The organism is Streptomyces sp. CB02056 (assembly GCF_001905545.1).
GTDB lineage: Bacteria > Actinomycetota > Actinomycetes > Streptomycetales > Streptomycetaceae > Kitasatospora.
In genome coordinates this window covers 166,451-221,203 of record NZ_LIPD01000012.1, presented here as the reverse complement: position 1 = coordinate 221,203, position 54,753 = coordinate 166,451, and the positions used below count along the sequence as shown (strand labels likewise).

Sequence of the window (54,753 nt, the reverse complement as noted above, 5' to 3'; positions counted from 1 at the left end):
GACGTCGGCGAGGGCGGCGAGCAGCAGCCGGCGGCGGTCGGTGAGCGGAAGGGCCCGTACGTCGCGGCCGGGCAGCGCCAGCAGGTCGAAGGCGATCAGGCCGAGCGCGACCCCGGTGGCGGCGGCGCGGGCCCGGCGGGTGCGCAGCAGCTCGCCGAAGGCGAACCGGCCGTCGCGCCAGGCGACCAGTTCGGCATCCAGCACCAGGCCCTCCGGCAGCCGGGCGACGGCGGCGGCGATCGGCGGGAACTCGGGGGCGAGGTCGCGGCCGCTGCGGGACTGGAGGTACGCGGGCCGCCCGCCCCGGGCGAAGGCGACGCAGCGGAAGCCGTCCAGCTTCAGCTCGTACTGCACGCCCCCGCCGCCCAGGCCGTCGGCGGGCGGGACGGCGGCCACGGCGGCCGGGCGCATCACCTCGACGGGCGGGTGCAGCATCTGGGCCGGCCGCGCTCCTTCCGCCCGCCTGGTCGGTGGTGATCCCGTCGGCGGTGGCGCCGCCGGTGCGCCGGGCAGCGGCCGGGCCCGCTCCGGGTCCAGCAGCGGGGCGAGCAGGTCGCCGTGGGCGGCCAGCCGGTCGGGCACCTCGGCGAGGGTGAAGACCAGGTCCCGCTCGTCGGCGGCCCGTTCCAGCTCCGCCCAGGCCAGCGGGGTGGAGACGGTCGGCAGCGGCCTGGCCCGCAGGGTGTACGGCGCGGCGGTGGTCTTCTTGGCGTTGTTCTGCGACCAGTCGACCAGCACCCGGCCCCGGCGGCGGGCCTTGGCCATGGTGTGCACCACCAGCTCCGGGTGCTCGGCCTCCAGGGCGGCGGCCAGCGCCTTCGCGTACCCGGAGACCCGGGCGCTCGGCGCGGGCTCGATCGGGACCAGCAGGTGCAGGCCCTTGGAGCCGGAGGTCTTCACCCAGGCCGTCAGGCCGTCCGCCGCGAGCCGCTCGCGCAGCAGCAGCGCGACGGTGCGGCAGGTGAGCACGTCGGCGCCCTCGCCGGGGTCCAGGTCCAGCACCAGCCGGTCCGCGAGGGCGGGTCGGGCCGCGTGCCACTGCGGGACGTGCAGTTCCAGGCAGCCCAGGTTGGCGACCGCCAGCAGCGCCGCGCCGCTCTCCAGCACCACCTGGCGCAGCTCGCCGGTGTTGCTCGGCACGTCGACCGTGCGCACCCAGTCCGGGGTGCCGGGCGGCGGGTTCTTGGCGACGAACACCTCCGCCTCGACGCCGTCCGGGCAGCGGAGGAAGGAGACCGGGCGGTCGCGCAGGTGCGGGAGCAGCGCGGCGTGCACGGCGGCGTAGTAGCGCAGCACCTCGCCCTTGGGGGTGCCGGTGCGCGGGTAGTACACCTTGTCGAGGTGGGAGAGGGCGAGGGTGCGCCCGTCCACCGTCATCTGCGGCACGGTCCGCCTCCGATGCCTCCGGTGCCTCCGGTGGGGTGGCCCCGCTGTCAGTCTGCCCCGGTCCGGCGGCCACCGCCTCGGCGCCGCCGCTCCGGGCCGTCCGTGGCCGCGGACCGCCTCACCCCCGTGGGCGGCCGGCCGGCCGGGGCGCGCCCGGGTAGGTGCCGAAGTACCAGCGGTTGCCCTCCGGGTCGGCGGCGGCGAAGTCGCGCGAGCCGTAGTCGGTCTCGTACAGCCCGGTGGTGATCCGGGCCCCGGCGGCCACCGCGCGGGCGTGCACGCCGTCCGGGTCGGCGGTGACCACGTACGCGGTGAAGCCGCCCGGCAGGCCCGGCCACGGTTCGGCGTTCTCGGGTGTCGGACGGTCGGAGCCGAGCATCACGCCGCCGCCCTCGGGCCAGGCGAGTTCGGCGTGCGCGACGAACTCGCCCTCGCCGTAGGTGACGACCTCCTGGAAGCCGAAGGCGTCGACCAGGAAGCGGATCAGGGCCCGGGCGTCGGTGGCGCGCAGGTTGGGCCAGACCTGCGGGGCGGGGGTCTCGGTGGTGTCCATGGCTCGCTCACTCCTCGGGACGTGCGGGTGGCCGGGCCGGTGGCCGGGCCGGTCGCGTTCTCCTCCACTCTGCGGCCGCGCCCCGGGCCCCGCCTCGAAGGTCGCGCGGACTCGCCCGCTCCGGCTGCGCGGGGTCGCGGGCGGAGGCGGGGTTGCTTATGGTGAGGGCGCGGTCACAGCCCCCTTCCGCCCCGACGGCGGGAGCCCGGGAGCACCGCCGGGGGGATGCGGGGGGATCAGGCGGGGGGAACCACCGACGAAGGAGTCCCCGTGACCAAAGCCCGAGACATCATGCACACCGGTGCCCAGTGCATCGGCGCCCACCAGACGCTCGCCGAGGCCGCGCGGATGATGCGCGACAAGCACGTGGGCGCGCTGCCGATCTGCGGCGACGACCAGAAGCTCAAGGGCATCATCACCGACCGCGACATCGTGCTGCGATGTATCGCGGAGGGCAAGGACCCGGCCACGATGACGGCCATCGAACTGGGCGGCCACCTGCACTGCGTACGCGCCGAGGACAGCATGGAGACGGTGCTGCGCAAGATGGAGCAGCACCAGATCCGGCGGATCCCGGTGATCGACGGGGACCGGCTGGTGGGCATGATCAGCGAGGCCGACCTGGCGATGGGCCACCGCGAAGGCCAGCGGCTGACCGATCAGCAGATCATCGAGTTCATGGACAGCGTGTACCTGAAGCACTGACCGGCTGACACCCCGCCCGGCCCGCCTCGCCCCGTTTCCGCCCTGCCCCGCCCCGCCCGCTCCGGTGACCGGCCGGCCCCCCGTACCGGCCGGGCCCTTCGAGCGTGCCGGGCGGGGCAGCGGTGCGTCTTGTACGAATGCGCACGCCTCAGCTCCCGGAACCCCCTGGGGCCAGGACGGTGCTGGTCACCCGCCCGCTGACCCGGTCGGTGACCCGCTCGGCGGGCCCGGGCAGGGCGGCGGCGGTGCGCCGGGCGGCCAGGAACGCGCGCGGCGAGCAGCCGACCATGGCGCGGAAGGTCCGGTCGAGGTGGGACTGGTCGTAGTAGCCGCAGCGCGTGGCCAGGTCGGCGCCGGTGGGCCGGTGCCCGGAGCGGTGGTCCTCGGAGGGGTGGTCCTCGTGCGCGGTCAGGGCGTTGAGGGTGCGCTGGAGCCGGAGGATGCCGGCCGCCTGCTTGGGGGCCAGCCCGAGGTGCTCGCGGAAGCGCAGCTCCAGTCGGCGGCGGCTCCACCCGGTGCCCTCGACCAGGGTGCCGATCGGCACCAGCCCGTGCGAGTGCCGCAGTTGCCGCCAGACCCAGTGCACGGACGGGTCCCAGTCCGGCCCGTACGCGAACAGCGCGCCGAAGTACCCGTCCAGCATGGCGAACCGGGCCGGCCAGCTCGGCGCGTCGGCCAGCCGGTCGGTCAGCGCCCGCAGCCGAGGGCCCAGGACGTCCCCGGCCTCGGCCCAGTGCCCGCCGAGCTCGCCGGCCAGCGGCCCGAACGCCCGGAACGCGCCCTGCGGGGTGAGCGAGACGGCCAACCCGTGCAGCGCGCCCGCGTGTTCGGCGACCGTCGCGGTGCGGCGCAGCCCGGCCGCGACCGAGCCGAAGGAGGCCGCGGCCGCGGGGGAGACGGCGTCGGTGAGGCTCATGGTGCCCTCGAAGGCGAGCGCCACGGTGACCACGTCCGTCGGCACCTCCAGCCGTCGGAGCGGCTGCCGCAGCGCCAGCCGGTAGCCCCGGTAGCCGAGCACGTACCCGCGCAGCGGCGCGGCCGGCGCGCCGAGGACCGTCCCGGGAGGGGTGTTCCGGATCATCGCAACTCCCCAGCTCGGTCCGGCGGGTGACAAGCGCACGGGCCATCGTAGGCGGCACCGCCCGGCCCCCGGGAGGGCCCGGGCGGTGCGGGGCGTCTCAGGAAGCGGAATCCGGTTTCTTGCCAGCCGAGATGGGGGAAGACTGGCGGACATGGGAAAGCAGTACGAAGCCATCGACGGTCGGCTGCGCCGGTTCATCGAGCGCCAGCCGGTCTACTTCGTGGCCACCGCCCCGCTGGCCGCCGACGGGCACGTCAACCTCTCGCCCAAGGGCCGGTCAGGGACGCTCGCGGTGATCGACGAACTCACCCTCGCCTACCTGGATTTCGGCGGCTCGCAGGCCGAGACGGTCGCCCATCTGCGGGAGAACGGCCGGATCACCCTGATGTGGTGCGCCTTCGAGGGCCCGCCGACCGTGGTGCGGGTGCACGGGCGCGGGGAGCCGGTGTTCCGGGACGACCCGCGGTTCGCCGAACTGCTCGGCCACTTCGACCCGTCCGCCGACGGATCCGGGCTGCGGGCGATCGTGCTGGTCCGGGCGGAGCGGGTCAGCGACTCCTGCGGGTACGCGGTGCCGTTCATGGACTACCGGGCCGACCGCGACCTGCACGCCCAGTACTTCGACCGGAAGGACGAGGAGGAGTTCGGCGCCTACTGCGAGCGCAAGCCGCTGGTCGGCAGCAGCATCGACGGGCTGCCGGCCGTTCCGCTGCCGCTCCCGCCCCGGCCGTCCTAACGGGCCCGTTCCACCGGGGTGGCCGGGATCCGGGGGCCGAGGGGCCGGGAGCCGAGGGGTCGGGATCCGGGGCTCCGGCCGGGAGCGCGACGAGGCCGCCGCGCCCCGGGTGGGGTGCGGCGGCCTCGTGGCCCGCGTCCTACTTGCTCAGACCGGCCTTGACGGAGCAGACCGGCCAGGCGCCGGGGCCCTGGGCGGCGAGGACCTTCTCGCCGATGGCGATCTGCTGGTCCTTGGTGGCCTGGTGGGCCTGCGCGGCGTAGGAGGTGCCACCGAAGGCGGCCCAGGTGCTCTGGGTGAACTGCAGGCCGCCGTAGAAGCCGTTGCCGGAGTTGATGGCCCAGTTGCCGGTCGCCTCGCAGGCGGCGACCTTGTCCCAGACCGTGGCCGGCGCGGCGGAGGCGCTGGTGGCCGTGACGAGGCCGGCCACGGGCAGGGCGGTGATCGCCCCGGCCATCAGAGCCATCCGGACGCGGTTGCGGCGCTTCGGGGTGGCAGTGGTGGTGGCAGCGGCGGTCTCGTTACGGAAGGTCATGGAGTTCCTTTCGGAGGGGTCTGCGAGCGCGCGGAACCAGGCCCTCGGAAGGCCGTCGGTTTCGGGGACACGTCACTCGCGTGGTCCTGCACCGTTCTGCCCGGGGGCGGTTGGCCCGGCCGGAGCGGATCGCTCGGTGCAACGGGTTCGAAGTTACGGGGGTGGACGGGGCGGTTTCAAGGATCCGAAGGTTTAGCCACGTCAGAGGGGTGTTACCGCGCGTAAGGATCAAGGAAATATGGCGATTTCGCCCGATTTGCCACCATTTCCAAGATCAAAAAGCCCCGGGAAGTGGCCCGCGCCACTCCGAACCCGCTCCGGAACCGGTGTGAGGCCGCCCACACGGTCGACGGCGCGTGACGGTCGGCCAGCCGCCGGTGCCGGTTCCACCGCCGCGGCCGCCCGCCCGGGTGGCCCGCGCCACAGCCCTCACCCGGAGTGCCCCCTGCCGTCACTCCCGGTGGCGGGCATAGCCTCGGCCCCATGAGCAACGACAGCGATGCAGCGGACACGGCGGACGCGGGAGAGGCGGCCGCCGGTGCGGGAGGGGCGGCCGACGCCGGTGCGGGAAGGGCCGCCGCGGCGGGGGTGCCGATCGGCGCCGAGGAGCACGAGGCCGCGGCCGCGCCCGCGGGCTTCGAGCTGGGCACCGACGGCCCCAGCGTGGTGCTGGCCGGCCTGGACGGCTCCGACTCCTCCTGGCGCGCCACCGCCTACGCCGCCGGACTGGCCCGCCGGCAGGGCGCCGTCCTCGCGGTGGCGTACGTCCAGCCGATCCTCGGCGCCGCGACCGCCCTGGCCGGAGCCGTGGTGGAGGAGACCACCCAGGAGATCGCCGAGGAGCTGCTGGCCGCCCTGCGCGAGGCCGAGCACCGGGTGCGCGAGGTGTGGAAGGTGGAGTGGCGCTTCCTGACCATGCGCGGCGACCCGTACACCGGCCTCGCCAAGCTCGCGGACGAGCTGCGCGCCGACGCCGTGGTGGTCGGCGTCTCCGAGCAGGCCGGGCACAAGGTGATCGGTTCGGTGGCGGTCCGGCTGGTCAAGGCGGGCCGCTGGCCGGTCACCGTCGTCCCATAGGCGTGTGCCCCCAGCCTGAGGCGCGCGCCCTGACCTGCGTGCCCCGGGCCTGAGGCGCGTGCCCGGCCCGGGGCCGGGTAGCCGCCCGAAGGGGGCCGGAGCGGCGGCCGGTAGGGTGCGTGACCATGACGGACACGCGGGGCACGCACCCCTCCGAGCCCGCCCACCCGACCGGCAGTGACCTGCACCTCGACCTCCCCGCCACCGGGGGCCGGCGTGCCGCGCTGATGACGGCCCTGCGCGAGGCGATCCGCAGCGGCAGACTGGCCCCCGGCACCCGGCTGCCGCCCTACCGCGCCCTCGCCACCGACCTCGGCCTGGCCCGCAACACCGCCGCCGAGGCCTACGCCGAACTCGTCGCCGAGGGCTGGCTCACCGCCCGGCAGGGCTCCGGCACCACCGTCGCCGAACGCGCCGAGCCCGTCCCGAGCGGCCGGGCCCGCCGGCCCTCCCGCCGCCCCGGCCCCACCCACGACCTGCGCCAGGGCCAGCCCGACGCCTCCTCCTTCCCGCGCACCGCCTGGCTCGCCGCCGCCCGCCGGGCCCTCACCGCCGCCCCCAACGAGGCCTTCGGGCCCGGCGACCCCCAGGGCCGGCGCGAACTGCGCACCGTCCTCGCCGACTACCTCGCCCGCGCCCGGGGTGTGCGCACCGACCCCGACCGGATCGTGGTCTGCTCGGGCTTCGCCCACGCGCTGCGGCTGCTCTTCGACGGTGCCGCGCCCGTCCTGCCGCCCGCCGAGCACGGCCCGCTGGCCGTCGAGGCGTACGGGCTGGGCTTCCACCGCGGGCTGCTGGCCGCCGCCGGCGTCACCACCGTTCCGCTGCCGATCGACGAACGGGGCGCCCGGACCGGCGAGTTGGCGAACCACCCGGACGTCCGGACGGCGCTGCTCACCCCCGCCCACCAGTTCCCCACCGGCGGCCCGCTGCACCCGGGCCGCCGCGCCGCCGTGGTGGACTGGGCGCGCGGGCGCGGCGGGCTGGTCCTGGAGGACGACTACGACGGGGAGTTCCGCTACGACCGCCAGCCGGTCGGCGCCCTCCAGGGGCTCGACCCCGAACGGGTGGTCTACCTCGGCAGCGCCAGCAAGAGCCTCACCCCCGCGCTGCGGCTCGGCTGGATGGTGCTGCCCGACCACCTGGTGGACCGGGTGCTCGCCGCCAAGGGCGAGCGCGAGGGCTGGGCCAGCGCCCTCGACCAGCTGACCCTCGCCGAGTTCATCGACTCCGGCGGCTACGACCGGCACGTGCGCCGGATGCGCCGCCGCTACCGCGAGCGCCGGGACGAGCTGGTGGCCGCCCTCGCGGCCCGCGCCCCGCACGTCGAGGTGTCCGGCATCGCGGCCGGCCTGCACGCGGTGCTGCGCCTGGAGCCGGGCACCGAGCGCTCGGTGCTCAAGGCCGCCGCCTACCGGGGCCTGGCCGTCGAGGGGCTCGCGGACTACCGGCACCCGGCGGTCGGGGAGGAGGCGATGCCCGCCGTCGACGGCCTGGTGGTCGGCTACGCCACGCCGCCGGACCACGCCTACCCGGCGGCGCTCGGCGCGCTCTGCGACATCCTGCCGCCGTGCGGGTGAGGGCCGTCCCCGGGAGCAGCGGCGAAGGATAGGCCCCCGGGTGCGCCCGTGGGGGCGGAACGAGAGCGGCCGGTGCGCGGTGTCCGCTCGCCGCTCCTGCGTCGGTACGGACCCGGGCCGAGGAGCACAACCCCGGCGGAGGCGGGGCCTACGCTCCTTGGTCATGCGCAGAACACATCCGCGTCGCGCCGCGCTCGCCGCGTGTCCGGCCCTCGTCGTCGGTCTGCTCCTCTCCGCCGCCCCTGCCGCCCGGGCCGACGGACAACTGCCCCTCACGGCCGTCTCCGACAAGCAGACGACGGTCCGGGGGAGCGAGTTCACCGTCACCCTGACGCTCACCAACCCGTACGACACCCCGATCCAGTTCGTCTACCAGAGCGTCCAGGAGACCTACGCCACGAGTCTGGAGACCGGGCTGAAGTTCACCGCGACCGCCTGCGGCACCCAGACCAACGGGTGCAGTGACAACGTCCACGGCGGCATCGCCCGGTACAACGTCCCACTCGCCCCCGGTGCCAGCAGCGCCTTCACGGTGACGTACGCCGTCGCCCCCGATTCGGCCTGCGGTCCCGGCACCCGGATCGACCTCTACTCCTACCTGTACTACGAGTACAAGGGCGGTGAGGCCAACAACTCGGGCATCGTCGGCGTCCCCGGCACCCAGGTCGCCTGCGCCTGACCCGCCCGCCCCGACCGGCCTGCCTCACCGGCCTGGTCACCCGCCTGGTCCGCCTGACCTGAATGACCCGGCTGACCCGAATGGTCCGACCGGCCCACCGGTGTCATCGGCGGAGCACCACAGGCGCGCACCGTCCTCTCCGGCGCGGACGCCCACCGCGCACCCCCCGTTCACCCGTCAGGTGCCGGCCTCCCCCGTGCCGGCACCTGACGGGCCGTTCGCGTTTCCCGTGGTCGGCCGCGGGGAGCGGCGGTCGGAGCCCGGCGGCGCGCGGGTGTCCGAACCGCCGGGACGGTGCGTCGGGTTGACGCCGGACGGTGGTCTCCGGGCCGTCCGGCCGGGCCCCGACCGGGGTGGAAAGGCCGTTGGCCGCAGGGGGATCGCCGGGGCGAACGGATGTTCCCGGAGTTTGCGGGGAGATGGGGGCGGACCGGGCAAGATTCACCCTATCGGGGGGTAGTGAGCCTTCGTTCGGGCTCCGTCGGGTCCTGATGATCTAGGGTTCCGGGTGGGCCGCCGGGAGACGGTGGTCGCCTTCTCGCGTAAATCGCCAACGCCCCCACCGATAAACGGATCTGATGATCCGTCATGGCATGCGTCAGGGCGGGCCGCTGTGCCCCTGGACGTGTGACCCGATCACAGGAATGGAGAGCCCTGCCGATGACCGTGGACACGAGCCCGGAGGCAGTGCAGGCCAAGCAGCAGAGCCTTGCGACGGCTGCTGCCCGGAACCTTGCCACCACGACCAAGTCCGCACCGCAGATGCAGGAGATCACCTCCCGCTGGCTGCTCAAGGTGCTCCCCTGGGTCCAGGCGGCCGGTGGCGCCTACCGCGTCAACCGTCGGCTCACCTACGCCGTGGGCAACGGGGTGGTGGAGTTCATCAAGACCGGCTCCCAGGTCCGGGTGATCCCGGCCGAGCTGGGCGAGCTGGCCCTGCTGCGCGGCTACGAGGACGAGGACGTCCTCACCGCCCTGGCCGACCGCTGCCAGCAGCGGGACTTCGGCCCCGGCGAGGTGCTCACCACCCAGGGCGAGGCCGCCGACAAGATCTTCCTGATCGCGCACGGCAAGATCAACAAGATCGGCACCGGCAAGTACGGCGACGACACCGTGGTCGGCGTGGCCGGCGACGGCGACCGCTTCGGCGACGACGCGCTGCTGAACCCGGACGCCGTCTGGGAGTTCACGGCCAAGACCGCCACCTCCGGTGTCGCCCTGACGCTGACCCGGGCGGACTTCGCCGCCATCCGGGACAACGCGCCCAGCCTCCAGGAGCACCTCCAGGGCTTCCTGGCCCTGCCGCTCCAGGCGCAGAACGAGCGCGGCGAGGCCGAGATCGCCATGTCGGCCGGCCATCACGGTGAGTACGAGCTGCCCGGCGCCTTCGTGGACTACGAGCTCAAGCCGCGCGAGTACGAGCTGAGCGTCGCGCAGACCGTCCTGAAGGTCCACACCCGCGTCGCGGACCTGTACAACCAGCCGATGAACCAGACCGAGCACCAGCTGCGGCTGACGATCGAGGCCCTGCGCGAGCGCCAGGAGCACGAGATCGTCAACAACCCGGAGTTCGGCCTGCTCAACAACGCCGACTTCGACCAGCGCATCCAGACCCACTCCGGCCCGCCCACCCCGGACGACCTGGACGAGCTGCTCAACCGCCGCCGCGACCCCGACTACCTGCTCGCCCACCCGCGGACCATCGCCGCGATCGGCCGGGAGTTCAACGCCCGCGGGCTGTACCCCACCCACGTCGACCTCGGCGGGCAGCAGGTGCCGGCCTGGCGCGGGGTGCCGATCCTGCCGTGCAACAAGATCCCGATCACCAAGGAGAACACCAGCTCGATCCTGGTGATCCGTACCGGTGAGGACAACCAAGGCGTCATCGGCCTGCACCAGACCGGCCTCCCGGACGAGTACCAGCCCTCGCTGTCGGTCCGCTTCATGGGCATCGACGAGAAGGCGATCATCTCGTACCTGGTCAGCGCCTACTACTCGGCCGCCATCCTGGTGCCGGACGCGGTCGGCGTGCTGGAGAACGTGGAGATCGCGCACCGCCGCAGCTGAGCGCGCAGAACGGTGAGCGCGGGCCGTTACCGGTCGGCTCGATGATCGTTTGACCTGATGACGGACGGCCCGCCCCCTGAAGGCGGGCCGTCCGCCTGACCGTGTCTGATCACTTCTGGTCGTACCCGATGGAACTTCCGTCGGGAACGCGACCGTACTCGACCTTTCCGCCCGTTCCGTCCGTCCTGCCCGTTCCTTCGCGGCCGGTCGGCCCGAGCCCGTTCCGTCCTCCCCGGACGATCCGAGAGGTGTGTGGAGCCCATGCCCCAGCGTCGGCAGATCTGCCGGATACCGTCCGGCGTCGCTGGGGGTGCGGCCCCCGGGCGGCGGGTACGGCTGATCGGCGCGGCGGCCGGCGTGGTCGCGATCTGCGCACTGGTCGGCGGTGCGACCGCGTCCGGCGCCGGGCATCCCGGGGGGTACCCGCACGGCCCGGTGGTGGACATCTGCGTGTGCGACGAGACCGACCTCTCGATGTCGGTGCGGCCGGGCGGACAGGTGACCGTCGGCGTGGACGTGGACGTGGACGTCCAGGTCGGCGTCGGCGCCGCGCCGGGCATCGGTCCGGGGCACCACGGGCCCAAGCCCCCGCACGGGCACCACCCCTGCCGCACACCCAAGCCCGCCCCGAAGCCCACCGCGCCGCCCTTCCCCTCGCCCCAGTTCCCCTCGGCGCACTTCCCGGCACCGTCCGTCTCGGCGCCGTCCTTGTCCTCGCCGCCCTTCTCCTCGCCCTCGCGTCCGGCGGGGCTGCGGAGCGAGCCCGGACGGCCGGTCGAGGGGCAGGGTGGCCCCGGGCAGCTCGGGCCGGGCCACGACGACGGCGATGACGACGAGTACGACGACGGGTACGGCGACGACGAGTACGGCGACCACGGCTGGCACCACCATCACCATCACCACCACCATCCGTGCCCGAGCCCCAGTCCGAGCCCGAAGCCCACACCGAGCCCGACGCCGACCCTCACCCACACGCCCAGCCCGACGCCCACTCCGACGCCGACGCCGACGCCGACGCCAACTCGGACTCCGACCCGCACCCCCACACCGACCGCCACGCCGTCGCCGACTCCCACGCCGTCACCGACTCCGAGCCCCACGCCGACTCCGAGCCCCACGCCGAGTCCGAGCGCGACTCCGAGCCCTACTGCCACGGCGTCGCCGACCTCACCGTCCCCCAGCCCGACGCCGTCCCCCAGCCCGTCGCCCGCGTCGCCCGCACCTTCGGCGTCCCCGGCTCCTTCGGTGCCGCCCTCCGTGCCGCCGTCGGCACCCGCACCGGGGCCCTCCCCGGCCGCCCCCGCGCCGGCGTCCCCGGCCCCGGCGGCGCCCGCCCCCGTACCGGCCCCGCCGCTCCCCGTTCCGGCGGCTCCCGCGCCGGCGGTCCCGAGCCCGGCCGCGCCCGGTCCGGCGGCCCCCAGCCCCGCGGCCTCGCCGAGTTCGGCCCGTCCGAGCCCGCTGTGGCCGACCCCGTCGGCGCAGCCGGTGTTCCACGCCCCCAGGGCGAAGCCCGCCCCCATGGCCCGGCAGCACCAGGGCACTTCGATGACCACCATGCTGCTGGTGATCATGGTCCCCGGTGTGCTCGCGGCGGCGGCCCTGCGCCCGGGCCGTGGTGGCCGAGGACGCGGCGGCCGTTCGGGCCCGTCCTGACCGTCCCCTGACGGCCCGCCGACCGGTTCCCGGTCGGCGGGGGCCCGTCCTACCGCCCGGTCCCGAACCGAACCGGCCCGTGCCGAAGCGGTCGGGGGGCCGCCCCCTTGAGCTTTCCGTTCCGTCACAAGCCAAGCCAGAGAAGGGAGTTCCCATGTCCGAGTGGGTGGCGTTGATCATCGCCATGGCGTCGGCCTGTGCCGTCGTGATGGCGGTGGTGGTGCTGAGGCAGCGCCGACCGATCGAGGAGAGTGCCGACGAGACCCCGGATGTCATCGAGTACATCACGATGATGATCGGGGTGGTCTACGCGATCGTCCTCGGTCTCGCCATCGCGGGTGTCTGGGAGGCGCGCGGCGCCGCCCAGGACGACCTGTTCCGCGAGGCGCAGTCGCTGCGCGAGATCAGCGACCGTGCGGTGATCTACCCGGCGGAGTTCCGCGACCAGGTCCGGGCCGACGTGGACACCTACGTCTCGTACGTGGTGAACACCGAGTGGTCCTACATGCAGGAGACCGGTGGCATCACCGAGAAGGGCGACCAGCTGCTCCAGAAGCTCCAGAACGACATCGCCACCCGCTCGCCCGCCTCCGACCTGGAGTCGCAGGGCTACCAGCCGATCATGGACCGGGTCAGCCAGGCGTCCGAGTCCCGCAACTCGCGCGGACAGAACGCCGGGCCGACGATGCCCGGGGTGGTCTGGTTCGGCCTGATCGGCGGCGCGGTGGTGACCGTCGGCATGCTCTTCGCGCTCCAGATCCGGCGCACGCCGAGGGAGTTGACCCTGGCGCTCTGCTTCAGCGTGCTGATCGCCTTCCTGCTGTTCATGATCTGGGACTTCGACAACCCCTTCTCCCGGAGCGTCTCGGTGACCACCCAGCCGTTCGAGGACCTCTTCCCCTCGCTCAACCTCGGCGGCTGAGCCGGTCTCCGGCCGCTGCTCGCCGGTCGCGGGCCGCTGCTTGCGGGCCGCCGGCCGCCGGGCGGATCCGGGCAGATGATCTTCGGATAATCTTGCCCGGATCGTCGGGGGTCGGCCCCCGGCGACGAGAACGAGGAGATCGTCAGCAGTGTCCGACCCGACGCCGGATCTCGGCGCCCACTTCCCGCCGGCCCGCCCGGAGCGCGCCTGGTGGTGGCTGCCCGCCTCGGAACGGCTCCGGCGGAAGAAGCAGCGCCGGGCCTGGGAGGACTACCGGGAGCGCTACCGCAAGGAGGACCACGCCAAGGCCCAGCGGCGCAAGCGCGCCCGGGACGAGGGCGCGGACTGCTGCGTCGACGGCTGCTGCGAGTTCGCCGACCCCTGCCTGATCGCCCTGATCCCGGTGATGATGGTCTCCGGTGTCCGGTTCGCCCTCACCGGGGCGCGCGGTCGCCGGGCGGCCGATCCGTCCGCCCCCGCCCCGCGCGGGTTCGCGGCTGGGGTGCTGTACGGCGCGGTGCGCTACTACCGCGCCGAGGTCAGCCCCCGCCGTCCGGCCTGCTGCCCGTACACGCCGTCCTGCTCGACCTACGCGGTGCGGGCGCTGCACCGGCACGGTGCGCTGCGCGGGGCCCGGCTGACCGCCGGGCGGCTGCTGCGCTGCCGCCCGGGCGCGGGCGGGGCGGACCCGGTGCCGCCGCGCTGAGCCGCGGCCGGCCGGGTCGCGACGGCCGAGCCCGGGACGGGAAGACCGCGGATGGCCCGCGCGGATTCTCCGCGCGGGCCATCGCTCATTCCTGACGAAGCGTGACGAAACGTCAGCGAAGGCTGCTGTCCATCGAGTTGAGCATGGTGCCGGAGGCGTCGTCGTTCTCCAGGGAGAAGGCGAACAGCCCGCCCAGGCCCTTGGCCTTGGCGTAGGCCCCGCGCGCCTGGACGGCCTGCGGGGTGTCACCGGTCCAGAAGTTGGTGCCGTCGTAGACCCAGCTGCTCTCGGTGACCGGGTCCCAGTGGGTCTGGGCCGCGGTCGGGTTGAGCTCCTTCCAGGCGGCCAGGCCGGCCTCCTGGCTCAGCGGCTTCTTCGCCGTCGGGCCGGTCGCGCTCTGGTACAGGCCGTAGTTGGAGCCGGCCGGGACGCCGGTCCAGCCGCGCCAGTAGAACGGGATGCCCAGCACGATCTTGTTCGCGGGGAAGCCGCCGGGGATGCCGTACTCGGGCAGGCCGGTGGTGTACGCGGCGAGCGTGGTGTCCACGTTGTACTTGCGGGTGCCCGGGGTGATCGGCGTGGTCGGGTCGGCCGGGCTGTCGTGCAGCGGGTCCTGGTGGTTGGTCGGGCCGGTGGCGTCCCACGCGCCGTGCATGTCGTAGGACATCACGTCCGCGTAGTCCAGGTAGGCGCCGATCTTGTCGGTCTCCAGCTGGGCGACCTTGTCCTGGCCGCTGGGCAGTGCGGCGGTCAGCAGGTAGCGCTTGCCCTGGGCGGCGCCGAGGGCGTCCAGCTGGGTGCGGAACTCCTTGAGCAGCAGGGTGTAGTTCTGCTTGTCGGCCGCGGAGTAGTGGTTGCCGGTGTGGCCGCCGGCCGAGCCCGGGTACTCCCAGTCGAGGTCGACGCCGTCGAAGAGGCCCGCCGCCGAGGCCGCGCCGCCGGAGGCGTCACCGGCCACGCCGGTCGGCAGGTTCCCCTTGAGGAACATGTCGACGCACGAGGAGACGAAGGCCTTGCGGGAGGAGTCGGTGGCCGCCGCGTCGGAGAAGTACTTGGAGTACGTCCAGCCGCCGATCGAGATGGTGAACCGCAGGTTCGGGTACTTGGCCTTCAGCTGGCGCAGCTGGTTGAAGTTGCCCTTGAGCGGCTGCTCCCAGGTGTCGCTGCTGCCGTCCACACTGGTGGCGGAGCTGTAGTCGGCCTGGTAGTCGGCGTAGGCGTCGCCCGCGCCGTCACCGGCGTTCGGGTTGGACTCGTTGGCCGAGTCGGAGGCCTTCACCGCCTGGAAGCAGGTGAACTTCGTCGGGTCGATGTTGGCGAACGCGTAGTGGACGACGTCCAGCTTGCCCGCCGCGCCGCTGGTGTCGACGTTCTTGGCGTTGTACGCGTTCTCGTAGACGCCCCACTGGTCGAAGTAGGCGGAGCGGATCGGCTGCTGGGCGGGGGCGGCCGCGGTCGTGGTGCTCACCGGCGCGGACTGGGCGGAGGCGTGGCTGCCGGAGTAGCCCTGGACGCTGAAGGTGTAGCTCCTGCCCGGCAGCAGCGAGCTGACCGTGACGGAGGTGCCCATCGAGGTGGCGACCAGCTGGCCGTTGGACCACACCTTGTAGGCGACCGGGCCGTCGCCGCTGGTGAGGGTGGACGGCTGCCAGGTGAGCACCACCGCGTTGGATGTGGTCCTGGTGACCGCGAAGCCGGTCGGGGTGGTGACCTTGCCGTCCCCGGCCGGGCCGCTCGCGGTGGCCGTCGGGGTCGGGGTGGTGGTCGTGGGGGTGCCCGTCGGGCTGCCGGTCGCCGTCGGGCTCCCGGTGGGGCTGCCGGTGGCGGTGGGGCTCGCGGTGGCCGTCGGGCTGGCCGTGGCGGTCGGGCTGCCGGTGGCCGTCGGGCTGGTGGACGAGGTGGGGCCGGCCGGGCCGGTCAGCGTGAGGTCGTCCGCGTAGTAGGTGCCGGTGCCGTACCAGCCGTGGGTGAAGACCGTGACGGAGGTGGTGGTGGCGCCGGTGGTGAAGGTGGTGCTCAGCTGGTTCCAGCCGGTCGCGCCCGGCGTCCAGGCCGAGGAGTTGACGCCGGTGCCGGTGGCGCCCAGGTAGACGTAGCTGCCCTGGACCCAGCCGGCCAGGGTGTACGTGGTGTTCGGCTGGACGGTGACGGTCTGCTGGCACTGCGCGGTGTCGCCGGCCGAGGCGGCGCCGGCGAGCGCGCGGCTCCCGCCGTGCACCGGGGTGGTGACGACCGAGCCGTTGGAGCAGGTCCAGCCGGCCAGGGTGCCGGTCTCGAAGTCGCCGTTGGCCAGCAGGTTGACCGGGGCGGCCGAGGCGGAACCGAAGGTGAGGGCGATGGCGGCGCCGCTGGTGGTCAGCGTGGCGGCCAGGGCCAGTGCGGTGGCTCTTCTGCGCTGGGCGGCCCGGCGGTCGGCGCGCTCCCCGGCGGGGTGGGCGGGCCGTGCGGGCGTGACGCGGTCGTGCATGCGGTGGGTCCTCCGGATGTGTGGGGGGTTCCGGCGGTGCGGTGGCCCGGGACGGGCCGAGGGGAGCCGGCCCGGGCGCGGTGGGGGCGCGCGGGCTGGTGACGCGTGCTGACGAGCGGTGTGCGGACGAGCGGAGTGCGGACGCGACGGGCGGCCGACCCGTGCACGTCACGACTGAACAGATTGGACTGGACCAATATTCGCCGTCAAGGGTGTCCGCCCGCTGGACCGTTCCCTGCCGGGTCGGCGGCGGCCCGGTAGGTTGGCCGGTACGAGCAGGCCCGTCGAACGGAGGACGCGCGATGGACAGCCAGGACTGGGACGACCGCTACGCCGCGAGCGAGCTGGTGTGGGGTGCCGCGCCCAACCGGTGGGTGGTCCGCGAACTGGCCGGGCGCACTCCCGGCCACGCGCTGGACCTGGCCGCCGGAGAGGGCCGCAACGCGATCTGGCTGGCCGCCCAGGGCTGGGAGGTCACCGGACTGGACTTCTCCGCCGTCGCCCTGGAGCGCGCCGAACGGCTCACCGCCGAGCTGCCCGACGAGGTCGCCGACCGGCTCACCTGGCGCCACGGCGACGCCCGCGCCTACGAGGCCCCCGCCGCCGGCTACGACCTCGTCCTGGTCGCCTACCTGCAGATCCCCGCCGCGGAGCGCCGGGCCGCGCTGCGCCGCGCCGCCGACGCGCTCAGCCCCGGCGGCACCCTGCTGGTCATCGGGCACGACCTGAGCAACCTCACCGAGGGGGTCGGCGGCCCGCAGGACCCGGCCGTGCTCTTCACCCCGGAGGACGTCCTGGCGGACCTCGCCGACCGCGGGCTGCGCACCGTCCGCGCCGAGCGGGTGCACCGGACGGTCGGCGGCGAGCCAGGCCACAAGGGCGCTGCGGGCGCCGGGAGCGGCGAGAGCGCCGAGCGCGTCGAGGGCGCCGAGGCGAACGGGGGCGGCCAGGGCGGCCGGGTCGCGGTGGACGCGCTGGTGCGGCTGGAGCGGAGCGGCGGATGAAGGGCGGGGGCGCCGGCGGGGCCTGCCGGACGGCTGCGCCCTGATCCGCCTGACGGCGTACGACAACTGACAGTTCGTCAACTAGCTTGTGGGGCATGAGGACTCGCATGCTCCCGGCGGTCTTGGCTGCCGTCGTGCTCCTGGCCGGCTGCGGCAGCTCGGGCTCCGGTTCCGAGGAGGAGCCGGTGCCCGGACCGACGGGTGCGCCGTCGGTCGGCGGGTCGTCGACCGGCGCGGCCCCGACCGGCGCGGCCCCGAGTGGCACCTCCCCGAGTGGGGCCGAGCGCCGCGCCGACGGTGCCCGGCTGCTCTACCGCGCCGGGGGCGGCCACAGCGCGCAGAACCCGGCCTTCGCCCCGGACGGCCGCTCGGTGCTGCTGACCGAGTTCAGCGGGGGCTACAACAAGGGCGCCGCCGCCCTCGGCGTCCTGCCGCTGGACGGCGGCGCGCCGCGTACGGTGTTGGAGGATCCCGACAAGGCGGCCGTCAACCTCCCCGGCAGCAGCTGGAACGCCGCCGCCGACGCCTTCGCCTTCGCCACCGACCGGGAGTCCGGGCACGACGAGGTCTGGCTGATGAAGCCGGGCGGCGCCCCCGAGCGGGTGACCAGCCACGCCGACGGCAGCGGTTACAGCGAACCGAGCTTCTCCCCGGACGGCGAGTGGATCGTCTTCCAGCAGAGCTGGGAGCCGGAGCACGCCGCGGTGCACGGCGACGCGGCCGAGCAGGACTCGCTCTGGAAGGTCCGCCGCAGCGGCGGCGCGCCCGTCCTGCTGGTGGACGGCCGGGGCACCGGATCCGACAACCGGCAGCCGAACTGGTCCCCGAAGGGCGACCGGATCGTCTTCCAGCGGCGGAGCGCGGGCCGCGAGGACTGGTCGCTGTGGACGGTGGACGCGGACGGCGGCGGACTGCGGCGGGTCACCGACGCGCCGGGCGAGCACACCGACCCGAGCTGGTCCCCGGACGGCCGCTTCCTGGTCTTCTCCTCCAACCTCGGCGACCTGCCGAACGCCCAGGTCTTCGTGGTGGACGCGGGCGGCGGCACTCCCGTCCGGGTGACCCGCGACGACACCGCCTACGACGGCGCGCCGAGCTGGTCCCCGGACGGGCGGTGGATCGCCTTCGAGTCCGCCCCGGGCGGCGAGGCCAACCCCGCCGCCCTCTGGCGCATCCAGGCCCCTGGAAACGGCTAGCCGACGGTGATCGTCACCACCGAGTACTGGGCGACGGTCAGCGGCACGCTGACCGTCGCGCCGGTGACGGTGTACGGGACGGCCTTGGGCGCCGGGTCGGTGCCGTCCGGGCTCGCGACGGTGACGGCGGTGACGCCCGCCCCGGCCGGGAGGGCGTAGGAGAGCGTGCAGTTGGCGGGTGCGCTGCGGAACGCCGCCGGGGTGTCGCCGAAGTTGGTGAAGTTCACCAGGTGGACGACGGTGTCGGCGCCGAGCCGCCGGGCGTCCAGGAAGATCCGGCGGTCCCCGGCGAGGGTGACCGCCGGCGGGGCGGCCTGCTGGACGGCGGTGAGCAGCTGGTCCGCCGAGGCCTGGTCGGTCTTGGTGAGGTAGCTCAGCCCGGGCAGTGCCTTGACGTACCAACAGCTGCCGCTGCCGTAGGAGTTCCGCTTGCCGGTGGGAAGCGGGTCGGCCTTGCGCAGGCCGAGCACGTCGGAGAGCGCGAACTCGGTGCGCTGGCCGCCGAGTTCGTCCAGCGCGGTGGGTGCCGGTCCGGTGATCACGATGGTTCCGCCAGCCGAGACGAAGCCGCGCAGCAGCGCCGCCTCGGTGTCCGAGACCGCCTGGAGGTTGGGCAGCAGCAGCACCTTGAACCGGGCCAGGTCGTCGGCGGTCAGGCCGGGGCTGGACACCGTGTCGAACGGGACGTGGGCGTAGACCAGAGCCTTGACGGTTCCCCGGAACTCGCCGAGCCAGGGGAGCGAGGCGCAGCTCATCTGCGGGTCGTCGCCGCCCCACCAGTCGGCGATCCCGGCCGGGGCCTTGGCGTTGACGTACATCCCGTTGCCCTCGCCCGGGGCCACGTAGTCCCGGGACGGCGCCGAGTGGTAGACGCCGACCTGCGCGATCGAGGCCGGGTCGTAGAGCTTCGTCTGGTTGGTGCGCACGAAGCGGTACATCCGGGTGCGCATCGCGGCGTCCACGGTGTCGTTCTTGAACGGGGTCTTCACCTCGTACGGGTTGCAGCCGGCCGCGATCAGCTGGGACATCACCAGCGAGGCGTCGTCGGCCTGCCAGCCGTAGGAGAACGCCCAGGCCGGCTTGGTGCCGCTGGCGGCGCGGGCGTACTTGTACATGGAGATCAGGCAGACCCAGTCGGAGGCGGTGGCGTGCCGCATGCCGTCGTAGTTGCCGAGGATGTCCACCTCCCAGACCTGGCTGACGGCGCCGGGGGCCTGGCGCAGGTAGCCGCCGTCCAGGCCGATCGAGGTGGCGTAGCGGTAGTCCATCGACACGGTTTCGACGAAGGTGACCAGGTCGGGGTTGACCGAGCGGCCCGCGTCGGCGATGTCCAGCTGGAACTGGAGCAGGTTGCGGTGGCGCCACTCGACGTAGCGGCGGAAGACCGGGTCGGCGAAGTTCGCGGCCGTGGGCAGGGCGAGGCCGGTGTCGGCCTTGAACGCGGCGGCGCCCCAGGTGGAGGCGTCGCACCAGGTCTGCACGCCGTCGAAGTAGATCGGGACGTCCGGCCAGATGCCGTCCACGCCGGTCGCGGCCACGCCCTTGATCCGCTTGAGGTAGTAGTCCCGCCAGGGCGAGTTGGGGCTGAGCCAGACGCTCTCGTCGCCCGGGTCGACCCAGACCACCACGCTGCCGTAGAACACGTTGGGCTTGCCGGCGAGGTCGCGCTGGACCCAGTTCTTGCCCTGGTCGTTCTTGTAGAAGGAGCGGCCCTTCTCGCCGCCGGGGGAGATCAGCTCCAGCGACGGGTAGTACATGACGACCTTGAGGCCGGCGGCGTGGGCCAGGCCGGTGAACTGCTTCACCTCGGCCATGTGCGCGGCGAACTGGGCGTCGGTGAGCCAGTCGGAGAGCAGGGTGTCCAGCTCGATGACGCTGACCTCCTGCGCCTTGAGGGCGTCCACGGCGCTCTGCATGTCGGCGGGCTCGTTGAAGGTGCCGTCGGCGATGCGGGCGTAGCGGGCCCAGTCCGGCCAGGTCTGCGCGGCGGTCCCGGGGCCGGCGGCCAGGTGGGACGTGGGCCACTGGCCCTGGTACTCCGAGTTTCCGTAGTCCTCGGCCGCGGCCGGTGCGGGCGGCGGCCCGGCGGCCCAGGCGGCGCCGCCGTTCAGCAGCCGGACGGTGGCCAGCGCGCCGCCGGCGCCGAGGCCGGCCCGGAGCAGTCTGCGGCGGCCGAGGCGGGATCCCCCCGGGCGTTCGGGGGTGGTGTGCTGTTCGGTTCCTTCGTGCTGCTCGGGCATGGTGGTCCCCCCAGCGTGAGCGGGCCGGCGCGGGTCGGCCTGGCCCGGGAACGGTCGTGAGCACTGCGAGTGGTGAGCACGGTGGATCGTGGGCACGGTGGATCGTGGCGTACGGCGATCGGTGCGCGGACGGCGCGCCGTGGTTGCCGGCGGCGGTCCCGGGGCCGACCCTAGACCGTGCGCCGCCCCGGTCGTCCGGTCGCGGTCCACGGCTACGCCAGACGTCTGACCGCCGGTTCCCTCAGTGTGCGGACCGTTGTCGGGGTGAGGTCCGGGGGAGTTCGGGGTAGGGGTGCTCGCAGGGCGCCGTCGATGATCATAAATTCTCTACAGTGCTGTAGATTCGCGGCACGGGCGGTGGCAGAACGAGGAGGACGCGATGAGCGTTTCGCTGGCCAAGGGACAGAAGATCAGCCTGGAGAAGCCGGGCGGTGGACAACTGAGCCTGGTCCGGATGGGCCTCGGCTGGAAGGCGGCGGAGCGCAAGGGCTTCTTCGCCAAGCTGCTCGCCGCCGGCCGGGAGATCGACCTGGACGCCTCGGCGGTGCTGTTCGCCCAGGGGCGTCCGGTGGACGTGGTGTTCTTCCAGCACCTCAACAGCAACGACGGCTCGGTCCGGCACAGCGGGGACAACCTGGTCGGCGGCGCGGGCGACGCGACCGACGACGAGTCGATCACGGTCGACCTGACCGCCGTCTCCGCCGAGGTCGACCAGATCGTCTTCACCGTCAACTCCTTCACCGGGCAGACCTTCCAGGAGGTCGAGGCGGCCTTCTGCCGGCTGGTGGACGAGACCACCGGCGTCGAGCTGGCCCGCTACACGCTCACCGCCGGCGGCCCGTACACCGCCCAGGTCATGGCCAAGGTGCAGCGCACGGCCACGGGTTGGCAGATGACCGCGATCGGCCAGCCCGCCAGCGGGCGGACCTTCCAGGACCTGATGCCGGAGCTGGTCAAGCACCTCTGAGCCGCCGGGGCGGGTGCCCGGCGCCGCGGGCGTCAGTGGACGTCGCGGCGCCGGAGCCCGGCCGGGGCCGTTGCGCGCGGGGAGGAATCCGTTGATCCGGGCGGGCCGCGGTTCGGCGAACGCCGGTCGTCGCCCGGCGCTTCCGGGTGGTCGGGTCGGACAACGGCGCGCGGCCGTGAGGCAGTGACCGGCAGCGCCGGTTGAGCGGGGCGCGGTTCCTCAGGAGGAACCGCGCCCCTTTGCTCACTTCGTCGGGGCGGCCGACGGCGAGAAGGCGGCGCTGGGAGTGGTGCTGGGCGCGCCGCTCGGGGTGTCCGTCGCGGTCGGGGTGGGGGTGGGGCAGCCCGGGAGGGGCGTCGCCGTCGGGGTGCCGGTGGGCGTGGCGGCCGGGGACGGGGAGCCCGTCGGGGTGGGCGTGCCGGTGGGGGTGGCCGTCGGGTCCGGGCAGCTGGTGGGCGTACCGGTCGGGGTACCCGTGGGCGTACCGGTCGGAGTGGTGGTGGGCGTGCCGGTCGGCGTCGCCGTCGGGGAGGCGCCGCCGCTCGGGGTGGTCGTCGGCGTCGCCGACGGCGAGCTCGAACCGCCGGGTGTGGGCGTGGCGGTGGCGCTCGGGGTCGTCGTCGGCTGGGGGCTCGGCGACTGGTCCGGCGTCGGCGTGACCGGTGCGGGCGGCTGCGGCTCCGTGCTGGGCGTGCCGCCGGTGCCCGTGCCCGAACCGCCGGTGGGCAGGCCCGGGAGGTACGGCGAGGGCAGCGGGGCGGGCGGCACCGGGGAGCCCGGACGGTTCGGGACCGTCGTCACCGTGCCGCTGCCGTAGTGCGCCATCCAGTTGCGCACCGTCCGCAGGTACTCGCCGGAGTTGTTGTAGCTGAGTATCGCCCGGTCGAGCTGCGCCGGGTCGGCGAGGTCGCGTCCGCCCGCGCACAGGTAGCGGCCGGCACTCTCGGCGGCGTCGAAGATGTTGTTCGGGTCGGCCTTGCCGTCGCCGTTGGCGTCCACGCCCCAGGAGGCCCAGGTGGAGGGGATGAACTGCATCGGCCCGACGGCGCGGTCCCAGCGGGCGTCGCCGTCGTAGCGGCCGCCGTCGCTGTCGGGTATCGCGGCGAAGCCGTTGCCGTCCAGGGCCGGGCCGAGGATCGGCGTCAGCGTCGTGCCGGCGGCGTCCACCTGGCCGCCGTTGGCCTGGCCGGACTCGACCTGGCCGATCGCGGCGAGCAGCTGCCAGGGCAGGTGGCAGCCCGGCGAGCGCTGCGCCAGCGAGGCCTCGGCCTGGCGGTAGGCGGCGAGCACGGTGGCGGGCAGCGCGGGGCCGGTGGCCGCGAACGGGCCGGCCGAGGGCAGGCCGGGCAGGGTGCCGGGAGGCTGCGGGAGCTGGACGGTGCCGCCGCCGTCGGCCGGCACGCCGGTGCCGAAGGTGCCGGGGAGGTCCGTCGAGGGGCCGCCGCCGGGCAGGTAGCGGCCGGCGCCCTGATCGGCGGCGCCGTTCGCCGGACCGGCGTCGGCGACCGCGGCCGGGGCGAGCCCGATGCCCGTCACCTGAGAGCCGGTCAGCGCGGCCAGCGCGGCGAAGGCCGCCGCCGTCCCCGTGACCCGCTTGCCTATCCGGACCTTCCGCCCGTCCTTGGCCTTGCCGATCCGCACCGTCATCCGCTGCCCCTCCCCGTTGCCGTCCGGACCCTTCCGGAACGGTTGAGCTGTCGTCATCGTGCCCGTCCAGCCGAGGACCGGGCCCGCCGCCGCCACGATTAGTATCACGACGATCTGACAGGGACAGGGTGACCGGGAGGCGGACCGGAGCCCTCCGAGGGGTTAACTCGGCACCTCAGCGGGGGTGCGGCCGGGCGCCGTGCCGTCCGGCCGCCTGCGCCGCCTACCGCTTCCCGACCGCGACCCGGCGGCAACTCCCGTTCTGGTACGGAGAGTTGACCGGGAGGCCAACACCGGTGGGACGGGCGCTCCCGGGCGCCGGACCGGCGGTTCGGGGCACGGGGGTGGTGCGTCCGCGGCGTTTCGGGCCCCCCGGCGCCGCCCGCTGCCGCCCCTGCTGACCTGCTGGAACGTCGGAGGGCGTCGGTGGCGCCACTACCAGGAAGGACGTCGGGACGCCAGGGCGCGACCCCGACTTGGCCCTGGACGGGTGACGTTCTGGTGAAAATGGGCATGCCAGGAATGACTGCCCGGCATGCTGTGCCGCGTGATGATGCGGATGGAGGTCCAGACCGTGAGCCCGAACCTGCCGGAGACCCTCGCCGAGGGGACGGTCGTCCTGCCGGCTCCCCCTCGGGTGGTGGACGACCTGGCCCGTGACCTGACCCAGGCCGCCGCGGCCGTCCGGGCGGTGTCGCGCACCCGCCGCTCCGGTGGGGACGTCGCGGTCGCCGCGTACACCGCCGTGGTGTGCACCGGGCGGTCCCCCGCCGGCGTCCTGGAGGAGGCCGCCGCCTGGTGCCGGCAGGCCCCCGAGGCCGAGGTGCACTCGCTGGCCTGGGCGCGGGTGCCGGGACACCGCGAGGACGTCCACGAGTACCGCGTCACCATGGCCGTCAGCTTCCCCGACGACGAGACCGGCGAGCACGTCGGGGACACCCACCACGCCTACCGCTGACGCCGTATCATCGCCCTCATGACCGAGGGGGGTACGAACGAGATGACGAAGGACCCGACCGCCGACCCGGACGGCACGGCCGCGGAGGAGCACGCCGACGGCCCGCGGGAGCTCTCACGGGCCGCCGCCGTCGTGGTCACCCTGCTTGCGGCGCTGTCCGGCGCCGCGGTCCTGCTGGCCGTGTTCCACTGGCTGGGGTGGGGCGTCCCGTGGGTCGGCTGGATCGTCGCCAAGGCCGGGATCAAGCTCGCCGTCGGAGGGTTCGCCGGGCTGGCCGTCGGCTTCGCCTGGCTCCGGGGCAGACTGCGGGCGCGGCCCCGGAACTGACCGGCGGCCGGTCTCAACCGGCCTGCGGGGAGGGGCAGGTGAGGTCGCGCCCCGGTGCGGTGCCGTCCAGCAGGTAGCGCTCGACCACCGCGCTGACGCAGGTGTTGGACGTGGGGTACTGGCCGTGGTCGCCGCTCCCGGTGACGGTGACCAGCCTGGAGCCGCGCAGCGCGCGGTGGGCGCCGAGCGCCGCCTCGTAGTAGGTCGCCGGATCGTGCACCGAGTTGAGCATCAGCGTGGTCGGCAGGTGGGCGCCGGTCACCGTGACCTTGGGCGCCGGGGCGACCGGCCAGGCGGCGCAGACCGCGCTGAAGGCGAGCGTCCGGGCCCCGGCCAGCGGCCAGCGGGCGGTGTTCTCGGCGCCGCGCTCGATCCAGCTGCCCAGGTCCCTGGTCCACGGGGTGTCGTTGCAGGTCACCGCGAAGTACTCGGCGAGGAACTCCGGGCTGAGGTAGCTGTTGAAGGCCTTCGCGGCCGCCGCCCTGGTCGCCGGAGCGGCGCCCTGCCAGTCGTCGACGGTGGCCAGGATCCCGGCCAGGTCGGGGAAGTTGGCCGCCCGGTAGATCGCCGACATGGTGAGGCTGTCCAGCTGGTTCGGGCCGATCGTCACCGGGCCCTCGACGATGGGGGAGTCGTGCAGCGCGGCCCGCCGCTGCTCCCAGTGCGCCCGCACCTGCTCCGGCGTGGCGCCCCAGTGGTAGGTGGCGTCCCGGGCCGCGAGCCAGGGCACGAAGTCCTCGTCGAAGCGGCGCTGGAAGCTCATCGGCTGGCCCAGCTCGAAGGCCTCCCAGGTGCCGTCGAAGCCGATGTTGCTGTCCAGCACCATCCGTTCGACCCGGTGCGGGAAGAGCGTCCCGTAGTAGGCGCCGATCATGGAGGCGTAGGACGGGCCGTAGTAGCTGAGCCTTCGCTCGCCGAGCAGGCCGCGGAACAGGTCGATGTCGTGGGCCGTCTGCTCGGTGGTCAGGTAGGGGAGGAGGTCCCCGCTGCGCTCCTGGCAACCGGCGACCAGCTTCTTCGAGTTGGCGATGACCCGGTCGATCGCGGCGGGGGACTGGTCGCGGTAGTCGCCGGCCAGGAACTCCTGGAACTCCTCCGGGGTCTGGCAGACCGCCTTGGTGCTCTCGCCGACCCCGCGCTGGTCGAAGCCGACGACGTCGTACGCGGCGCCGAGCGCCGGGGCGGCGCCGGCCAGCCCGGCCGGGCGCAGCAGGCCCGAGCCGCCGGGGCCGCCGGCCGCCATCAGCAGGGTGCCCTTGCGCTTGGCCGGGTCGGTGGCGCGGTGCCGGGAGACGGCGATGGTCAGGTCGGCCCCGACGCCGGGGTGGTGCCAGTCGCGCGGGGCGGTCATGGCGGCGCAGTCCAGCGCGGGCTGCTGGGCGCAGGGCTGCCAGTTCAGGCTCTGGTGGGTGTACCGGGCGGGCGCCGGGTCGGCGTCGCCGGGGTCACGCCCGGTGGCGGCCCCCGCGGTGGCGGGCGCCGCCAGGCCGGCCAGCACAGCGGCGGCGACGGCCAGCACGGCACGGCGGCTGCGCCGGGCGCGCCGCGGGGCGGTCTCGGCGGGCCGGCTCCCGGCCTTGCTCCGGGTCTGGTTCTGGTTCTGGGCCGGGGTCTTGGTCACGGTCTTGGTCACAGGAACGATCATGTCCGGCCCCGGCCTGACGATCGATCACCCCCACTGCCGTCTTCGGGGTGGTGCTGAGTACACCCCCGCCGGGGCGGGGGTGCCAGGGCCTCGGGTGGTCAGGTGGATGGGCAGGTGGTCAGTAGGCGGCGGTGAAGCGGGACCGGCGGTGGGCGGGCCGCTCGGTCTCGTCGAGGAGTGCGACGGCGAGGTCCTCCATGGAGATCGCCGAGGTGCCGTCGGCGTCGACCAGCAGCTCGTCGCGGCCGGTCCGGAACCGGCCGGTGCGCACGCCGGGCTCCAGCAGCGCGGCCGGGCTCAGGTACGTCCAGTCGGTGTCCGGGTCGGCGGCGCGGTAGAGGTCGAGCTGCTCGCCGCAGGCCAGGGCGATGGGCCGGATCGCGTCGGGGAAGCCGGGGCTTTCGACCAGGGTGGTCCCGCCGCCGCCCGGGACGAGCAGGCTGCCCGCGCCGCCGACGGCCAGCAGCCGCACGCCGGTGCCGGCGATCCCGGCGAGCAGGCCCTTGGTGGCGATGGCCAGCTCGTGCTCGCTGCCGGGCACCGGGCGGGTGGCGGTGACCACCACGTCCTGTCCGGCCGCGATCCGGGCGACGTCCTCGGGCGTCCGGGCGTCGCCGACGACCAGGGTGACGGCGGACGGCAGGTCGTGCGGCTTCGCCGGGTCCCGTACGACGGCGGTGACGTGGTGGCCGCGGGACAGGGCCTCGGCCACGACCCGGCGGCCGACGTTGCCGGTGGCGCCGAACACGGTGATGCGCATGGGGTACTCCCTGGAGGTGGTGGGAAAGGGGTGGGAAGGGTGGGGCGGGGTCAGGCGTTCTCGCGGACGGGCCGCGGGGCGGCCGTCGGCCCGGCTCCGGGTGCGGACTCCGCTGCGGTGCGCGGCCGTTGGATCTGGGCGGCGAGCAGCGAGCCGAGCACGACCAGGGCGCCGAGCGCCTGGAGCGGGCTGAGGTCCTGGCCGAGCGCAAGCCAGCCGAGCAGGGTGGCGACGACCGGGCTGAGCAGGGCGAGGAAGGAGACCGAGGTCGGCGGCAGCGCGCGGAGCCCGCGGAACCAGAGCACGTAGGTGACGGCCGCGCCGATCAGGCAGAGGTAGGTGTAGCCGAGCACGTTGGCGAGGCTGTAGTGGGACGGTGGGGCGCCCTCGGTGAGGAGCGTGACCGGCACCAGCAGCAGTCCGCCGGCGGTGAGCTGCCAGCCGGTGGTGGCGAGCATCGGCGCGGGGGAGGCCCAGCGCTTGGAGAGGACGATGCCGGCGGCCATCACCACGGCACCGCCGAGCGCGGCGACCACCCCGACCGCGTCCGGCTCGGCGTCGGCCCGCAGTACCAGCAGGCTGACGCCGGCGACGCCCGCGATCCCGGCCAGCACGGTGCGCAGGGTGAGCCGGTCGCCGAGGACCAGGGCCGAGAGCCCGGCGGTGACCAGGGGTTGGACGGCGCCGACGGTGGCGGCGATGCCGCCGGGCAGACGGTAGGCGGCGATGAACAGCAGCGCCTGGAACACCCCGATGTTCAGCGCGCCGAGGATCAGCGAGCGCCACCACCAACTGCCCTGCGGCAGACGGCGGGTGAGGGCGATCAGGAGGAGTCCGGCGGGCAGGCAGCGGATGACGGCGGCGAGCAGCGGGCGCCCGGGTGGCAGGAGTTCGGTGGTGACCAGGTAGGTCGTGCCCCAGACCGCCGGGGCGAGGGCCGTCACCAGGACGAGGGCGAGGCGATTTCTTAGCACTAAGGCAATGTATCTCAGCGCTAAGGCATTCTTCACCGCATCGAGTGAGTGACGTGGCTCACAGTTACCTCAGCGCTAAGGAATGTGGTGGGGATCGCCTACCCTGAACCCGTGGCAGATCATGTGGACCGCGTCGTCGCGCAGTGGGGCACCGAGCGCCCCGACCTGGACGTCTCCCCGATGGAGGTGTTCGGCCGGCTCAAACGCCTCTACCGGCTGGTGGACACGGCGCTCAACCGCACCTTCGCCGAGCACGGTCTGGACGCCGCCTCCTTCGACGTCCTCGCCACCCTCAGGCGCAGCGGCCCGCCCTACCGCCTCACCCCCACCGGCCTGATGCGGTCCGCGATGGTCACCTCCGGCGCCATCACCCAGCGGCTGGACCGGCTGGAGGCCCGCGGACTGGTCACCCGCGCCCGCAGCGACCAGGACGGCCGCAGCCGCGAGGTCGCCCTCACCCCCGAGGGCCGGGACCTGATCGACCGCGCGCTGCCCGACCACCTCGCCACCGAGTACCGCATGCTGGCGGGCCTCGACGAGGCGCAGCGGACGGCGCTCGTCGAGGCGATGCGCACCCTGCTGGCGGACCTCGGGGACAGCCCGGAGTAGCGCGGTCGGGGTTTGGCTCCCAGGCGGGCCCCGCGGGCGCGATCGTGACCCCCGTCCACGACCCCGCCCGCGGGGCCCGCCCCGGCAGGAGCAGGTCCCGGCGGGCCCGCGCTACGGCCGGACCGCCACCGCCTTGAAGAAGGTGTAGTGGAACGTCCCGCCCGGCTCGGCCGCGCGGCGCAGCTCCGCGATGCCCCGGTCGAAGGCCTCCGGGGTGCTCAGTCCGGCCTCCAGTGCCTCCGCCCGGACGGCCTCGACCATCGCGACGAAGGTCCGGCGGGTGAAGCCCTCCACCAGGGCGGGCCGGGCGTCGTCGGCGTAGACCGTACGCGGGCGGACCGTCACCCGCGCGAACCCGGCCTCCGTCAGCAGCGGGTGGAGGCGGCGGCCGAGCAGGCCGTCGCCGCCCGCCCGGGCCTGCAGCCGGACCAGGTGGTCGACGGTGCGGCGGGCCGCCGGGGTCTCCGGGTGGAAGAGTGCCGAGCCGTGGTCGCCCTCGATCACGGTGATCGTCCCGCCCGGCCGCAGCACCCGGAGCAGCGCCGCCAGCCCGGCGGCGGGGTCGGTCAGGTGCTCCAGCACGAAGCAGAGGAAGACGTGGTCGAAGGAGCCGTCCGGGAACGGCAGTCGGTGGAGGTCGCCGTGGTGCCAGGTGACGTCCGCGGCGGGTGCCTGCGCGGCCACCCGGGAGCGGGCCTGGGCCAGCGAGTCCGCCGAGAGGTCGGCCGCCGTCAGCCGCACGCCGGGGCTGGCGGCCAGCAGGTGCACGGTCTGCGCCCCCACCCCGCAGCCGGCCTCCAGCACCCGGCTGCCCGCGGGGTAGGCCGTGCCGGCGTGCAGCAGTTCGGCGAGGGTGTCGGCCTGGTCGCCGAGGCGCCGGGCCTCGGTCTCCGAGTAGCCGTGGACGTAGTCGGGGCCGTAGTCGGGGCCGTGGTCGAGCCCGTGCTCCGGCGCCGCCGCGTTCGCGGGCGCCGTCGTTTCCGTGGTCATGGCCCCACCCTCGCCGCCACTATGGTCCGGTGAACAGGTCCAAAGCCGAGGCATCCGACCGGTCCAAAGAGGCCGGCGCCGACTTCCTCCAGCTCGACACCGCCGAGGCCCCGCCCGGCGGCCTCACCGACTGGCTCGCCCGCCGGCTGCGCGAGGCCGTCGCCGACGGGCGGCTCCCGGTCGGGGCCCGGCTGCCCGCCGGCCGGGTGCTGGCGGCCGAACTCGGCGTCTCCCGCGGGGTGGTGACCGACGCCTACCGGCGCCTCGCCGAGGAGGGGCAGATCGCGGGCCGCGGGCGGGGCGGCACGGTCGTGGTCGCGGCCACCGCCGTACCGGTCACGGCCGCCGTCGTACCGGGGGAGGTGCCCGCGGCGCGGCCGCCCCGCCAGGTGCCCGCGCTGTTCCGGGACGACCCCGACCCCGAGGTCTTCGAGCGGCTGCGCGGCGCCCCCGCCAGGATCGACCTCACCCCCGGCGTGCCCGACCTCGCGGCCTTCCCCCGCGCCGCCTGGCTGCGCGCCGAACGGGCCGTCCTCGACGGCCTCGCCGCGTCCGACCTCGGCTACGGCGACGTGCGCGGCACCCCGGTCCTGCGCCGGGCCGTCGCCCACTGGCTGGCCCGCAACCGGGGCATCCGCGCCGACCCCGACGAGGTGCTGATCGTCGCCGGTACGGCCCAGGCGCTCGCCCTGCTCGGCCGCGCGCTCGGGCGGGCGGGCATCGACGAGGTCGCGGTGGAGGACCCGGGCTCGGTCGGCGTCCGGCAGCACCTCGCCCACTGGCTCGCCGCCACCCCGCCCGTCCCGGTCGACGCCGAGGGCGTCCGGGTCGACGCGCTGCGCGCCACCGGCGCCCCGGCCGTCCTGCTCACCCCCGCCCACCAGTTCCCGACCGGTGTCGTGCTCGGCGGCGAACGGCGCCGCGAACTGCTGCGCTGGGCGGCGGAGGGCGGCCTGGTCATCGAGGACGACTACGACGCCGAGCACCGCTACGACCGTCCGCCCGTCCCGGCCCTGCGGGCGGTCCTGCCGGATCGGGTCTGCTACGCGGGCAGCGTCTCCAAGCTGCTCGCCCCCGCGTTGCGCACCGGCTGGCTGCTGGTCCCGGACCGGCTGCGGGACGCCGTCCTGGAGGCCAAGCGGTTCGTCGACCTCGGGAACCCGGTGCTGCCCCAGCTGGTCCTCGCCCGGCTGATGGAGTCCGGCGACCTCGACCGGCACCTGCGGCTGCTGCGCCGCCGCCACCGCCGCCGCCGGGACGCGATGATCGACGCCATCCGCACCCACCTGCCGGGGGCCACGGTGCACGGCGCGGCGGCCGGCCTCCACCTGATGCTGACGCTCCCGGAGGGATGCGGTCGTACCGATACGGGGTTGGCCGCCGCCGCCCTGGCGGAGGGGGTCAAGGTGCAGCCGCTGTCCTGGCACGCCCGGCTGCCGCACCCGCCCGGCCTGGTCCTCGGCTACGCGGCGGGCTCGGTGTCCGAGATCGCCGAGGGCGTGGCCGTCCTGGGCCGGCTGGTCGGCGGGGCGGCATCACCTCGCGGAGATTGAGTCGGATTATCGGATGAATACGGTGTATGGGGGAATGCCGCGCCGCACCCCTGGGTACGTTGACATGCCGAAGTCACCTGTCGACCGGGAGGCGTGATGGCCCTGTTCCGAAGTGTCGCCCAGTTCGGGGTGGTGCTGGCCGTCATGGGCGCCGCGCTCGGGCCGGTGCCGCTCGGCTCGCCCGCCCCGCCGCGCGGTGCCCCGAGCGCTCCGGGCGTCCCGGGTGCACCGGACGAGAGGACCGCGGCGATGGCCGGCCTGGCGCAGGAGGACTCCCGGGTGCTCGCCGGGCGGCGGGTCGTGCTGTCGTACCCGGGCCCGATACCGTCGGCCACGACGCTCCAGGCGATCCGGGAGGGCCGGGCCGCCGGGGTGATCCTGTTCGGTGAGAACATCACCAGCCCGGAGCAACTCGCCGATGCCATAGCCGAGTTGAAGCAGGCCGCCGCCGAGGCGCCGCATCCGCGCCCGCTGCTGCTGATGACCGACCAGGAGGGCGGCAAGGTCCGCCGGCTGCCCGGTGCGCCCGAACTCTCCGCCCGCCGCGTCGGGTTGGCGGCGAACCCGGTCGCCGCGGCGGCGGAGTCCGGGGCCGGTGCCGCCCGGACCCTCACCGACGCCGGGCTGAACCTCAACCTCGCCCCGGTGCTCGACGTCTACGACACGCCGGACAACTTCATCGACCACTCCGAGCGCTCCTTCGGCCAGGACCCGGCCAAGGTGGCGGAGTTGGGCAGCGCCTTCCTCACCGCCCAGCAGGGCCTCGGCGTGGCCGCGACCGCCAAGCACTTCCCCGGTCTCGGCGCCGCGCCCCGGGGCGCGAACACCGACGAGAGCCCGGTCACCCTGAACGTCCCGCTGTCGCAGCTCCGCGCCCGCGGCGAGGCCCCGTACCGGGCGGCCATCGCGGCGGGCGTGCGCCTGGTGATGGCCTCCTGGGCGATCTACCCGGCGCTGGACCCGGACCACCCGGCCGGGTTCTCGCACGCGATCATCCAGGGCGAGCTGCGCGGCCGGCTCGGCTTCGACGGCGTGACCGTCACCGACGCCATGGAGGCGGACGCACTGGCCCCGTACGGCGGCCCCGGTGACCGCGCGCTGGCCGCCGCGGCGGCCGGGATGGACCTGATGCTCTGCTCCGGGCGCGACCCCCGGCAGGGCGAGGAGGCCACCGAGGCGCTGGCCGCCGCCCTGGACGACGGCCGCCTGGACCGGCACGCCTTCAGCGAGGCGGTGGCCCGGGTCGACGCCCTGCGCGGCTCGCTGGGCTGAGCCGGCGGCGGCTCGGCAGTGGCTTCGGCGGCGGCTTCGAGGGCGGCTCCGGGGGCGTTCGGAAACGGTTCACCTGGGCTCCACACGGGCGTCCCCTGGACGGGGGCGCCCGTTCGACTGTCCGGCGCTGATTGCGCCATCGAAGGTTCAGTTTCGGTCGACACCTGACTTCCGAGGGTAAATCCGCCTCATGGCCGAGGAATCGCATGTCAAAGTTTCTGTCGTGGGCCTATGAAATGTCATATGTACCACGTCACCTGTTCCCAGTCCGTCCTCATACCCTCCGAAGGAGGAGGCACCGATGAACCGCATGAGTCGCGCCACCTGGATCGCCGCCGGCGCCGTCACCCTGCTCGCCGCCCCCGTCCCGGCCATCGCCGCGACCCCGGCCGCCGCCACCACCACCGCCACCGTCACCACCTGCGGCTACTCCAGCCTGCAGGCCGGCCTGGCCACCTACGCCTGCGCCGACGTGACGGGTGACAGTGTCGCGGTCTACGGGAAGATCGGCCTGGCCGGCCCGCCGTCCCCGGGCACCCCGTGGCCGCCGGCGCCGAAGGAGCTGGTGACCCACCTGTCGGCCAACGTGACCGGCGGGGCCTCGCTCGGCACCGTGAACGGCCGCACCGTGTTCCAGGTCTCCACCGTGCGGGTCGACGGCATCTCCAGCACGGTGCCGTGCGGGTCCACCGTGCACGTCTCCTTCGACGTCGAGGGCTTCTGGAGCGGGCAGGTCCCGGCCACGGTCGATGTGCCTGTAGTCTGCTGACGGCTCATCACCATGACTGCCGAGCCCGGGAGTTGGCAGCGTCCCGGGCTCGGCTTTCGCATGCCCCGGCCCGATCGCGACCGCCCGGCGGAGCGCCCGGTCGGGGCCTTCCGGATTCCGGCGCACCCCGGCTGCGCACGGTGACGACTTGAAGAAATCTTCATCTGTCGCGATGATGCCTACCGGCCGCGGCGGAGATCCCCGCCCGGCCGGACGACCATCCAGCCGGACCCGAGGGAGAGCGCGGACGATGCCGGTGCCGCTGTACCAGGCCAAGGCGGAGTTCTTCCGCACCCTCGGCCACCCCGTACGGATCCGGGTCCTGGAACTGCTCCAGGACGGCCCCCGGCCGGTGCGCGAGCTGCTGGCGGAGATCGAGGTCGAGCCGTCCAACCTCTCCCAGCAGCTCGCGGTGCTGCGCCGCACCCAGCTGGTCACGGCGACCCGTGAGGGCAACACCGTGGTGTACGCGCTCAGCACCCCGGACGTCGCCGAACTGCTGCGCGCGGCCCGCCGGATCCTGACCGAGCTGATCACCGACCAGGGCGCGCTGCTCACCGAGCTGCGCGCCCCCGGCGGTCGGCCCCGCTGAGCCGCGCCCGGCCCGTCCGCCCGATCCGAGGAGAAGCACCACCATGAGCGCCAGCACGAGCGACGACAGCGTGAGCGAGGGCAGTACCAGCGGGAGCGGTACGGGCGGGAGCGGTACGGGCGGGGACGGTACGAGCGAGGAGAAGCGGCGCCGCAAGGCGATGCTGATCCGCGCGGGCATCTACATCTTCGCCACCCACCTGTTCGCCGGTTTCGTGCTGCTGCTGTTCGCGCTCGGCGGCCGGAAGTAGCGCTCCCGGACCGGGCCGCTCACTGGCGCGCCTCCCGGTCCCGCACGCGGTAGCGGTGGCTGGTGCTGGTCCAGGCCTGCACGCCGGCGACCAGCTCCCGGGTGCCGTCCAGGTACCAGCGCCCGGCCGGGTGGCGGCGCAGCAGGTCGCGGCGCAGCTCCTCGCTCTCCTGCTGCAGCTGCGCCACCCGGGTGCGCACCGCGTGGACCGCCCGGTCGCGGGTGCAGCCGTGGGCCCGCTCGAGGGTGAGCACGGTGTTGAACGCCGTCCCGCCCTGCCGCTCCTCGCGCTTCAGCGAGTAGAGGTCGTTGATCAGCGTGGCGGCGTCGGCGGTGTTGGCGCGCAGCTGGTGCAGCGCGGGCTCCGCGTGCAGCGCGGCCGGGGCGTCGGTGCCGTGGACCCGTTCCATTATGTTCATGAACGGGTAGAGGCAACTGCCGTGCCGGCGCAGCCACATGGTGTCCGTCAGGTCGAGGCCGAGGGCGGGCACGGTGCCGTTGGCGCGGTGGTCGGCCTCGGCGGGGAAGGTGGCCAGGCAGGCCCGCCATTCCCGGGCCGCCCGGGCGCGCCACTCGGGGGACATCGAGGCGGTCTGGCGCTCCCACAACTCCCTCCAGGAGAGCAGTAGTCGACTTTCGGAAGGGCTCCCGCCGCGGGCGCCGTCGAGGACCGCGATCAGCGGGTCGACCACGGCGCGGGCCTGGACGGGGTGGCGGCCGGGCGGGCCGTCGAACCGGTCGTCCAGGATGGTGAACCAGCCCAGCATGTCCACCAGGAGGTCGAGTTCGGTGCCCCGGGCGCGGGGATAGGCGTAGCCGATCAGCTCGTGCAGCGCGTACCCCCGGTAGCGGGGCAGCTCCGCCGGGGTGAGCAGGCCGCGGCGGACCGCCCAGTCGGCGTGCCGGTCGGCGGAGAGGAGCAGGTCGGCACGCGACCGGAGGTCCGCCGGGGCGGCCGGGTCGGCGGGGGCGGTCGCACGGGTGGCGCCGGTGAACGGGCACCGGCCCGACGGCGGCTCACCGGGGGAGGAGGGCACTGTGTCCCCCGGTGAGGAGCCGGTATCACCCTCGCGGGAGGCCGCGGTGGAGCTCCTGCGTGGGGAGCGCGCGCCGCGCGGCGCGAGCCGCACCCGCAGGCCGTGCGCCTGGACCGTCGTCCACACCACCTCGCGGGCCCGGGCGCCCGGCACCGCCACCGGCCGCCAGCGCCGCAGGATCGCCGCGGCCGCGACGGTCAGCTCCGCCCAGGCGAAGGCCTCGCCGATGCACTTGTGCTTGCCCGCACCGAACGGCAGGAAGGACGGCCGTCCGGTGCCGCCGGCGTCCTGCCAGCGCTCGGGCCGGAAGCTCATGGGCTCGGGGTAGCGCAGCGGGTCGCGGTGCAGCGCGGTGAGGCTGTACAGCAGCTCGGTGCCGGCCGGGACGCGGTACGGGCCCAGATCGACCGGAACCCGGGCGGTGCGCATCAGGAAGGCGTTCGGCGCGTGCAGCCGCACCACCTCCTGGGTGACGCTGCGGGTGTACGTGAGCCGGGCCAGCGCCTCGAGGGTGGGGACGGTGCCCGCGGGCAGGTGCTCGTCCAGCTCGGCGAGGATCCGGGCCTCCACCTCGGGGTGGCGCAGCAGCTCGTCCAGCAGCCAGGTGAGCGTGGTGGAGACGGTCTCGGTGCCCGCGCCGAACATGGCGATCGCCTCGGACCGCACGTCGGCCTCGGTGAGCGGGCACCCGCTGGCCGGGTCGGTCGCGGCGCGCAGCAGGGCGGGCAGGGTGCGGCGGCCCTCCTCGGCGCCCGCGGCGGGGCCGTTGACGGCCTGGTCGACCACCCGGTTGAGCACCCGGACGGCGTCGTCGAAGCGCCGGTTGACGGGCAGCGGCAGCCGGGCGAGCGCCGGGCTCGGGTAGAGGGACTGGACGATCTGGCCCTTCACCAGGTCCGGCAGCGCCCGGTGGAAGGCGACGGTGGCGTCCTCGCTGAGCCGGGCGTCGAACAGCGTGCGGGTGACGATCTCCAGCGCCAGGTGGTTCATCTCCTTGGCCACGTCGAGGACCTGCCCGGGGCGCCAGCGTCCGGCCCGCTCCTCGGTGACCTGCTGCATCACGGCCAGGTACTCGCTCATCCGGTCCGGGCCGAAGGCCGGCTGGATGATCCGGCGGCGGTCCCGGTGGGCCTGGCCCTCGGACATCAGCAGGCCGTCGCCGAAGGCCGTCTTGAGGGTGTCCTGGACGGCGCCGCGCGGGCAGTCGTGGGCCAGCGCGACGAGCAGGGTGTGGACCAGCCGGGCGTCGGTGACCACGCAGACGGTGCGCGGGCCGAGGCGGATGCGGACCACCCCGCCGTGGCGGGAGAGCGAACCGAGGAAGCGGAGCGGGTCGCGCAGCAGGGCGCCGGCGTGCCCGAGGCCGGGCAGGGCGCCGGGGGCCAGCGGCGGGACGGCGGCGCGGGCCAGCGGGGACGGGCCGGGTGCGGTTCTCGGGGGGACGATCAGCTTCCGCGTCTCGGTCAGCAGGGACATGACACTACCTCTCACCAGAGGGGCCGGTGCGGGCGATGCCGGGTGGCAGCGGCGGGCCGGCCGGGAGCCGGGGGTCCGCCCAGCGCGGGCCCCGCGCGCGCCCCCGGCGGGAGGGCGCACGTTGAACAAACGCGCCGGTTTCCCGAGCGTTGCGCCGAATGTGCGGGGATCACTCCAACGGCCGAGTGGATCGACCCTTTCGTGCGTGCTCGAAATCCGGTGTTGACCTGCGCCGATGCGACCCTCCGGGCGGTCGGCGGCTCGCCCGCGGGGCAGGGTCTTTGGACCCTCGCCGCACGGGCGTACGAGGGACAGCATGGATGCGAAGAAGGAGGAACCTGATGACCCGTCTGCGCCACCGGCCGGCCCTCGACGTCCGGGTGGAGATCCGCGGTGAGCTGCCCCGCGAGGAGGCCGAGTACGCCCGGGCCCGGGCACTGGCCACCGCCGCGGCGCTCGGCCCCGACACCCACGCGCTGCGACTGCGGCTGACCCGCTCGCGAAACCGCTCGGTGACCCGGCCCGCGCTGGCCCAGGCGGACGTCGAGCTGGCGGGCGTCGGCCCGGTCCGGGTGCAGCTGGCCACCGGCACCGCGCGGGAGTCCGTCGACCTGGTGCTCGGCACACTGGCCGGCCGGGCCGTCCGGCTGCGCGAGCAGGGCGACATCGGTTTCGCCGTCGCGTACGAGAGCGCCTACCGCCCGCAGTTCGCCGACCGTCCGCTCGCCCAGCGGCGGATCGCCCGGCACAAGGCGGTCGTGCTCACCCGCCGCGGCCCCGAACAGGCCGTGCTCGAACTGCTCGCCCTCGACCGGCGGTTCCACCTCTTCGCGGACGCCGCGACCGGACGGGACGGCCTGGTGCACCGCTGCACGCCGGGCGGCACGGTGGAACTGTGCGCCGCGGGCACCAGCGCGATGCCCCCGCTCGACCTCGCCGAGGCGGCCCGCCGGCTCTGGCTCACCGGCCGCCCGTTCGTCGGCTGGACCGACCCCGGCGACCACCGGGCCCGGGTGCTCTACCGCCGTTTCGACGGCCACTACGGCCTGATAGCGCCGGTATCGGAGGGCCGGATCGGGGCAGGAACCCTGTCGGCACAGGACTGACACCACGACCCGACGACCACACCACCAACTCTCCACGACAGGGGCCGGGACCATGGACTGCGACGAGGTCATGCTGACCGTCCGGATCACCGCCGCCGAGCGCGCGCTGCTGCGCGACCTCGCGCGCGGGCACGGCGGCGACGTCTCCGACGTGGCGGTGGACGGGCTGCTGGAGGTCATCCCCGCGCTGCACGACGACGCCTGCGTCCTGCCGCTGCTACGCGTTCTGGCCAGACCGGCGCCGTTCGCGCTCACGCTCTGGCTGCCCGCGGCGGTCGCGGACCTGCTGCCGCTGCTCGGCGAGCGGCTGGTGCGGACCGGCGGCCCCGCGGCCGGGCCGGCCAGCGCCGCGCTCTCGGCGGCCCTGCGGCTCTGGCTCGGCGGGGACCGGGTCGTCCTGGCGGCCGGGCTGGCCCGGCTGCACGGGGGCTGCGGCACCGGCGCGACGGCGGCGGTACGGCCCTGGGCGGGTGCGGCGGCCTTCGGTGTGGAGCCGGTGAAGGCCGCGGCCTGACCGTCCGGCGATGTGACGGTACGTCGGATCTGACGGTCCGTCGCAGCCTGGCTGGCAATGGCATGTCCGGGGCGGAAAATCCGCTGGTCAGAGCACTGGTCAGCACCTGCCGACGGGTCTAGCATTCCGTCACGGCCGACGGAGTCGCACGCCCCGGGACTCCGGCCGGGTGGCCGCCACCACCTCCTGCCGGGGAGCGCCCGCCCCCCTGCTCGCGCTCCCCGGCTCCGCCCCCCTGCTCGCTCCCCGGCTCCGCCCTGCGCGGTTGCGCCTTGCGCCCAGGGCCGGTTCGGCGTCCCCGGCTGCCACTCGATCGAACGGCCCGGGGATTTTCGCAAGAGGTTTCTGTTATTCCCGCTCGCCCCTCCCGCTCTCCGGAGTGTCGGAAGGCCCGAGCCCCTCCGTTGCAGGGGCACGCGCCGTCGCGCGAGGAGAGGAACGCGATGGGACACCGGAGCAGCGGGCCGCGCCGACGCCGCCGGCCCACCCGCAGGGCGCCCTGGCCGCCGCGACCCCTCCCCCGGCCCCGCCCCCGACCCCGGGGAGGACCGGCTCCCGAGGCGGCCATCAGTCAGATCACGCCGATTTCCGCCGACCCGGGCCGCCGCGCCGTGCTTGGCGGCACGGCGGCCCCGGTCCGGCGCACCGCCCGGCTGCCGCACCCCGAAGCGGCCGCGCGGACGTGTCAACTCGCCGCTGACGGAGGCGGGTTCACCCTCGACGCGGGCGGCGGCCGGAGTCTCCGCAGTCGAACGGCGGCCTCTCTTACCAGAACTGTTCGTTGCTGAAGTCCTCGTGTGCCGAACGGGGTAAGGCTGTTCCTGTGAGCCCGTAAAACCGGTCGGCCCGTACGCCGGCCGCACCCTCCGACCCGAGCCGCCGACGCCCGCGGGCCCCAAGACCCGCAGGCCCGAAGGTCCGTCGCGCCGGGACCGGCCGCCGCCCACCCAGTGGCGGGCCGTTCCCGGCGCCGGCCGTTCCCAGCGTCCCTGCCCCCACACCGCCCCGAGGACCCTCCCGTATGCGAACCCGCCCCCACCTCAGCGCCCTCGCCCTCGCCGCGGCGGCCCTGCTCGCCGCCGCCGCACCCGCCGCCGCCCACGGCGAGAGCGTCCACCTGGACGTCACCGGCCAGCAGAACGGTCGCGTCAGCACCGTCGCCACCTGGGAGAACGACCACGACCCGGTGACCGGGGAGTTCGCCGGCACGCTCTCCGCGACGGCCACCGACGGGCGCGCCGTCGGCCCCTGGCGCCTGGTCACCGCCCCCGGCCGTCCCGGGACGTACACCACCCGGGAGATCCTGCCCGTCGGGCACTGGCGGGTGACGGTGGACTGCTCTTCCCCCGCCCCCGGGCACGGCGAGGGCGAGCTCGACATCGACACCGCGGTGGTCACCGACCCGGCGCCCGCGGGGACGGGGGGCCCGCCGCTCGCCGAGGCCCAGCCGGGGGACGGCTCGCCACGCTCCGCCGAGGTGACCCCCGCCCCGCTCCGGGAGACCACCGCCGGGACGGGGACCACCGCGGCCCCCGTCTCCGCCCGGGAGGCCGCGCCCGGCCGCGTCCACGCGACCACCTCCGACGCCACCGCCTGGGCGGCCATCGGCACCGCCTGCGCGGCCGTCGTCCTGGTCGCCACCGGCCTCTGGCTGCGCCGCCACCGCGACTGAGTCGCCCGGCGACGGCCGGCCGTTCCGGGGGAGCGGCCCCGTCGTGGAACCGGCCGGGTGCGAACCGACGTCCCTTCCGGTCACCGGGCGCCACCTGGCGCCCGGACGACCGCAAGGGAGCGCTCGCGCATGAAGAAGGTCCTGATCACCGGCGGCGCGGGATTCATCGGCAGCACCGTCGCCTCCGCCCTGCTCGACCGGGGGATCACCCCGGTCGTGCTGGACGACCTCTCCCGGGGGCGGACCGAGTTCGTCGCGGACCGGCTCTTCTACCGGGGCGACATCGCCGACGCGGCCCTGCTCGACCGGATCTTCGCCGAGCACCCCGACATCGACGCCACCGTGCACTGCGCCGCGAAGATCGTCGTACCGGAGTCCGTGGCCAAGCCGCTGTACTACTACCGGGAGAACGTCGCCAAGACGGTCGAACTCCTGGACGCCCTCCAGCGCCACGGCTGCACCCGGGTCGTCTTCAGCAGCTCCGCCTCGATCTACGCCCCCACCGCCGACGCCCGGGTCGACGAGAGCAGCCCGGTCGACGCCGGCAGCCCGTACGCGCGCACCAAGCAGATGATGGAGCAGGTCCTCCAGGACTGGACCAGGGGCGAGGGTGCCGAGCGCCAACGCGTCATCGCCCTGCGCTACTTCAACCCGATCGGCGCCGACCCGCAGCTGCGCACCGGCCTCCAGGACCTCCGGCCCACCCACGTCCTCGGCAAGCTGATCGAGGCGCACACCACCGGCACCCCGTTCACCGTGACCGGCACCGACTGGGCGACCCGCGACGGCTCCGGCATCCGCGACTACGTCCACGTCCAGGACCTCGCCGAGGCGCACGTCGCGGCGCTGCTCCGGTTCGACGAGGTGATCGCCCCGGGCGTGGCGGACCGCTACCGGGTGATCAACGTCGGCACCGGCGACGGGACCACCGTGCGGGAGCTGATCGCCGCCTTCGAACAGGCCGTCGGCGCCAGTCTCGAGGTGCGGGAGGCCGGGCCGCGGCCCGGGGACGTGATCGGCTGCTACGCCGTCGTGGACACCGCGCGGGACCTGCTCGGCTGGCAGCCGCGGCGCGGCATCGCCGAGGGGGTCGCCGACGCGCTGGCCTGGCGGAGGGTCTGGTCCGCCCGGATCGCCGTCAGCTGACCGCCCGGAGGCGCTACTTCACGGCCTCGCCGGACTTCGACCAGTTGTCCCGCAGGCGGTCGAGGTAGGACTGCGCCTGGGAGCCGATCTTGACGCCCCGGGCGAAGGCCAGCATGTTGCCCGCGCCCGCGTTGTAGCCGAGGGCGACCAGTTCGTCCCGGCTGAGCGACACGCCCGGGCGCGCGGGAAGTTGGGCGGCGAGGTCGTGCAGGTGCCAGGCGGCCGCCTGGACGGCCAGGTCCCGGTCGTCCGGGAGCTCCTCCCACTGCCGGGAGGCGAAGGGGCGGCCGGGCTTGGTGTCGTCGAAGGCGGCCCGGTGCATGTTGGCGATGCCGAAGGAGGCGTCCGGTTTGCCGCGCTGCCAGGCCCGTTCGAGTTCGGGGTCGTGCGGCTTGTACGACTCGTTGTAGAGGATCGCCATCAGCAGCTGCGGGTTGACCCCGGCCTCGGTGGCGTACCGGCGGACCGGCTCCGCGTAGTCGGCCGGGTCGTAGCGGCCCGAGGGCTTCGAGGGCTTCGCGGAGCCGCCGGCCGACGGCGCGCCGCCGGACCCGGGGACGGACGGGGCGGCGGCGGTCGGGGAGGGGTCGGCGGAGGCCGCGCCGTCGTGGTCGTTGCCGCGCAGGAGGCCCAGCCCGACCACGACCGCGACGGTGAGCACCAGCCACTGCCCCCAGCCCGGCCCCTTCTTCTCCTCGCTCACCGCTGCCGCCCCTCCCCGTTCGCCCGTGCGGTCGTTCGACCGTCGTGCGGCCGATCGTGTCCTGCGGCAGGTTACTCGGCGGGCTTCTGGTCGCCGTCGAGGTTGCGCAGGAAGTCCTTCGCCTTCTCGACGCCGGTGTCGATCTGCCCGCTGTACTTGCCGTCCGTGCGGTCGTCGATCGCGTCGCCGACCTTGTCCAGGCCCTGCCCGATCACGTCGCCGTGGTCACGGGCGAGGTCGGTGGCCTTGCCCGCGAGGTTCTTCAGACTCTCAAACATGGTGACGCTCTACTCCTCTGATGCGTTCCTGATGGTGTGCCGACGTGGCGGGGATCATGACCATCCTAACGACGGTCCACCAGGCGGTCGGTCGCTGCCGGGTGGCAGCGGATGACTTTGCTGAAATGGGTTTTGTATGCTCCAGCCCAACCTCTACAGCAATGTAGAGGCTTGGTCCCCACCAGGACGTCACCAGGGCGCCGCCAGGGCCCCGGCAGGACCGACGGCGTCCCGGCACGCGCGGTGGTGCGATCGCGCCGCCGCAGCCGCAACGATCGAGGGAAGTGCGCATGGCCGGTCAGCGGGCGAGAACGCCGTACCAGGACGCGGGGCCCCGCACCGAGGACCGCGCCCTGCCCGCCCAGCGCTCCTGGCCGGCCGGTGCGGGAGCCGCAGGCGCCCCCGGGAGGCGCGCGGACACCGCGGCGCCCCGGCAGGTCCGGTCGCCGCGCCCCGGGGCGGCCCGCCGCAGGCAGCAGGCGCGCCGGCGCGGCGGGACGGCGGCCGCGTTCTCGGCGGTCGGGCTGCCGCTGCTCGGAGCGGTCGCGGACGAACTCGACGGGCCGGGCGTCGGCCTCCTCTTCGCGGTGGGCTCGGTGCTCGGGACGGCGGCCGCGGCGCTGCTCTGCAGCCGCACCGGCCGGTGGTGGGTGGTGACGGCCGCTCCGGTCGTGGTGCTGCTCACCGCCTCGGGCGTCGAGTACCTGGCGCACCCCGGGAAGTACCAGGGGAGGAACCTCGGCACCGGCGCGCTGCGCTGGGTGGTCGGGGCGTTCCCGGTGATGGCCGCGGCCGTGGCGGTGGCGCTCGTCGTGGTCGCGGTCCGTGTCACGGCGGCCCGCCGCCGGGCGGTGCCGGAGCGCCGGCGGACCGGCAGGACGGCTGTCCCGGCCGGAAGGGGCCGCCGTGGCTGAGCGCGGCAACAGCCGTACCGGCGGCCGCGGCCAACACGGGCAGCGCGGTCTGCGCGGCCGGCGCGGCTACGACCCGCGCCGCGCCGCCGCCCCGCTGACCGTCGCCGGGCGCACCCTGGCCTGCACCGTCTCGGTCGCGGTGCTCGGCGCCAGCGGCTTCACCTGGTACGAGTACCGCAGCCTGGACGACGGCATGATCAAGTCCACCGCGCTGAGCGAGGCCAGGAAGAACGCCCCGCCGCACCTCGACAAGTCCGTCAACCTGCTGCTGATCGGCCTGGACAGCCGCAAGGACATGGACGGCAACGACCTGCCCCGGCAGTTCGTGGAGGACGAACTGCACGCCGGCTCCAGCGAGATCGGCGGGTACAACACCAACGCCCTGATCGTGCTGCACATCCCGGCCAACGGCGGCAAGGTCACCGCGCTCTCCGTCCCGCGCGACGACTACGTGCAGACCGTCGGCGCGGACGGGAAGATGCACAAGATCAAGGAGGCGTACGGCATCGCCAAGGAGGCCGCCGAGCAGAAGCTGGCGGGCAAGGGGCTCTCCAAGGCGGCGCTGGAACGGCAGAGCCGCGAGGCCGGCCGCTCGGCCACCATCCGGACCGTGCAGAGCTTCCTGGACGTCCCGATCGACCACTTCGCGGAGGTGAACCTGATCGGCTTCTACGACATCGCCAAGGCGGTCGAGCCGGTCCAGGTCTGCCTCAACCACCCCGTGGACGACCCGATCATCGCCCGGACCGCCACCCACGAGGGCGGCGGCACCGGCCTCAAGCTCCCGGCCGGGATCAGCTCCCTCGACGCCGCGCAGGCGCTCTCCTTCGTCCGCCAGCGCCACCACCTCACCAACGGCGACCTCGACCGCACCCACCGGCAGCAGGCGTTCCTCTCCTCCGTCGAGTACCGGCTCAAGCAGCAGGGCATCCTGAACGACCTCGGGCAGATGCAGAAGCTGTTCGCGGTGGTGAAGAAGGACGTGGTCATCGACAACGAGTGGAACATCCTCGACTTCGCCCAGCAGGCGCCCAACCTGACCGGCGGCAACGTGGAGTTCAACACCCTGCCGATCAGCGGCTTCAAGACGGTCGGCGGGCAGGAGGTCAACACCGTCAACCCGGACCTGATCAGGAAGATCGTCCGGCAGCTCTTCAAGCACGAGCCGGCGCCGGCCGTCCCCGCCGTCGTGCCCGTCGCGCCGTCCGGGGACGCGCCGGGCGACCCGGCCCCGTCGCCCTCCGCGACCCCGACGCCGAGCGCGACGCCCAAGGCGGTGGTCGACATCAACGCGGTCGCGGGGGCTGGGGCGGCGGCCAACGAGTCCCGGGCGCTGGCCGAACTCGGCTACCAGACGGGCCGGATCGGCGACGCCCCGGCCAGGACCCGGGCCACCGCGGTCGGGTACGGAGCCGGGGCCAAGGCCGAGGCGCAGCGCCTCGCCGCCCGCTATGGGGTGAACGCGGTCTTCTCGTCGGGGATCCCCGCGGGCCGCGTCCTGCTCACCCTCGCCGTCTCCCGCACCCCGAGCCCGATGGCCGTGCCGTCGGGCGCGCCGGGTGAGACCTCCGCCGACTCGGCGGCGGGGCTGCCGATGCAGGGGCCGGCGGTGAAGGCGGGCGGGATCCCGTGCGTGGACTGAAGCCCCTGCGGCGGCGGGGAGTTCAGCCCCGGCCGGGGCTGGTGTCCCGGAGCGGCCGCCGGGTCGAGGACCTCGACGTACCCGGTCCGCCCGCCGACGACGTCCGGGACGAGCATGCCGTGGGCTGGCGGGAGCGGGACGCACCGGTGGTCCGGGCCGTAGGGCCGGCCGTCCGGGTGCGGTTCCGTCACGGGCGTGCTGCCTTCACGGGCGCGGTGCCTTCACGCCGTGGACGGCGGCGTACTCGGCGGCGAGCCAGGGGCCCAGGTCGTCGACGAGCACGGTGAGGGCGGCCCGGTCGGGGGTGCGGCCGCGGGCGAGGGCGGCGGCCAGGCGCGCTTGGGCGGCGCGCTCGGGGTAGTAGCCGGCGAATATCTCGGCGGAGGCGGCGAGGTCGCTGGTCCAGCCGCCCCAGCGGGGCATGACCAGGGTGAGGCAGGTGCGGACGAGGCGGCGGGAGACGGCGCGGCTGAGGCCGCGCAGTTCGGCCTCCGTGGTGGCGGCGGCCAGGCGCTCGTGCCAGAGCGGGAGGACCAGGGCCAGGTCGCCGTTGGTCTCCCGGGCGAGCAGCGAGGTGGGGCGGTAGCGGGGGAGCCGGGCGGCGAGGTCCTCGCCGAGCAGCGGGGTGCAGAGGCAGGCGACGAACCAGCCGAGGTCGTGGCGTTCGAGCTCGCTCAGCAGGGTGTCCGTGCCGGCCAGCACCACGCCGACCCCGTTCACCTGCGCGAACTCCCCGTCCAGCGCGGCCTCGAGGGCGTCGGCCTCCGCCCGGTCCGCGGCGGTGGGCTCGTGGCGCAGGGCGAGCAGCAGGTCGAGGTCGGAGACGCCGGGGGTGGCGGTGCCGCGCGGGAGGCTGCCGTAGAGGTAGGCGCTGTGCAGCCGGTCGGGGGCGAAGGCCGCGGCGATCCGCTCCCGGGCCGCGGTGACCACCGGCGCGAACGCCGGCGGCACGCGGTCGAGCGAGCCCTCCCGTGCGATGTACCCGTCCCGGTCCAGCCCCTGAATCGTGGTCATGGGGGCACTCTGCCCCACCGCGGTCGGCCCTGACCAGCGAATATCCCTCGGCCCGGCCGATTGTCAGTGCCGTGTGCAAGCATCCGTCGCACACGAACACGAACGGCGTGAGGGGATCGGCATGGGCACCTGGGACATCGGGCACTTCGACAACGACTCGGCGGCGGACTTCTGCGGCGGACTGGACGACGCGGCGCCGGGCGAGCGGGAGGCGCTGCTCCGGTCGGCGCTGCTGTACGCCGTCCGGGCGGAGGAGTTCCTGGACTCCGACGAGGCGGTGGAGGCGGTCGCCTCCGCCGCACTGGTGGCGGCGCAGTGCCCGGGCGGGGCGGCGGTGACCAGCGCCTACGGGCCCAAGGAGCCGGTCCCGCCGCTCTCCGCCGAGCTGCGCCCGCTCGCGGTGGCGGCGCTCGACCGGGTGGTCGCGGAGGAGTCGGAGCTCGCGGAGCTGTGGGACGAGTCGGGGGAGGCGGCGGCCTGGCGCGAGGGCATACGGACGCTGCGGGAGGTCCTCGCCGCGGCGTCGTCGGCGGAGGCGCCGGTGGCGGACGCGTAGGTGACACGCGCGTAGGCGGCGGGGCCGGTGGCCGATCGGCCGTCAGCGGTGGGCCGCCGTCCACCAGTAGCCGAGCGCGGTGAGGCTGGTGGCGGCGCCGAGCAGGCAGACGGCCGTCCAGCCGCCGTGGTCGTAGACGACGGTGGACAGGATCGCGCCCGCGCCGCACCCGGCGGAGTAGAGCAGCATGTAGCCGGCGGTCAGGCGGCTCTGCGCCTCCGGGCGGACCTGGTAGAGGAGGTGCTGGTTGGCGACGTGGACGGACTGCAGGCCGTAGTCGATCACCACCATGGCGAGCACCAGCCACCAGACCGAGTGCGGCAGCAGTGCGGCCGGGAGCCAGCCGACCAGCATGGCCAGCAGACCGATGCCGGCGGTGCGTTCGGCGCGGCCGCGGTCGGCCTGGCGGCCGGCGTATCCGGCGCCGAGCGCTCCGGCGGCGCCGGCCAGGCCGAAGAGCCCGATCTGGGTGTGGCTGAGGTTGAAGGGAGGCGCGGCGAGCGGGAGCACCATCGGGGTGAGCAGCACGGTGACGGAGGTGAAGGCGAGCAGCGCGAGGACGGCCCGGACCCGGAGCACGCGCTCCTGGGCGAAGAGCGTGAACACCGAGCCGACCAACCGCGGGTAGCCGATCCGCTCGGCCGCCCGGTGCCGCTCGGACGGGACGGCGGCCGCGACGGCGAGGGCCATGGCGGCGGTGGCGACGGCGGAGACCACGTAGACGGCGCGCCAGCCGGCCAGGTCGCCGATGGTCCCGGCGACGGTGCGGGCGAGCAGGATGCCGACCACGATGCCGCTGGTCACGGTGCCGACCACCCGGCCCTGGTCGCCCGGGGCGGCGAGTTGGGCGGAGTAGGCGACGACCACCTGGGCGACGACGGCGAGGACGCCGACGGCGGCCATCGTGAGGAGCAGCAGCGGAGCGGAGGGGGCGAGTGCGACGGCGAGGAGGGCGAGGACGGACAGGCCGAGCTGGGACGTGATCAGGGTGCGGCGGTTGACGTGGTCGCCGAGCGGCACGAGCAGGAGCAGACCGAGGGCGTAGCCCGTCTGGGTGAGGGTGCCGACCAGGCCGATGGTCGCCGGGGCGATGCCGTAGTCCCGGGCGATCAGGTCGAGCAGTGGCTGCGAATAGTAGACGTTGGCCACGGCGAGGCCGCAGGCGACGGAGAGCAGCCAGGCGACGGCCGGTGACAGGCCGCGCGGCGGGGCCCCGGTGGGGGTGTCGGCCGGGGCTTTGGCCAGGGCGTCGGCGGTCGGGTCGGCGGCGGTCGGGTCCTCGGCGGACGCGCGGGCGGGTGAGGTCATGGGCGGACTCCCTCGAAGGGGCGCGGCGGTTTCAAAGTGCTACCGCGACACCATGGCATACCCTGGTTTTAATAAGCAACCACGCTCTGATCGGTACGCTGGGCGCCGACCGGTGAGAGCTGAGAGGTGGGAGAAGTGCCGAAACGCACCACGCACGAGGAATCGGCCTGCCCGGTCGCCCGTCCGCTCGACGTCGTCGGCGACGGCTGGACGCTGCTGATCGTCCGTGACGCCTTCGACGGACTGCGCCGCTTCGGGCAGTTCCAGAAGAACCTCGGCCTGGCCAAGAACATCCTGTCCTCCCGCCTGGCCGGCCTGGTCGCCAACGGCGTGTTCGAACTCGCGCCGGCCGCCGACGGCAGCCCGTACCAGGAGTACGTGCTCACCGAGAAGGGCCGTGCGCTGTTCCCGGTGATCACGGCGCTGCGGCAGTGGGGCGACCAGTGGTTCTTCGAGGAGGGCGAGCCCCGGGCGCGTCTGGTGGACCGCGAGTCCGGTGCGCCCGTCGCGAGGGTCGAGGTGCGCTCGGCGGACGGCCGGGTGCTCGGGCCCGAGGACGCGAAGGTGCTGCTGCCCTGAGGTGCGCCGCTGCCACCGGCCGGGTGAGGGTCGATGGCAGCGGGGCGTGCGCCGGGTCAGCTCGGCGTGGCGGCACTCGCGGTCGGGCAGGGCGGCAGGGTGGACGGCGCGGTGCTCGCGCAGGTCGCGGTCGGCGCCTGGGCGGTGGTGGTGGTCGCCGTGGTCCCGGTTGCCGTCGTGGCGGCGGAGGTCGTCGTCGCGGGGGAGGGCGTCCTGGTGACCGGTGTCGGCGTCTGTGTCTGAGTCTGAGTCGGTGTGCCGGCGGTCACCGTGGACGGGGGCGGGGTGCTGGTCGTCGTGGCCGTCCCCGGCGGCTGACCCGAGCTGGTCGGGGAGGTGGCTCCGGGGGTCGTCGGGCCCGAGGAGGTGACTCCGGCGCCTGTGGAGCCTGAGGGGGTGGCACCCGAACTCGTCGGTGTGCCGGGCGATGGCGTGCCGGGTGGGGTCGTGCCCGGCGATGTTGCACCAGGCGACGTTGCACCGGGCGAGGTCATGCCGGGGGACGTCGTACCGGGGGAGGTCGAGGAGGTGGCCGAGGGTGTGGACGGCGTCCACGGGCCCGGCGGCGGGATGCCGGGCACCAGGGGCCCCTTCGGCGGTTCGGCCGGTCGGTCCACGACCTCGACCCGCCCGGTCATCCGGGAGAACCACCCGCCGGTCTCGACGTTCACCAGGATGATCTCGGTCACCGGTCGGGCTGCCGGCACCACGATGATCAGCGTGGACGGCTGGAAGCCCGCCCAGGCCTTCCCGGTGTACCTCGCGTTGCTCACCAGCGCCGGCGGCTTCAGCGGGTTGCCGCAGGAGCAGCGCACCCGGGGCACGCCCTGGGCGTCCACCAGGACGGCGGTGCCCGCCTCCAGTGCGGACTGGTACTCGACCACCGCGCCGCTCTTGTAGGTGTGGTTGGTCACCCGGGTGTCCACCCGCAGGTAGGCGGAGGTCAGCGAGCGCAGGTAGCCGGGGACGTCGGCCTGCGCGATGCCGGCGGCGGAGGCCCAGGCGCGCCCGGTGTCCCCGGTCGAGAGCATCCCGACCAGGCGCTCGGTGTCGCAGCTCGGCTTGCCCATCGACCCGGCGTACAGCCCGGCCGAGCTGCCCTCGACGCTGTGGAGCGCGGTCGGCGAACCGCTCCGGGACGAGGCGCCGCCCGGGTGCTGCGCCGTCGGGGTGACGGTCGGGGCGGGGGTCGGAGCGGGGGTCGGGACGGCGGAGCCGGGTGCGGGGGCGCTCACCCCCTGGGTCTCCACCGACGGGGTGAACGGGTCCGGCCCGGGATCGGCCGGGGCCTGCAGGGCGACCTCGTTCGCGGTCGGCACGGCCGGGTGGTTGCCGCCCTGGTTGTTGACGATCAGCACGGTGGCCACCACGGCCACCGCCACCGTGCCCGCCGCCAGCGCCAGCCCCTTCCCGGAGCGCCACCACGGCGTGCGCGCCCCGCGTCCGGGCCCGCCGGACGACGGCCCGCCGGGCCCGCCCGCGCCGCCCGGTCCGGACGGCCCGCCCGGCCCGCTCGCACCGCCGGGACCACTCGCACTCCCGGCGCCACCCGCCCCGGCGGCCCCGGACGGGCCCGAGGGCGGAGGGGGCACGGACGGCGGACCGGCCGTACCGCCGCCGGACGGTCGACCGGCCAACGGCCCGGACGGGGGACCGGACGGCGGACCGTGCGGAGGTTCACCGGGCGGGTCGGGCAGGCCGGACGGAGGCGGTTGGGCGGTCATCGAGGCTCCGTTTCGCAGGCGGTCGGCCGACCGGGGCCGGCTCGGGAGGCTCCTGCCAGTGGCTTCCCTTTCTCCCCCGTTGCCCCGTTCGCCGCAACAGCAGGTGCCGGGGCGTCGCCGAGCGTGCCCGCCGACCGTCGGCCACCCTGGAAACCCGGCCGGAACCCGGCCGGGAGTCGACCGGACGTAGAACGGGCGTAGATCGGAGATCGATCGCGCCGCGCCCGGGCCGGACCCCTGTGCACCCCGCGAGCGACGAGGAGGCGGCATGCAGCAGCCCACCACCCGGGCCGCGGGCCCGCCCGGCGCCGTACGCGGCTGGCTGGACGCGCTCGCCGTCGTGCTGGCCGGGCTGGTCGCGATGGCGGCGGTGGCCGCACTCGGTCTCTGGCTGGCCGGCGCCGACGACCTCCCGGATGGCGGCTTCCCCGCCGTGCTGGCCGCGACGCTCGCGCTCGCCGTCGGCGGCACCGTCGAACTCGACGGCGGCGCCGGGGACTTCGCGGCGGTCGGGGCCGGGATCAGCGCGATGCCGCTGAGCGTCTCGGTGGTCGGCGCGGTCGCGATGGCCGAGGTGTTCCTGCGCCAGCTGCGCTTCCGCGCGGTCGCGGGCGGCGGTGAGCTGCTCGGGCGGATCGGCCGGACGCTGCTGCTCTGGGTGCTCGCCCTGGTGCTGCTCACCCTCGGCGCCCGGCACAGCTTCGTCGTCCCGCTCGGCGGCGACCTGGCCCAGTCGATCGGCGGCGCGCTCGGGCTGACCCCGGAGGTCGGCTTCCGCGCGGACGGCCCGACCACCGTGGGCATCGGGCTGGCCTGGCTGCTGGTGGTGTTCGCGGTCACCTTCGCGGTGTCCCGGCGGGCCCCGCTGCCGCCCGCCCTGGTGCGCTACCAACTCGCCGTCCGCCCACCCGCGTTCGCGCTCTGGCTGGTCCTGCTGGCGTACCTGGCGATCGGTGCGGTGGCCGGGGTGCTGACCGCGGTCGTGCACGGGAACCCCCGGCAGACCCTGGCCGTGGTGCTGCTCGCGCTGCCCGACCTGGTCTGGCTGGCCTTCGGCATCGGGCTCGGCGCCACGTGGCACGGGCGGCTGGTCGGCGGGCTCGGCCTGCCCGTCCCCAAGCCGCTCAGCGCGGTGCTGCGCACCCCCGGGGGCGGGCCGGCGACCATCGACCTCGGCGCCCTCGCGGAGCAGGACGCCCGCAGCTGGTGGCTGCTGCCGTTGGCCGCCGTCCTGTTGCTCGCCGCCGCCTTCCTGGCGGCCCGCCGCGCGCCGCGCACCGTCCGGCTCTGGCGGCACGCCGTCCGGTTCGCGCTCGCCACCGCCGTCACCGTGCTGCTGGTGGGTCTGTGGACCCGGGCGGACGCCGACTACGGGCTCTCCGTGCTCGGTGTCGGCCTCGGCCAGGGCGGCCTGGGCGACCTGCTGGGCGCCGTGCTCGGCGGCGGCAACCCGCTGGCCGGGCTGGGCGGTGGGAGCCTCACCCTGCGCCCGGTGCTCTGGACGGCGGTGCCGCTCGCGGCGGGCTGGGGGCTGCTGACCGGCGCGCTCGGCGCCCTGCTCGCCACCCGGGTGCGGCACCGCGGCGAGGTACCGGCGGACGCCGAGTGACGGGTGCGGGGGGCGTGGCCCGGCTCAGAACAGCCGGTGGCCCCGCACCCACATGGTCTTGCGGCCGTCGGCCCGGATGAGCCGGAGTTTCCCGATGCCGTCGTGGATGCCCGCACTGAGCAGCAGCGACGGTCCGACGACCACGCCCGCGGCGGCCAGCGTGAAGAGCAGACCGATGTTGTCGACGGCCTGGTCGTCGCCCTCCTCGACGGTCCGGCCGCCCAGCTGGACCAGCATCGGGACGAGGGCCAGCAGCGAGAGCACCAGCAGCCAGCCCACCGTCCGGTGGACCAGCCGCTTGACCCGCGCCCTGGTGGCGGTCTCCACCCGGACGGAGAAGGAACGCCGGCAGCGCGGGCAGATGACGCCGATCTCCTTGTTGCCGCCGGTGGGCCGGGGCGAGCCGCCCTCCGGCAGGTGTGCGACGCTCCAGCTGACCTTCGTCGAGGTGAGGCCCTGCTGGACGCTCACCCGACAGCCGAGGCCGACGACGTACCGGTCGGTGATCGGGATCTTCGCCACCGCTGCCACCCCCAGCCTCCGCGACCGTCGCGGGGTAGGCGGAGTTTAGCCGCACGCCTGAAGAGATGGTGATGAAACGTCAGAAGGCCTCCGTCAGAAGGATGATCGCCGCCGGTACGGCCTGGCCGAGTGCACCGCGCCACAGCTTCGGCTCCGAGGTGAACAGGGTGATCCCGCCCGCGACCATGAACGCGGCGACGTAGAGCACCACCGCCCGCCCGGCCCCCGGGTGTCCGGTGTGCAGCAGGACCAGGCCGGCGACCAGGCCGAGGGCCAGGAAGAGGTTGTAGAAGCCCACGTTGACGCGCCACAGCCGGACCTCCGGGGCGTCCGCCGTGCTGCCGGTCAGCACGCGGCGCACCCGCGGGTGCCCGTACAGGAAGCTCTCCAGCGGCCAGACGATCAGGTGGATCGCCGCGGCGACCACAGCGAAGACCTGGCTCACGGCGTTCATGACGGACGGCTCCCTGCGGGCGGCGACGGCGGCGGGTGGATGACCGGTGCGGCCCAGGCGGGCGGCCCGGGCACCGGGGGCGGGTCGGGGGCGAGCGCGGGGACGACCTGGGTGGGCGGCCCGTCGGCGCGCCACGGTTCCGGCGCGGCGGCGGTGCTCGCCGCGCGCAGCTCGGCGACGAAGTCCAGGCAGTTCGGGTACCGCTCCCCGGGCGTCTTGGCCAGCGCCCGGGCGACCACCGCCCCGACGGCGGCCGGCAGGTCGGGCCGGTGGTCGCGCAGTGCGGGCGGCGGGTCGTTGAGGTGCGCCCAGAGCAGCGCGAGGTCGCTCTCCCGGCGGAACGGCGGGGCGCCCGCGAGCATCTCGAAGACCACGCAGCCGAGGCCGTACTGGTCGCAGCGCCCGTCCAGCGGCCTGCCGGAGATCTGCTCGGGCGCCGCGTAGTCGAGCGTGCCGACGATCTGGCCGACGGTGGTCAGCCCGCTGAGCGAGAGGGACTTCTTGGTCAGGCCGAAGTCCGCCAGGTACAGGTGCTCGGGGTGCTCGCTGTCCGTCCCGGCGGCGACCAGTACGTTGCCCGGTTTGACGTCCCGGTGCACCAGGCCGTGGTCGTGCGCGGCGTCCAGGGCCGAGGCGATCTGGAGGGCGAACCGGACGGCCCGCCCGACCGGGAACGGGCCGGAGCGGTTGATCAGGGCGCGCAGGTCGCCGCCCTCCACGTAGCGCATCGCGAGGTACAGGATGCCGTCCTGCTCGCCCGCTTCGAACACCGGGATGATGTGCGGGTGGTCGATCGCGGCGGCGGCCTCCGACTCGTGCATGAACCGCTGCCGGAACACCTCGTTGCGGGCCAGCTCGGGGGCGAGCAGCTTGACCGCGACGGTCCGGCCGAGCCGCAGGTCCTTGGCCCGGTAGACCACGGCCATGCCGCCGCGCCCGATCTCGTTCTCCAGCCGGTAGCCGGCGACCCGCCGCCCGACCAGCCCGGCGGGCAGACCGGTGGCGTCCCGCTCGGTGGCGTCCCGCTCGGGGGCATCCCGCTTGGCGGCGTCGCGTGCGGCGGACGGCCGCTCGACGCCGTCGCGCTCGGCGGAGGTCACGGCTCACCGGTCCGGGTGGAGGCGGACGGGCCCTCCGCGGACGGGCCGTGCGCGGGCGCGGGCGCGGGCGACGGCGCAGGAGAGGGGCTGGGCCGGTCGGTGGCCGCGTACGTCTGGAGCTGGAGCCCGTCGCCGTAGCACCAGAGGTCGCGCACCGGGTCGAACAGCCAGACCGCCTCGCCGTCCACCACCAGGCCGATCCGCAGGCCTCGGGTGCGCTCCCGGAAGGCCCCCAGGTCGAGGGTGCCGCCGGCGAGGTCCTCCAGCAAGGCGCGGTAACGGTCGAGCGCGCCCCCGGCCTCGGCGAGCGCCGGTCGCGGGTCGGCGGTCCGCGCGGGCGGGCCGCCGGCGGCGGGCGGTGGCTGCGGCAGCGCGACCAGTAGGCGGCCGTCCACCCAGGCGGTCCAGCCGTTGGAGCAGAGGATCCGCGCCCAGTCGCCCCGGCGGTCGAGCAGTTGCAGCGGCAGCAGCGCGTCGAGCCGGGCGTCCGGCCGGGCCGGGTCGGGTGCCGCCCAGGAGGCCATCCCGTCCGGCGGGGCGACGTGGGTGGGGCGGAACGCGAACTCGTCCATGCGGCGGTCGCCCTTCCGCTAGCGCCGCATGATGCTCGGCTCGTGCCGCCGCAGCAGGGCCAGCACCACCAGGCCGTACAGCAGCGAGAGCGCGGGCAGCAGCGCGATGCCCACCAGCCAGCCGGTGCGCTGGTGCCGGAACATCGGGTCGGCGGTGATCGCGTTCGGGAAGATGCCGTGCAGCTCGACGGTGCGCGCCATCGCCGACAGGCCCCAGCGGGACGGGACCAGCCAGGCGAACTGCTCCAGCCCCGGGACGCCGTGCAGCTTGAGCATCAGGCCGCTGAAGACGATCTGCACCACCGAGAGGAGCACCAGCAGCGGCATGGTGGCCTCCTCCTTGCCCACCAGTGCCGAGACCACCAGGCCGAGCATCATCGCCGAGAAGGCGAGCAGCGCGACCGCGAGGATCAGTTCGGGCAGCTGCGGCATCACCACCCCGGTCGGCACCGCGAAGGAGAGGTCCACCCCGGCCAGGCCGACCACGGTCAGCACCGCGGCCTGGGCCACCGTGACGGTGCCGAGCACCACCACCTTGGAGACCAGGTAGGCCGATCTGGACAGCCCGACCACCCGCTCCCGCCGGTAGATCGCGCGCTCCTTGACCAGCTCGCGCACCGAGTTGGCGGCGCCGGTGAGCAGACCGCCGATGCAGAGCGTGAGCAGGCAGTTGACGGCGTTGTCGGGGGAGAGCCGGGAGCCGGCCATCGCCCGGCACATCAGGCCGATCACGAAGGGCAGCACCACCATGATGGTGAGGAAGAGCCGGTCGGCGGCCAGCACCGCGGTGTACCGGCGTACCAGGGTGCCCAGTTGGGAGAACCAGCCCTGCGGCTTGTCCCAGTCGATCACGGGAGCGGCGGGAGGGGCGGGCGTGGCCGACGCGGCGGGCTCGTGCGGGGTCGGGTGCGGACGGGGCGACGGCGTC

The 54,753-nt window shown here is 74.8% G+C and carries 51 protein-coding genes and 1 pseudogene (2 of these 52 only partly in view); 28 read left to right on the top strand and 24 right to left on the bottom strand.

Annotated features, from left to right (window positions below):
* The 3 genes and pseudogenes from AMK13_RS45310 to AMK13_RS30230 form a co-directional block, all read right to left on the bottom strand.
* Positions 1 to 411, bottom strand: partial view of an ATP-dependent DNA ligase gene (locus AMK13_RS45310; protein WP_241853099.1) — the beginning only. The gene continues 444 nt to the left of window position 1, outside the view; 411 of the gene's 855 nt are visible here — the first part of the coding sequence; it begins with the start codon at positions 409 to 411; the stop codon falls past the left edge of the window.
* A gap of 96 nt (positions 412 to 507) precedes the next feature.
* Positions 508 to 1,377, bottom strand: a pseudogene (ligD, locus tag AMK13_RS45305) (non-homologous end-joining DNA ligase); the annotation flags it as partial.
* 127 nt (positions 1,378 to 1,504) lie between these two features.
* On the bottom strand, positions 1,505 to 1,939 hold the full coding sequence (locus AMK13_RS30230) for a VOC family protein (RefSeq protein ID WP_074004912.1): 435 nt from the start codon (positions 1,937 to 1,939) through the stop codon (positions 1,505 to 1,507).
* Between the two features lie 270 nt (positions 1,940 to 2,209).
* Between AMK13_RS30230 and AMK13_RS30225 the strand changes: the two genes are divergently transcribed.
* Positions 2,210 to 2,644, top strand: coding sequence for a CBS domain-containing protein (locus AMK13_RS30225; protein WP_234348648.1), 435 nt, complete (start codon positions 2,210 to 2,212; stop codon positions 2,642 to 2,644).
* 148 nt (positions 2,645 to 2,792) lie between these two features.
* Here the strand turns inward: AMK13_RS30225 and AMK13_RS30220 are convergent, their stop codons facing one another.
* A complete protein-coding gene (locus AMK13_RS30220) occupies positions 2,793 to 3,725 on the bottom strand; it encodes a helix-turn-helix domain-containing protein (protein WP_074004910.1) in 933 nt (310 codons plus the stop codon).
* 151 nt (positions 3,726 to 3,876) lie between these two features.
* On the opposite strand from AMK13_RS30220, the gene AMK13_RS30215 reads away from it, so the two are divergent.
* A complete protein-coding gene (locus AMK13_RS30215; RefSeq protein WP_049658863.1) occupies positions 3,877 to 4,461 on the top strand; it encodes a pyridoxamine 5'-phosphate oxidase family protein in 585 nt (194 codons plus the stop codon).
* A gap of 139 nt (positions 4,462 to 4,600) precedes the next feature.
* Here the strand turns inward: AMK13_RS30215 and AMK13_RS30210 are convergent, their stop codons facing one another.
* A complete protein-coding gene (locus AMK13_RS30210) occupies positions 4,601 to 4,996 on the bottom strand; it encodes a transglycosylase family protein (RefSeq protein WP_079272611.1) in 396 nt (131 codons plus the stop codon).
* A 483-nt stretch (positions 4,997 to 5,479) separates the two neighbouring features.
* Between AMK13_RS30210 and AMK13_RS30205 the strand changes: the two genes are divergently transcribed.
* From AMK13_RS30205 to AMK13_RS30190, 4 genes are all read left to right on the top strand, one after another.
* On the top strand, positions 5,480 to 6,073 hold the full coding sequence (locus tag AMK13_RS30205) for a universal stress protein (protein ID WP_079272610.1): 594 nt from the start codon (positions 5,480 to 5,482) through the stop codon (positions 6,071 to 6,073).
* Positions 6,074 to 6,198: 125 nt separating this feature from the next.
* Entirely contained in the window at positions 6,199 to 7,653 is a 1,455-nt protein-coding gene (pdxR, locus tag AMK13_RS30200) for a MocR-like pyridoxine biosynthesis transcription factor PdxR (protein ID WP_074004909.1), read from the top strand.
* A gap of 163 nt (positions 7,654 to 7,816) precedes the next feature.
* Positions 7,817 to 8,332, top strand: coding sequence for a hypothetical protein (locus AMK13_RS30195; protein WP_063780349.1), 516 nt, complete (start codon positions 7,817 to 7,819; stop codon positions 8,330 to 8,332).
* Between the two features lie 660 nt (positions 8,333 to 8,992).
* Positions 8,993 to 10,399, top strand: coding sequence for a family 2B encapsulin nanocompartment shell protein (locus AMK13_RS30190; protein ID WP_074004908.1), 1,407 nt, complete (start codon positions 8,993 to 8,995; stop codon positions 10,397 to 10,399).
* Between the two features lie 896 nt (positions 10,400 to 11,295).
* On the opposite strand, the gene AMK13_RS44265 is transcribed toward AMK13_RS30190, so the two are convergent.
* Entirely contained in the window at positions 11,296 to 11,970 is a 675-nt protein-coding gene (locus tag AMK13_RS44265; RefSeq protein ID WP_198959469.1) for a hypothetical protein, read from the bottom strand.
* A gap of 236 nt (positions 11,971 to 12,206) precedes the next feature.
* Here AMK13_RS44265 and AMK13_RS30180 point away from each other — a divergent pair, with 236 nt between their 5' ends.
* Positions 12,207 to 12,974, top strand: coding sequence for a bestrophin-like domain (locus AMK13_RS30180; protein WP_049660896.1), 768 nt, complete (start codon positions 12,207 to 12,209; stop codon positions 12,972 to 12,974).
* 148 nt (positions 12,975 to 13,122) lie between these two features.
* Positions 13,123 to 13,680 (top strand): membrane protein insertion efficiency factor YidD, encoded by a 558-nt coding sequence (gene yidD / locus AMK13_RS45300; protein ID WP_241853092.1) that lies wholly within the window; start codon positions 13,123 to 13,125, stop codon positions 13,678 to 13,680.
* Positions 13,681 to 13,792: 112 nt separating this feature from the next.
* On the opposite strand, the gene AMK13_RS30170 is transcribed toward yidD, so the two are convergent.
* Positions 13,793 to 16,147, bottom strand: a complete 2,355-nt coding sequence (locus AMK13_RS30170) for a glycosyl hydrolase family 18 protein (RefSeq protein WP_079272609.1) — start codon at positions 16,145 to 16,147, stop codon at positions 13,793 to 13,795.
* Positions 16,148 to 16,449: 302 nt separating this feature from the next.
* Here AMK13_RS30170 and AMK13_RS30165 point away from each other — a divergent pair, with 302 nt between their 5' ends.
* Together AMK13_RS30165 and AMK13_RS30160 are read left to right on the top strand one after the other, a co-directional pair.
* Positions 16,450 to 17,151, top strand: coding sequence for a class I SAM-dependent methyltransferase (locus AMK13_RS30165; RefSeq protein WP_074004907.1), 702 nt, complete (start codon positions 16,450 to 16,452; stop codon positions 17,149 to 17,151).
* A gap of 95 nt (positions 17,152 to 17,246) precedes the next feature.
* A complete protein-coding gene (locus tag AMK13_RS30160; RefSeq protein ID WP_074004906.1) occupies positions 17,247 to 18,347 on the top strand; it encodes a TolB family protein in 1,101 nt (366 codons plus the stop codon).
* On the opposite strand, the gene AMK13_RS30155 is transcribed toward AMK13_RS30160, so the two are convergent.
* A complete protein-coding gene (locus tag AMK13_RS30155) occupies positions 18,344 to 20,587 on the bottom strand; it encodes a hypothetical protein (protein ID WP_241853091.1) in 2,244 nt (747 codons plus the stop codon). The genes AMK13_RS30160 and AMK13_RS30155 overlap by 4 nt on opposite strands.
* A 379-nt stretch (positions 20,588 to 20,966) precedes the next feature.
* On the opposite strand from AMK13_RS30155, the gene AMK13_RS30150 reads away from it, so the two are divergent.
* Positions 20,967 to 21,554, top strand: a complete 588-nt coding sequence (locus AMK13_RS30150; protein WP_049656177.1) for a TerD family protein — start codon at positions 20,967 to 20,969, stop codon at positions 21,552 to 21,554.
* Between the two features lie 243 nt (positions 21,555 to 21,797).
* Here AMK13_RS30150 and AMK13_RS30145 read toward each other — a convergent pair whose 3' ends face one another.
* Positions 21,798 to 23,258 (bottom strand): lytic transglycosylase domain-containing protein, encoded by a 1,461-nt coding sequence (locus AMK13_RS30145; RefSeq protein WP_338016351.1) that lies wholly within the window; start codon positions 23,256 to 23,258, stop codon positions 21,798 to 21,800.
* Positions 23,259 to 23,748: 490 nt separating this feature from the next.
* Between AMK13_RS30145 and AMK13_RS30140 the strand changes: the two genes are divergently transcribed.
* Positions 23,749 to 24,159, top strand: a complete 411-nt coding sequence (locus tag AMK13_RS30140; RefSeq protein ID WP_143204668.1) for a hypothetical protein — start codon at positions 23,749 to 23,751, stop codon at positions 24,157 to 24,159.
* Between the two features lie 18 nt (positions 24,160 to 24,177).
* Complete coding sequence (locus tag AMK13_RS30135; protein WP_143204667.1) at positions 24,178 to 24,486, top strand: hypothetical protein; 309 nt, start codon at positions 24,178 to 24,180, stop codon at positions 24,484 to 24,486.
* A 13-nt stretch (positions 24,487 to 24,499) separates the two neighbouring features.
* Here the strand turns inward: AMK13_RS30135 and AMK13_RS30130 are convergent, their stop codons facing one another.
* The 3 genes from AMK13_RS30130 to AMK13_RS30120 all read right to left on the bottom strand — a co-directional run bounded on the left by AMK13_RS30130 (position 24,500) and on the right by AMK13_RS30120 (position 27,865).
* On the bottom strand, positions 24,500 to 26,119 hold the full coding sequence (locus tag AMK13_RS30130) for an alpha/beta hydrolase (protein WP_241853090.1): 1,620 nt from the start codon (positions 26,117 to 26,119) through the stop codon (positions 24,500 to 24,502).
* Positions 26,120 to 26,249: 130 nt separating this feature from the next.
* Positions 26,250 to 26,891, bottom strand: coding sequence for an NAD(P)-dependent oxidoreductase (locus tag AMK13_RS30125; protein ID WP_074004903.1), 642 nt, complete (start codon positions 26,889 to 26,891; stop codon positions 26,250 to 26,252).
* Between the two features lie 50 nt (positions 26,892 to 26,941).
* Positions 26,942 to 27,865: an EamA family transporter gene (locus tag AMK13_RS30120; protein WP_074004902.1), complete on the bottom strand. Its 924-nt coding sequence runs from the start codon at positions 27,863 to 27,865 to the stop codon at positions 26,942 to 26,944.
* Positions 27,866 to 27,976: 111 nt separating this feature from the next.
* Here AMK13_RS30120 and AMK13_RS30115 point away from each other — a divergent pair, with 111 nt between their 5' ends.
* Entirely contained in the window at positions 27,977 to 28,474 is a 498-nt protein-coding gene (locus tag AMK13_RS30115; RefSeq protein ID WP_074004989.1) for a MarR family winged helix-turn-helix transcriptional regulator, read from the top strand.
* Positions 28,475 to 28,585: 111 nt separating this feature from the next.
* Here AMK13_RS30115 and AMK13_RS30110 read toward each other — a convergent pair whose 3' ends face one another.
* Positions 28,586 to 29,464, bottom strand: a complete 879-nt coding sequence (locus AMK13_RS30110; RefSeq protein ID WP_074004901.1) for a methyltransferase domain-containing protein — start codon at positions 29,462 to 29,464, stop codon at positions 28,586 to 28,588.
* Between the two features lie 29 nt (positions 29,465 to 29,493).
* Here AMK13_RS30110 and pdxR (AMK13_RS30105) point away from each other — a divergent pair, with 29 nt between their 5' ends.
* From pdxR (AMK13_RS30105) to AMK13_RS30085, 5 genes are all read left to right on the top strand, one after another.
* Positions 29,494 to 31,017, top strand: coding sequence for a MocR-like pyridoxine biosynthesis transcription factor PdxR (pdxR, locus tag AMK13_RS30105; RefSeq protein WP_074004900.1), 1,524 nt, complete (start codon positions 29,494 to 29,496; stop codon positions 31,015 to 31,017).
* Between the two features lie 96 nt (positions 31,018 to 31,113).
* Positions 31,114 to 32,289 carry a glycoside hydrolase family 3 N-terminal domain-containing protein gene (locus tag AMK13_RS30100; RefSeq protein WP_074004899.1) on the top strand — a complete coding sequence of 392 codons (1,176 nt, stop codon included), beginning with the start codon at positions 31,114 to 31,116 and terminating at the stop codon, positions 32,287 to 32,289.
* Between the two features lie 301 nt (positions 32,290 to 32,590).
* The gene (locus AMK13_RS42340) at positions 32,591 to 33,058 is read left to right on the top strand and encodes a hypothetical protein (protein WP_049656770.1); all 468 of its coding nucleotides are present in this window, start codon (positions 32,591 to 32,593) and stop codon (positions 33,056 to 33,058) included.
* Positions 33,059 to 33,308: 250 nt separating this feature from the next.
* On the top strand, positions 33,309 to 33,650 hold the full coding sequence (locus AMK13_RS30090) for an ArsR/SmtB family transcription factor (RefSeq protein WP_049656769.1): 342 nt from the start codon (positions 33,309 to 33,311) through the stop codon (positions 33,648 to 33,650).
* 43 nt (positions 33,651 to 33,693) lie between these two features.
* Entirely contained in the window at positions 33,694 to 33,900 is a 207-nt protein-coding gene (locus AMK13_RS30085; RefSeq protein ID WP_074004898.1) for a DUF6126 family protein, read from the top strand.
* A gap of 19 nt (positions 33,901 to 33,919) precedes the next feature.
* Here the strand turns inward: AMK13_RS30085 and AMK13_RS30080 are convergent, their stop codons facing one another.
* A complete protein-coding gene (locus AMK13_RS30080) occupies positions 33,920 to 36,412 on the bottom strand; it encodes a cytochrome P450 (protein ID WP_074004897.1) in 2,493 nt (830 codons plus the stop codon).
* 341 nt (positions 36,413 to 36,753) lie between these two features.
* Here AMK13_RS30080 and AMK13_RS30075 point away from each other — a divergent pair, with 341 nt between their 5' ends.
* The 4 genes from AMK13_RS30075 (at position 36,754) to galE (ending at position 40,850) form a co-directional block, all read left to right on the top strand.
* Positions 36,754 to 37,518, top strand: a complete 765-nt coding sequence (locus AMK13_RS30075; RefSeq protein ID WP_074004896.1) for a sigma 54 modulation/S30EA ribosomal C-terminal domain-containing protein — start codon at positions 36,754 to 36,756, stop codon at positions 37,516 to 37,518.
* Positions 37,519 to 37,570: 52 nt separating this feature from the next.
* Positions 37,571 to 38,032 (top strand): hypothetical protein, encoded by a 462-nt coding sequence (locus AMK13_RS30070; protein WP_074004895.1) that lies wholly within the window; start codon positions 37,571 to 37,573, stop codon positions 38,030 to 38,032.
* Between the two features lie 1,021 nt (positions 38,033 to 39,053).
* Positions 39,054 to 39,704: a hypothetical protein gene (locus AMK13_RS30065; protein ID WP_074004894.1), complete on the top strand. Its 651-nt coding sequence runs from the start codon at positions 39,054 to 39,056 to the stop codon at positions 39,702 to 39,704.
* Between the two features lie 129 nt (positions 39,705 to 39,833).
* Positions 39,834 to 40,850, top strand: a complete 1,017-nt coding sequence (gene galE, locus AMK13_RS30060; RefSeq protein WP_074004893.1) for a UDP-glucose 4-epimerase GalE — start codon at positions 39,834 to 39,836, stop codon at positions 40,848 to 40,850.
* 13 nt (positions 40,851 to 40,863) lie between these two features.
* On the opposite strand, the gene AMK13_RS42335 is transcribed toward galE, so the two are convergent.
* Together AMK13_RS42335 and AMK13_RS30050 are read right to left on the bottom strand one after the other, a co-directional pair.
* Positions 40,864 to 41,553: a transglycosylase SLT domain-containing protein gene (locus AMK13_RS42335; RefSeq protein WP_074004892.1), complete on the bottom strand. Its 690-nt coding sequence runs from the start codon at positions 41,551 to 41,553 to the stop codon at positions 40,864 to 40,866.
* Between the two features lie 71 nt (positions 41,554 to 41,624).
* Entirely contained in the window at positions 41,625 to 41,831 is a 207-nt protein-coding gene (locus tag AMK13_RS30050) for an antitoxin (protein WP_049660325.1), read from the bottom strand.
* Positions 41,832 to 42,121: 290 nt separating this feature from the next.
* On the opposite strand from AMK13_RS30050, the gene AMK13_RS30045 reads away from it, so the two are divergent.
* Both AMK13_RS30045 and AMK13_RS30040 read left to right on the top strand, forming a co-directional pair.
* Entirely contained in the window at positions 42,122 to 42,745 is a 624-nt protein-coding gene (locus AMK13_RS30045) for a DUF6542 domain-containing protein (RefSeq protein WP_074004891.1), read from the top strand.
* Entirely contained in the window at positions 42,738 to 44,387 is a 1,650-nt protein-coding gene (locus AMK13_RS30040) for an LCP family protein (protein ID WP_198959468.1), read from the top strand. The genes AMK13_RS30045 and AMK13_RS30040 overlap by 8 nt, the downstream gene beginning before the upstream one ends.
* 204 nt (positions 44,388 to 44,591) lie before the next feature.
* Here the strand turns inward: AMK13_RS30040 and AMK13_RS30035 are convergent, their stop codons facing one another.
* A complete protein-coding gene (locus AMK13_RS30035) occupies positions 44,592 to 45,401 on the bottom strand; it encodes a nucleotidyltransferase domain-containing protein (RefSeq protein WP_074004890.1) in 810 nt (269 codons plus the stop codon).
* 121 nt (positions 45,402 to 45,522) lie between these two features.
* On the opposite strand from AMK13_RS30035, the gene AMK13_RS30030 reads away from it, so the two are divergent.
* On the top strand, positions 45,523 to 45,957 hold the full coding sequence (locus AMK13_RS30030) for a DUF4259 domain-containing protein (protein ID WP_049658045.1): 435 nt from the start codon (positions 45,523 to 45,525) through the stop codon (positions 45,955 to 45,957).
* 42 nt (positions 45,958 to 45,999) lie between these two features.
* On the opposite strand, the gene AMK13_RS30025 is transcribed toward AMK13_RS30030, so the two are convergent.
* Positions 46,000 to 47,265 carry an MFS transporter gene (locus AMK13_RS30025; RefSeq protein ID WP_074004889.1) on the bottom strand — a complete coding sequence of 422 codons (1,266 nt, stop codon included), beginning with the start codon at positions 47,263 to 47,265 and terminating at the stop codon, positions 46,000 to 46,002.
* A 135-nt stretch (positions 47,266 to 47,400) separates the two neighbouring features.
* Here AMK13_RS30025 and AMK13_RS30020 point away from each other — a divergent pair, with 135 nt between their 5' ends.
* Entirely contained in the window at positions 47,401 to 47,844 is a 444-nt protein-coding gene (locus tag AMK13_RS30020; RefSeq protein WP_074004888.1) for a winged helix-turn-helix transcriptional regulator, read from the top strand.
* A 56-nt stretch (positions 47,845 to 47,900) separates the two neighbouring features.
* On the opposite strand, the gene AMK13_RS30015 is transcribed toward AMK13_RS30020, so the two are convergent.
* Positions 47,901 to 49,214 carry a DUF6777 domain-containing protein gene (locus tag AMK13_RS30015; protein ID WP_143204665.1) on the bottom strand — a complete coding sequence of 438 codons (1,314 nt, stop codon included), beginning with the start codon at positions 49,212 to 49,214 and terminating at the stop codon, positions 47,901 to 47,903.
* Between the two features lie 622 nt (positions 49,215 to 49,836).
* Between AMK13_RS30015 and AMK13_RS30010 the strand changes: the two genes are divergently transcribed.
* Entirely contained in the window at positions 49,837 to 51,177 is a 1,341-nt protein-coding gene (locus tag AMK13_RS30010; protein WP_074004886.1) for a streptophobe family protein, read from the top strand.
* A 24-nt stretch (positions 51,178 to 51,201) separates the two neighbouring features.
* On the opposite strand, the gene AMK13_RS30005 is transcribed toward AMK13_RS30010, so the two are convergent.
* The 5 genes from AMK13_RS30005 to AMK13_RS29985 all read right to left on the bottom strand — a co-directional run.
* Positions 51,202 to 51,699: a hypothetical protein gene (locus AMK13_RS30005; protein ID WP_049660167.1), complete on the bottom strand. Its 498-nt coding sequence runs from the start codon at positions 51,697 to 51,699 to the stop codon at positions 51,202 to 51,204.
* Positions 51,700 to 51,778: 79 nt separating this feature from the next.
* Positions 51,779 to 52,153, bottom strand: a complete 375-nt coding sequence (locus tag AMK13_RS30000; protein WP_074004884.1) for a DUF1304 domain-containing protein — start codon at positions 52,151 to 52,153, stop codon at positions 51,779 to 51,781.
* Positions 52,150 to 53,148, bottom strand: coding sequence for a serine/threonine-protein kinase (locus AMK13_RS29995; RefSeq protein ID WP_074004987.1), 999 nt, complete (start codon positions 53,146 to 53,148; stop codon positions 52,150 to 52,152). Before AMK13_RS29995 ends, AMK13_RS30000 begins: the two co-directional genes overlap by 4 nt.
* A 101-nt stretch (positions 53,149 to 53,249) precedes the next feature.
* Positions 53,250 to 53,825 carry a hypothetical protein gene (locus AMK13_RS29990; protein WP_074004883.1) on the bottom strand — a complete coding sequence of 192 codons (576 nt, stop codon included), beginning with the start codon at positions 53,823 to 53,825 and terminating at the stop codon, positions 53,250 to 53,252.
* An 18-nt stretch (positions 53,826 to 53,843) separates the two neighbouring features.
* Positions 53,844 to 54,753 carry the end of an ABC transporter ATP-binding protein/permease gene (locus AMK13_RS29985; RefSeq protein WP_074004882.1) on the bottom strand. Its footprint extends 1,475 nt past the window's final position, so 910 of the gene's 2,385 nt are visible here — the last part of the coding sequence; the start codon falls outside the window, past its right edge; it ends in the stop codon at positions 53,844 to 53,846.

What these genes read in the sequence shown, in the direction of transcription:
- AMK13_RS30230 (WP_074004912.1), bottom strand. Translation starts at nt 1,939, where the DNA reads ATGGACACCACCGAGACCCCCGCCCCGCAGGTCTGGCCCAACCTGCGC.
- AMK13_RS30220 (WP_074004910.1), bottom strand. Translation starts at nt 3,725, where the DNA reads ATGATCCGGAACACCCCTCCCGGGACGGTCCTCGGCGCGCCGGCCGCG.
- AMK13_RS30215 (WP_049658863.1), top strand. Translation starts at nt 3,877, where the DNA reads ATGGGAAAGCAGTACGAAGCCATCGACGGTCGGCTGCGCCGGTTCATC.
- AMK13_RS30210 (WP_079272611.1), bottom strand. Translation starts at nt 4,996, where the DNA reads ATGACCTTCCGTAACGAGACCGCCGCTGCCACCACCACTGCCACCCCG.
- AMK13_RS30205 (WP_079272610.1), top strand. Translation starts at nt 5,480, where the DNA reads ATGAGCAACGACAGCGATGCAGCGGACACGGCGGACGCGGGAGAGGCG.
- pdxR (WP_074004909.1), top strand. Translation starts at nt 6,199, where the DNA reads ATGACGGACACGCGGGGCACGCACCCCTCCGAGCCCGCCCACCCGACC.
- AMK13_RS30195 (WP_063780349.1), top strand. Translation starts at nt 7,817, where the DNA reads ATGCGCAGAACACATCCGCGTCGCGCCGCGCTCGCCGCGTGTCCGGCC.
- AMK13_RS30190 (WP_074004908.1), top strand. Translation starts at nt 8,993, where the DNA reads ATGACCGTGGACACGAGCCCGGAGGCAGTGCAGGCCAAGCAGCAGAGC.
- AMK13_RS44265 (WP_198959469.1), bottom strand. Translation starts at nt 11,970, where the DNA reads ATGATCACCAGCAGCATGGTGGTCATCGAAGTGCCCTGGTGCTGCCGG.
- AMK13_RS30180 (WP_049660896.1), top strand. Translation starts at nt 12,207, where the DNA reads ATGTCCGAGTGGGTGGCGTTGATCATCGCCATGGCGTCGGCCTGTGCC.
- AMK13_RS30170 (WP_079272609.1), bottom strand. Translation starts at nt 16,147, where the DNA reads ATGCACGACCGCGTCACGCCCGCACGGCCCGCCCACCCCGCCGGGGAG.
- AMK13_RS30165 (WP_074004907.1), top strand. Translation starts at nt 16,450, where the DNA reads ATGGACAGCCAGGACTGGGACGACCGCTACGCCGCGAGCGAGCTGGTG.
- AMK13_RS30160 (WP_074004906.1), top strand. Translation starts at nt 17,247, where the DNA reads ATGAGGACTCGCATGCTCCCGGCGGTCTTGGCTGCCGTCGTGCTCCTG.
- AMK13_RS30155 (WP_241853091.1), bottom strand. Translation starts at nt 20,587, where the DNA reads ATGCCCGAGCAGCACGAAGGAACCGAACAGCACACCACCCCCGAACGC.
- AMK13_RS30150 (WP_049656177.1), top strand. Translation starts at nt 20,967, where the DNA reads ATGAGCGTTTCGCTGGCCAAGGGACAGAAGATCAGCCTGGAGAAGCCG.
- AMK13_RS30145 (WP_338016351.1), bottom strand. Translation starts at nt 23,258, where the DNA reads ATGACGACAGCTCAACCGTTCCGGAAGGGTCCGGACGGCAACGGGGAG.
- AMK13_RS30135 (WP_143204667.1), top strand. Translation starts at nt 24,178, where the DNA reads ATGACCGAGGGGGGTACGAACGAGATGACGAAGGACCCGACCGCCGAC.
- AMK13_RS30125 (WP_074004903.1), bottom strand. Translation starts at nt 26,891, where the DNA reads ATGCGCATCACCGTGTTCGGCGCCACCGGCAACGTCGGCCGCCGGGTC.
- AMK13_RS30110 (WP_074004901.1), bottom strand. Translation starts at nt 29,464, where the DNA reads ATGACCACGGAAACGACGGCGCCCGCGAACGCGGCGGCGCCGGAGCAC.
- AMK13_RS30100 (WP_074004899.1), top strand. Translation starts at nt 31,114, where the DNA reads ATGGCCCTGTTCCGAAGTGTCGCCCAGTTCGGGGTGGTGCTGGCCGTC.
- AMK13_RS42340 (WP_049656770.1), top strand. Translation starts at nt 32,591, where the DNA reads ATGAACCGCATGAGTCGCGCCACCTGGATCGCCGCCGGCGCCGTCACC.
- AMK13_RS30090 (WP_049656769.1), top strand. Translation starts at nt 33,309, where the DNA reads ATGCCGGTGCCGCTGTACCAGGCCAAGGCGGAGTTCTTCCGCACCCTC.
- AMK13_RS30085 (WP_074004898.1), top strand. Translation starts at nt 33,694, where the DNA reads ATGAGCGCCAGCACGAGCGACGACAGCGTGAGCGAGGGCAGTACCAGC.
- AMK13_RS30080 (WP_074004897.1), bottom strand. Translation starts at nt 36,412, where the DNA reads ATGTCCCTGCTGACCGAGACGCGGAAGCTGATCGTCCCCCCGAGAACC.
- AMK13_RS30075 (WP_074004896.1), top strand. Translation starts at nt 36,754, where the DNA reads ATGACCCGTCTGCGCCACCGGCCGGCCCTCGACGTCCGGGTGGAGATC.
- AMK13_RS30070 (WP_074004895.1), top strand. Translation starts at nt 37,571, where the DNA reads ATGGACTGCGACGAGGTCATGCTGACCGTCCGGATCACCGCCGCCGAG.
- AMK13_RS30065 (WP_074004894.1), top strand. Translation starts at nt 39,054, where the DNA reads ATGCGAACCCGCCCCCACCTCAGCGCCCTCGCCCTCGCCGCGGCGGCC.
- galE (WP_074004893.1), top strand. Translation starts at nt 39,834, where the DNA reads ATGAAGAAGGTCCTGATCACCGGCGGCGCGGGATTCATCGGCAGCACC.
- AMK13_RS30050 (WP_049660325.1), bottom strand. Translation starts at nt 41,831, where the DNA reads ATGTTTGAGAGTCTGAAGAACCTCGCGGGCAAGGCCACCGACCTCGCC.
- AMK13_RS30045 (WP_074004891.1), top strand. Translation starts at nt 42,122, where the DNA reads ATGGCCGGTCAGCGGGCGAGAACGCCGTACCAGGACGCGGGGCCCCGC.
- AMK13_RS30035 (WP_074004890.1), bottom strand. Translation starts at nt 45,401, where the DNA reads ATGACCACGATTCAGGGGCTGGACCGGGACGGGTACATCGCACGGGAG.
- AMK13_RS30030 (WP_049658045.1), top strand. Translation starts at nt 45,523, where the DNA reads ATGGGCACCTGGGACATCGGGCACTTCGACAACGACTCGGCGGCGGAC.
- AMK13_RS30025 (WP_074004889.1), bottom strand. Translation starts at nt 47,265, where the DNA reads ATGACCTCACCCGCCCGCGCGTCCGCCGAGGACCCGACCGCCGCCGAC.
- AMK13_RS30010 (WP_074004886.1), top strand. Translation starts at nt 49,837, where the DNA reads ATGCAGCAGCCCACCACCCGGGCCGCGGGCCCGCCCGGCGCCGTACGC.
- AMK13_RS30000 (WP_074004884.1), bottom strand. Translation starts at nt 52,153, where the DNA reads ATGAACGCCGTGAGCCAGGTCTTCGCTGTGGTCGCCGCGGCGATCCAC.
- AMK13_RS29990 (WP_074004883.1), bottom strand. Translation starts at nt 53,825, where the DNA reads ATGGACGAGTTCGCGTTCCGCCCCACCCACGTCGCCCCGCCGGACGGG.